This is a genomic window from Parapedobacter sp. 2B3, from assembly GCF_041925275.1.
In the GTDB taxonomy this organism is placed as follows: domain Bacteria; phylum Bacteroidota; class Bacteroidia; order Sphingobacteriales; family Sphingobacteriaceae; genus Parapedobacter; species Parapedobacter pyrenivorans_A.
In genome coordinates this window covers 1-57,671 of the sequence record NZ_JBHEUZ010000019.1, presented here as the reverse complement: position 1 = coordinate 57,671, position 57,671 = coordinate 1, and the positions used below count along the sequence as shown (strand labels likewise).

43 protein-coding genes (1 of these 43 running past the window's edge) are annotated in these 57,671 nt (G+C 52.6%); 19 read left to right on the top strand and 24 right to left on the bottom strand.

Annotated features, from left to right (window positions below; all coding sequences use genetic code 11):
• The 6 genes from ACEVG1_RS17955 to ACEVG1_RS17930 all read left to right on the top strand — a co-directional run.
• Positions 1-247, top strand: partial view of a DUF4434 domain-containing protein gene (locus ACEVG1_RS17955; protein ID WP_374745108.1) — the final stretch only. 875 nt of this gene lie to the left of the window's left edge; 247 of the gene's 1,122 nt are visible here — the last part of the coding sequence; its start codon lies off the left edge, out of view; the stop codon is at positions 245-247.
• A gap of 50 nt (positions 248-297) precedes the next feature.
• Positions 298-2,139 (top strand): hypothetical protein, encoded by a 1,842-nt coding sequence (locus tag ACEVG1_RS17950; protein ID WP_374745107.1) that lies wholly within the window; start codon positions 298-300, stop codon positions 2,137-2,139.
• Positions 2,140-2,273: 134 nt separating this feature from the next.
• Positions 2,274-5,213, top strand: coding sequence for a glycosyl hydrolase (locus ACEVG1_RS17945; protein ID WP_374745106.1), 2,940 nt, complete (start codon positions 2,274-2,276; stop codon positions 5,211-5,213).
• Positions 5,214-5,221: 8 nt separating this feature from the next.
• The gene (locus ACEVG1_RS17940) at positions 5,222-7,930 is read left to right on the top strand and encodes a PQQ-dependent sugar dehydrogenase (RefSeq protein WP_374745105.1); all 2,709 of its coding nucleotides are present in this window, start codon (positions 5,222-5,224) and stop codon (positions 7,928-7,930) included.
• Between the two features lie 11 nt (positions 7,931-7,941).
• On the top strand, positions 7,942-9,150 hold the full coding sequence (locus ACEVG1_RS17935; RefSeq protein ID WP_374745104.1) for a nucleoside permease: 1,209 nt from the start codon (positions 7,942-7,944) through the stop codon (positions 9,148-9,150).
• 50 nt (positions 9,151-9,200) lie between these two features.
• Positions 9,201-10,283: a Gfo/Idh/MocA family protein gene (locus ACEVG1_RS17930; RefSeq protein ID WP_374745103.1), complete on the top strand. Its 1,083-nt coding sequence runs from the start codon at positions 9,201-9,203 to the stop codon at positions 10,281-10,283.
• Between the two features lie 19 nt (positions 10,284-10,302).
• Here ACEVG1_RS17930 and ACEVG1_RS17925 read toward each other — a convergent pair whose 3' ends face one another.
• From ACEVG1_RS17925 to murF, 3 genes are all read right to left on the bottom strand, one after another.
• Positions 10,303-12,675 (bottom strand): ABC transporter permease, encoded by a 2,373-nt coding sequence (locus ACEVG1_RS17925; RefSeq protein ID WP_374745102.1) that lies wholly within the window; start codon positions 12,673-12,675, stop codon positions 10,303-10,305.
• A gap of 6 nt (positions 12,676-12,681) precedes the next feature.
• Positions 12,682-13,935, bottom strand: a complete 1,254-nt coding sequence (locus ACEVG1_RS17920) for an efflux RND transporter periplasmic adaptor subunit (RefSeq protein WP_374745101.1) — start codon at positions 13,933-13,935, stop codon at positions 12,682-12,684.
• Between the two features lie 159 nt (positions 13,936-14,094).
• The gene (gene murF, locus ACEVG1_RS17915; protein ID WP_374745100.1) at positions 14,095-15,399 is read right to left on the bottom strand and encodes a UDP-N-acetylmuramoyl-tripeptide--D-alanyl-D-alanine ligase; all 1,305 of its coding nucleotides are present in this window, start codon (positions 15,397-15,399) and stop codon (positions 14,095-14,097) included.
• Between the two features lie 320 nt (positions 15,400-15,719).
• On the opposite strand from murF, the gene ACEVG1_RS17910 reads away from it, so the two are divergent.
• The 8 genes from ACEVG1_RS17910 to ACEVG1_RS17875 all read left to right on the top strand — a co-directional run bounded on the left by ACEVG1_RS17910 (position 15,720) and on the right by ACEVG1_RS17875 (position 32,122).
• Positions 15,720-17,375, top strand: coding sequence for an N-acetylmuramoyl-L-alanine amidase (locus ACEVG1_RS17910; RefSeq protein WP_374745099.1), 1,656 nt, complete (start codon positions 15,720-15,722; stop codon positions 17,373-17,375).
• Positions 17,376-17,406: 31 nt separating this feature from the next.
• A complete protein-coding gene (locus ACEVG1_RS17905; RefSeq protein WP_374745098.1) occupies positions 17,407-18,912 on the top strand; it encodes a glycoside hydrolase family 10 protein in 1,506 nt (501 codons plus the stop codon).
• Between the two features lie 407 nt (positions 18,913-19,319).
• On the top strand, positions 19,320-20,513 hold the full coding sequence (locus tag ACEVG1_RS17900) for an exo-beta-N-acetylmuramidase NamZ domain-containing protein (protein ID WP_374745097.1): 1,194 nt from the start codon (positions 19,320-19,322) through the stop codon (positions 20,511-20,513).
• 55 nt (positions 20,514-20,568) lie between these two features.
• Entirely contained in the window at positions 20,569-24,057 is a 3,489-nt protein-coding gene (locus tag ACEVG1_RS17895) for a SusC/RagA family TonB-linked outer membrane protein (protein ID WP_374745096.1), read from the top strand.
• Positions 24,058-24,068: 11 nt separating this feature from the next.
• Complete coding sequence (locus tag ACEVG1_RS17890) at positions 24,069-25,904, top strand: RagB/SusD family nutrient uptake outer membrane protein (RefSeq protein WP_374745095.1); 1,836 nt, start codon at positions 24,069-24,071, stop codon at positions 25,902-25,904.
• A 119-nt stretch (positions 25,905-26,023) separates the two neighbouring features.
• A complete protein-coding gene (locus ACEVG1_RS17885) occupies positions 26,024-29,644 on the top strand; it encodes a glycoside hydrolase family 9 protein (RefSeq protein ID WP_374745094.1) in 3,621 nt (1,206 codons plus the stop codon).
• Positions 29,645-29,805: 161 nt separating this feature from the next.
• Positions 29,806-30,621, top strand: a complete 816-nt coding sequence (murQ, locus tag ACEVG1_RS17880; RefSeq protein ID WP_374745093.1) for an N-acetylmuramic acid 6-phosphate etherase — start codon at positions 29,806-29,808, stop codon at positions 30,619-30,621.
• Positions 30,622-30,634: 13 nt separating this feature from the next.
• On the top strand, positions 30,635-32,122 hold the full coding sequence (locus tag ACEVG1_RS17875; RefSeq protein WP_374745092.1) for a sodium:solute symporter: 1,488 nt from the start codon (positions 30,635-30,637) through the stop codon (positions 32,120-32,122).
• 17 nt (positions 32,123-32,139) lie between these two features.
• Here ACEVG1_RS17875 and ACEVG1_RS17870 read toward each other — a convergent pair whose 3' ends face one another.
• The 8 genes from ACEVG1_RS17870 to ACEVG1_RS17835 form a co-directional block, all read right to left on the bottom strand.
• On the bottom strand, positions 32,140-32,577 hold the full coding sequence (locus tag ACEVG1_RS17870; RefSeq protein ID WP_374745091.1) for an Rrf2 family transcriptional regulator: 438 nt from the start codon (positions 32,575-32,577) through the stop codon (positions 32,140-32,142).
• 55 nt (positions 32,578-32,632) lie between these two features.
• Positions 32,633-34,135, bottom strand: a complete 1,503-nt coding sequence (locus ACEVG1_RS17865; protein ID WP_374745090.1) for a Gfo/Idh/MocA family protein — start codon at positions 34,133-34,135, stop codon at positions 32,633-32,635.
• 97 nt (positions 34,136-34,232) lie between these two features.
• The gene (locus ACEVG1_RS17860) at positions 34,233-35,093 is read right to left on the bottom strand and encodes a DUF808 domain-containing protein (RefSeq protein WP_374745089.1); all 861 of its coding nucleotides are present in this window, start codon (positions 35,091-35,093) and stop codon (positions 34,233-34,235) included.
• 53 nt (positions 35,094-35,146) lie between these two features.
• Entirely contained in the window at positions 35,147-36,244 is a 1,098-nt protein-coding gene (locus ACEVG1_RS17855; RefSeq protein ID WP_374745088.1) for an NAD(P)-binding domain-containing protein, read from the bottom strand.
• Between the two features lie 38 nt (positions 36,245-36,282).
• Positions 36,283-37,158, bottom strand: coding sequence for a 4,5-DOPA dioxygenase extradiol (gene ygiD / locus ACEVG1_RS17850; protein WP_374745087.1), 876 nt, complete (start codon positions 37,156-37,158; stop codon positions 36,283-36,285).
• Between the two features lie 82 nt (positions 37,159-37,240).
• Positions 37,241-37,813 (bottom strand): YceI family protein, encoded by a 573-nt coding sequence (locus tag ACEVG1_RS17845; protein WP_374745086.1) that lies wholly within the window; start codon positions 37,811-37,813, stop codon positions 37,241-37,243.
• Between the two features lie 170 nt (positions 37,814-37,983).
• Positions 37,984-38,646 carry an NADPH-dependent F420 reductase gene (locus ACEVG1_RS17840; protein WP_374745085.1) on the bottom strand — a complete coding sequence of 221 codons (663 nt, stop codon included), beginning with the start codon at positions 38,644-38,646 and terminating at the stop codon, positions 37,984-37,986.
• A gap of 110 nt (positions 38,647-38,756) precedes the next feature.
• A complete protein-coding gene (locus ACEVG1_RS17835) occupies positions 38,757-39,329 on the bottom strand; it encodes a Crp/Fnr family transcriptional regulator (protein WP_374745084.1) in 573 nt (190 codons plus the stop codon).
• A gap of 196 nt (positions 39,330-39,525) precedes the next feature.
• Between ACEVG1_RS17835 and ACEVG1_RS17830 the strand changes: the two genes are divergently transcribed.
• The 4 genes from ACEVG1_RS17830 (at position 39,526) to ACEVG1_RS17815 (ending at position 41,857) form a co-directional block, all read left to right on the top strand.
• Positions 39,526-39,951, top strand: coding sequence for a hypothetical protein (locus ACEVG1_RS17830; RefSeq protein WP_374745083.1), 426 nt, complete (start codon positions 39,526-39,528; stop codon positions 39,949-39,951).
• Between the two features lie 26 nt (positions 39,952-39,977).
• The gene (locus tag ACEVG1_RS17825) at positions 39,978-40,304 is read left to right on the top strand and encodes an MmcQ/YjbR family DNA-binding protein (RefSeq protein WP_374745082.1); all 327 of its coding nucleotides are present in this window, start codon (positions 39,978-39,980) and stop codon (positions 40,302-40,304) included.
• 98 nt (positions 40,305-40,402) lie between these two features.
• The gene (locus ACEVG1_RS17820; RefSeq protein WP_374745081.1) at positions 40,403-41,386 is read left to right on the top strand and encodes a hypothetical protein; all 984 of its coding nucleotides are present in this window, start codon (positions 40,403-40,405) and stop codon (positions 41,384-41,386) included.
• A 63-nt stretch (positions 41,387-41,449) separates the two neighbouring features.
• A complete protein-coding gene (locus tag ACEVG1_RS17815) occupies positions 41,450-41,857 on the top strand; it encodes a hypothetical protein (protein WP_374745080.1) in 408 nt (135 codons plus the stop codon).
• Here ACEVG1_RS17815 and ACEVG1_RS17810 read toward each other — a convergent pair.
• The 10 genes from ACEVG1_RS17810 to ACEVG1_RS17765 all read right to left on the bottom strand — a co-directional run bounded on the left by ACEVG1_RS17810 (position 41,848) and on the right by ACEVG1_RS17765 (position 55,491).
• On the bottom strand, positions 41,848-42,771 hold the full coding sequence (locus ACEVG1_RS17810; RefSeq protein ID WP_374745079.1) for a hypothetical protein: 924 nt from the start codon (positions 42,769-42,771) through the stop codon (positions 41,848-41,850). The genes ACEVG1_RS17815 and ACEVG1_RS17810 overlap by 10 nt on opposite strands.
• Positions 42,764-43,444: a hypothetical protein gene (locus ACEVG1_RS17805; RefSeq protein ID WP_374745078.1), complete on the bottom strand. Its 681-nt coding sequence runs from the start codon at positions 43,442-43,444 to the stop codon at positions 42,764-42,766. The genes ACEVG1_RS17810 and ACEVG1_RS17805 overlap by 8 nt, the downstream gene beginning before the upstream one ends.
• A gap of 80 nt (positions 43,445-43,524) precedes the next feature.
• Positions 43,525-44,637 (bottom strand): helix-turn-helix domain-containing protein, encoded by a 1,113-nt coding sequence (locus tag ACEVG1_RS17800; RefSeq protein WP_374745077.1) that lies wholly within the window; start codon positions 44,635-44,637, stop codon positions 43,525-43,527.
• A 55-nt stretch (positions 44,638-44,692) separates the two neighbouring features.
• Positions 44,693-45,298, bottom strand: coding sequence for a hypothetical protein (locus tag ACEVG1_RS17795; protein ID WP_374745076.1), 606 nt, complete (start codon positions 45,296-45,298; stop codon positions 44,693-44,695).
• A gap of 51 nt (positions 45,299-45,349) precedes the next feature.
• Positions 45,350-46,561 (bottom strand): DUF4185 domain-containing protein, encoded by a 1,212-nt coding sequence (locus ACEVG1_RS17790; RefSeq protein WP_374745075.1) that lies wholly within the window; start codon positions 46,559-46,561, stop codon positions 45,350-45,352.
• 139 nt (positions 46,562-46,700) lie between these two features.
• Complete coding sequence (locus ACEVG1_RS17785) at positions 46,701-47,879, bottom strand: MFS transporter (protein WP_374745074.1); 1,179 nt, start codon at positions 47,877-47,879, stop codon at positions 46,701-46,703.
• Between the two features lie 67 nt (positions 47,880-47,946).
• Positions 47,947-48,711, bottom strand: a complete 765-nt coding sequence (locus ACEVG1_RS17780; RefSeq protein WP_374745073.1) for an endonuclease/exonuclease/phosphatase family protein — start codon at positions 48,709-48,711, stop codon at positions 47,947-47,949.
• A gap of 81 nt (positions 48,712-48,792) precedes the next feature.
• Positions 48,793-50,541 carry a RagB/SusD family nutrient uptake outer membrane protein gene (locus ACEVG1_RS17775; protein WP_374745072.1) on the bottom strand — a complete coding sequence of 583 codons (1,749 nt, stop codon included), beginning with the start codon at positions 50,539-50,541 and terminating at the stop codon, positions 48,793-48,795.
• Positions 50,542-50,559: 18 nt separating this feature from the next.
• A complete protein-coding gene (locus ACEVG1_RS17770) occupies positions 50,560-53,784 on the bottom strand; it encodes a SusC/RagA family TonB-linked outer membrane protein (protein ID WP_374745071.1) in 3,225 nt (1,074 codons plus the stop codon).
• Between the two features lie 123 nt (positions 53,785-53,907).
• Positions 53,908-55,491: a metallophosphoesterase gene (locus ACEVG1_RS17765; protein WP_374745070.1), complete on the bottom strand. Its 1,584-nt coding sequence runs from the start codon at positions 55,489-55,491 to the stop codon at positions 53,908-53,910.
• A gap of 172 nt (positions 55,492-55,663) precedes the next feature.
• On the opposite strand from ACEVG1_RS17765, the gene ACEVG1_RS17760 reads away from it, so the two are divergent.
• Entirely contained in the window at positions 55,664-56,221 is a 558-nt protein-coding gene (locus ACEVG1_RS17760; RefSeq protein WP_374745069.1) for a hypothetical protein, read from the top strand.
• Positions 56,222-56,257: 36 nt separating this feature from the next.
• On the opposite strand, the gene ACEVG1_RS17755 is transcribed toward ACEVG1_RS17760, so the two are convergent.
• Genes ACEVG1_RS17755 through ACEVG1_RS17745 form a run of 3 tightly spaced genes read right to left on the bottom strand, consistent with a single transcriptional unit; the run spans position 56,258 to position 57,534 of the window.
• On the bottom strand, positions 56,258-56,650 hold the full coding sequence (locus ACEVG1_RS17755) for a (deoxy)nucleoside triphosphate pyrophosphohydrolase (protein WP_374745068.1): 393 nt from the start codon (positions 56,648-56,650) through the stop codon (positions 56,258-56,260).
• 7 nt (positions 56,651-56,657) lie between these two features.
• Positions 56,658-56,846 carry a hypothetical protein gene (locus tag ACEVG1_RS17750; RefSeq protein WP_374745067.1) on the bottom strand — a complete coding sequence of 63 codons (189 nt, stop codon included), beginning with the start codon at positions 56,844-56,846 and terminating at the stop codon, positions 56,658-56,660.
• A 52-nt stretch (positions 56,847-56,898) separates the two neighbouring features.
• A complete protein-coding gene (locus ACEVG1_RS17745; RefSeq protein ID WP_374745066.1) occupies positions 56,899-57,534 on the bottom strand; it encodes a porin family protein in 636 nt (211 codons plus the stop codon).
• Between the last annotated feature and the right edge of the window lie 137 nt (positions 57,535-57,671).

Genomic DNA, 57,671 nt, shown 5'->3' with positions numbered 1-57,671 from the left:
CTTGGATGCTTACGAGTCGTATAAGGCGTATTATAAAACAGTTCCTAATCAAATACAACCCGGCCATAAAACCAGACCAGTTATGCAGGGTACCCTATGGTACATCCCTTTAAATTATTCAGGCCTGTCGAGGAAGCAGTTGGAAAGGGTGATAGAACAACAAATAGAGCAACAACAAGCGATTGGTTTTGATCTGCTATGGTTATGTAATACCCCGGCTAGTATGGAACTTGCGTCAACCCCTTAGGGAATCTGTGAAAACCGGTATTCAATATTCCCCGATAAAATAATTCAGTTATGATCACAAGAAGAAAGTTCATTCAGCAATCAGCAATGGCTGGCATTGCCTTTAGCCTACCAGAATCCTTAGCTGTTTTTACAAATGATGATATTTTTGGTTATCAATCCCCATTCTTCAAAATCCAGCTAGAAAAGGATCGACCGGCACTTACTTTTTTCTCGACAGACAGTCTGGGAGGAGGTATGCTATCGGTTAATACCATTTTAGGAACGGATCCCGCTGAAGGAGAGGTCTATGAAGGTCGTATCGAACGGGATAGCGTCGCCTATTTTTCAAAGGCGAACCGGTCGGATATTCCCTTGTGGAAGTGCAGTGCATCGCCTCGGTCGTTTTCGCTGCGGACCCAATGGAACGGAAGCAACGCAGATGCTCTGCCATTTACGATTACCTTTGCGCAGAAAGTGAACCATTGTACGGTGTTAGGGATAATGGAAGAAAAAAATGTGATGCAATTTCCCTGCGTATTGCATTTTCCGGGTATGGGAAGCTTTCGAGTATACTGTAATGATCCTTCTGTGACGCTGTCGTATGATGCAGATAGGTATACCGATAAACCCTTTATAACGCTTTCTTTTCCTGCTGCTGACGAGCACCATAAGGACATCACTTATTCTTTCGAATCGGTCGCTATTTATCCCGAACTGGATAGTATCAGCCATGATACAAGGTTCGATGGATTCAGGCGCAACTTCATTAATATTTTTCAAATGAACCCGCGGATCTATTCCCTGGCAAATAATTCTGCCAGTGACGCTTGTACCTTTACGCTTTATTTATATGCCGAGATGGCACAGTATACACCGGAACTGGTGGAAGGGGTATCGGCGATGGATCTGGTGCGTACCTCTTTAAACCGGTATTTCAGTGGAATGAAAGGATATGGTGAGGTGGGATATATGAACCCGGCAGGAGGATGGCAAAGTGAATATGATTCCTGCGATACCGCGCCGTCTGTGGTCATGGCTGCCTGCAATTATGTGCTGCATACAAAAGACTTGGATTGGGGCCGGGCAAATTATAAACATATCCGGCGCTGGGCAGCCAAAATGATTACTACCGACAGAAATGGGGATGGAATCATAGAGTACGGATTATCCGGTAATTCCGGCAGTTGGGATGGCGTAAAGCGGCCTGCAAACTGGTGGGATACCATCGGTTTCGGACACGATGATGCGTACTCGAATGCCTTGGCATATCGTTCCTGCTTATTGTTAGCAAAGCTCGCGCATCTGTTGGGAAAGACAGCGGATGATCGGTATTTTAGCGCTTTTGCTACCAAACTTAAAGCGAATTATTTTAACAGCTTTTATAACCCGGAGACTGGCGTGCTGGCAGGATGGAGAAGTGAGGACGGCCGCTTGCATGACTATTATTTTGTTTTTGTAAATAGTATAGCGATCAGCTATGGGCTTATTGAAGAAAAGAAAGGGGTAGATATCATGAGGCGGATGCTCGATAAAATGGAAACGGTAGGGTTTACGGATTTCAGGTTAGGGCTGCCCGGAAATTTATTGCCCATTCCAAAGGAAGACTACACGGATACCGACGAGCGGTTTGGGTATGGAGCCTTTCAGGTTTACGAAAATGGTGGTGCAACGGGGTGTTATGCCTATTATACGATTCATGCACTTTATAAGCTGGGCATGAAAAAGGAAGCAGAGACGATTTTAATGCCTATGCTGGAAAGTTATAAAAAAGGGGATTTCCAGGGGCATTGTCCGGGCAGTGACATGACGAAAGACTGGAAATCGTGGAATGGGGAATGCTGGGGATATGAGGGCTTTCTGGTGGATAATTTCCTGACACTGTTGGCGGTAATTGATCAAAAAAATAATTGATGAGCACGTGTGACTTAACGAAAAGAAGACAACTAACAAATCATGAAAATTACAGAAATTAAGCCATACACTTAGGCGGTTATTGAGCAACGCTATTGTGAGAGCCGGTGTTTGAAAATCTAATGACGAATTGCATGATGAAGAAATTTTTTCAGGGGGCGTTCCGGCTGTCCATACCGGGATGGATGGTGTTGCTTGTTGTATCGGCTTCGGGATATAAACGCATTGGCCAGCGCTACCCCGGTGCGGAACCAGCAAAACAGGATAGTGCCGTCGATGGCCGGTTCCGGACAGATGTTTTCAAAACCCCTCCCTTATCATATGGCCCCTTTACACGTTGGTGGTGGCCCGGGAATGACGTGGATACGGGCGAACTGAAGCGTGAAGTACGCCTTTTTGCGGAAAAGGGGTTTGCCGGTGTCGAGATACAGCCGTTGACCGTCGGGATTAACCCCGGAAGTACCCGGATGGACTTGGTTAACAGCTGGGATACGCCTGCCTTTTACCGGCATGTGATTGCTGTTATGGAAGAGGCCCTTAAATCCGGGATTATGGTTGACATGAATGCCGGCAGTGGATGGCCAATGGGAGGCCCGTTTCTGCAGCAAAGCGAAAGCTTGCTGACACTGGCGACAGCCGATACGGCGGTGGCGGGAAACCAATCGGTGGCCATGAGTGTGCCCCCGGTTACCTATGACTATTCAGACCGTCTTAGGAACGGTGTCCACTCGTATCATAAAGTGGATCTGTCAAACGCAAGGCTACTGACGATTACAGCGGCGAAGATCACTGGCGAAGCAGACGGAAAGGTTTTTCTCGATTCAGCGTCCGCCATGGTATTGGACCGGTATGCGGATCAGGGCGTTATCCATTGGCAGGTGCCTGAAGGAGCGAGGTGGCTGGTCACCGCGTTTTATGCGGTCCCCAACGGGGAAAAGCCGGCTTACATCGGCAGTTCCGGTATCAGTTGGGTAGCGGATCATTTTGATGCCGCGGTCCTTGAAAATACGTTTGAGCGGCTGTTCGGCCAGCGTACGGGGCTGGATGCTTACTATGCAAAGCCTTTCCGTGCGGTATTCAGCGACAGCAAGGAATTCATCGCCGACCGGCTTCTTTCGGATGATTTCATCCGTTATTTTAAAGACAAGCGGGGATACGATGTCAGGCCCTGGCTGGCCGTGAACGCAATACCCGGATACGACAACGTCTATTCTTTTGGTAGCGACTCGGTGTCCCGGTTCCGCTTTACGAAAGAAGACTGGCGGTTGCGCTATGATTACGACCTGACGATTTCTGATTTGTATAAGGAGCGGTTCTCCGAGACGAGCCGCCAATGGGCGGAAAAGAGGGGGCTGCAACACCGGACCCAAGAGTATGGCATTAAAGTGGACATCATCGGTGCCAGTGGCCGGGCGTCTATCCCTGAAACGGAACAACTGTTTGGGAGAGGTTCTGAGGCAATCCTCAAGCTGGTTACCTCGGGTGCACAACTTTATAACCGGCCCATCGTTGCTGCCGAGGCGTTCGTATTCAGCCAGCTTGCCGGCGCGGTAACCCCCCAGGTCATCAGGGCGTCTGCCAACAAAGCGTTTGCTGCGGGCGTGAACCAGCTGGTATACCACGGTACACCTTACCGGTACCAGACCGATGACTACGGGGAAGAGGGCTGGACCGCCTGGTCCACACCGTTCAAAAACTTCAACTTTTCAACCAATTTCAGCGAAAGTTACAATTACTGGAAGTATATGAAAGACATCAATACGCTGCTGGCAAGGTCGCAGTACGTGCTGCAGGCCGGTAAGCCAGTGGCGGATGTGCTTATTTATTTCCCTTTTATCAACCTGGACTATTCCGGTATCTTACATAACCCCGAGGAGAGCTGCATCAACGGGTTGCTGGATATTGCCGGACCTGCAAATGTTCGGAACCCGACCGTTATCCACCGTTGGTTTACCGATGTGTGGCCGGTTATCAACCAGCTGGAGAAAAAGGGCATTACCTGGAATTTCATCAATGATGAATCGCTGGTGGATGCGACGGTTCGCAACAGGGAAATCCACATAAGAGAGAATGTGTATAAGGCGCTGGTGATACCCCATGTGCCTTATATGGCCCTCGGCAGTGCGGAGCATGTCGACAGGCTGGCCGCCGATCATGCCGACGTGGTGGTAATCGGCGACCTCCCGTCAAAACAGCCCGGTTACCTTGACCACGCGGTACGCGATGCGGCCGTGGAGCAGATTTTCCGGACGGTACTGGCAAACCGAAAGATCGCGCAGTTCCCTTCTTTTGCGGAGATGGCTGGGTGGGCGGAAGACATACGGGGTGCCATTACGTTCAATGATGATTATGGTTTTACCCGGCAAGCACAGCGGGAAATGAGCGACGGTAGTCGGATAAGCTTTATCTGGAATAAAACAGGTCAAGTAAAAAAGATCGGATTGACGGTTGATGAAAGCTTTGCCCATTGCTACTGGCTGAATCCGGAAGACGGCAGTGTGATCAGAAGTAGCGGAAATGTGATGGCCTATGAACTGCAGCCCTTCAGTGCCATTATAGCATTTGCTTCAAAAGATGCACCATTACCCGGCAGCGCGGAGCAACCGGATAGGCAGCTGCCCGTACACGCCGTAATGGAAATCAACAGCTGGGATATGGAGGCCGGAGACAAGCGGATGGCCCCAGTCAGCTTGTCCGACTGGCGTGAACACGATCTCCTCAAATATAGCTCCGAACCGGGGATATACTCGGCCGATTTTGAATACCGCAAAGGCAAAGGCAGCACCTGTTTTGTTGACCTAGGGCAGGTGTATCATACGGCTGAAGTGTACCTGAATGGAAAAAAAGTCGGAACATGCCTCTGGCCGCCATTCCGGCTGGACGTTACTGATTTCCTGAAAAACGGGCATAACCACATTCGGGTTGTCGTTACCCCCGCAGAAAGGAACCGGTATCTGGGAGAGATGATGCAGGGCAACCCGAAATACATCCAGTATAAAGGACAGGAGCAGACCTCCCTACCTGCAGGTTTGGTCGGGCCGGTGGTGATACAGGAGTACCAATCGTTAAAATAGTAATAAACATGAATGAAAGTAAAAATAAATACTCCTGTGCAGACTTCGCTTTTAAAGCTCCTGCCATCCTCTTTTTAGCAACATCTGTCTTGGCGATTGCTTTCTCCTGCACAAACAGCGGAAAAAGTAGGCCTACGGTAGCGCCCGATAGCACCCGCTACACGCGCACGGTGCTTGCCGAAGGGCTCGACGAGCCGATGCAGATGGTCATCCTCCCGGGCAATGACGTGCTGTTCGTGGAGCGCAAGGGCGGGGTGCGATTATACAAAGATGCTACAAAGGAGCTCCGCGCCGTGGCCAATTTCGAGGTGTTCAGCGGTATCGAAGACGGACTGCTGGGGGTTGTTGCCGATCCGGATTACGAGAAGAACCACTGGCTGTATTTCTACTACGCGGTGGCGGGTGAGCAGGCAGTGAGCAGGCTATCGCGGATGGAGTTCCGGAACGATAGCCTACTGCGGTCGACGGAAACGGTTATCTTGGAAATCCCCACGCAGCGTATCTACTGCTGCCATTCAGCGGGATACCTCAAGTTTGATCGGGCAGGTAACCTCTACCTGTCCACGGGCGACAATACCAACGCCGAAGAAACAGCGGGGTATACGCCGGTGGATGAGCGCCCGGGGAGGGAGCTTTCAGACGATCAGGCTACAGCCTCCAACACCAATGACCTCAGGGGGAAAATCCTGCGCATCAAGCCACTGCCCGGCGGGGGATATGCGATACCGGAAGGTAACCTGTTTCCAAAGGGCACGGCGGGCGCGCGACCGGAAATCTATGTGATGGGCGCACGTAACCCTTATCGCTATAGCATTGACGACGAAACGGGCTATCTGTATTTTGGGGATGTCGGTCCGGATACGGAAATGAAGGCTTCTGATGGAGAGCTGATGAGCTTTGACGAGATCAATCAGGTGCGAGAACCGGGATACTACGGCTGGCCATATTTCTTGGGCAACAACCAGATCTTCGGCAAATACGATTACGCGACGGGGGAACTCGGTCCCGGCAAGGATCCATCGAAGCCGATGAACGAATCGCCCAACAACACCGGATTGAAGGAGCTGCCGCCGGCTAAGCCGGCGATGATTTGGTACGGGAAAAATAACTCAACATACTTTCCGCAGGTCGGCAATGGAGGAGCTACGGCAATGGCGGGGCCTGTCTACTACAGCAAACATTTCAAGAAGGCACCATATAAACTTTCCGATTATTACGATGGGAAGCTTTTCATCTACGAATGGATTCGTGGGTGGGTCATGGCGGTAAGTTTTGATGAAAGCGGAAATTTTAAGGGAATGGAGCCGTTTCTGGAACACTGGAACTTTGATGCACCCGTAGACATGCAATTTGCATCGGATGGGGCCATTTATATGCTGGAGTACGGAACGAACTGGTTCTCCAAGAATACCAATGCTCGCTTGGTTCGGATTGAATATGCGGAGGGAAACCGAAGGCCGGTCGCCTCCATTGAGATGGATAAGCAATATGGAGCGGCACCACTGACGGTGAAACTATCGGCCGGTGGATCCATTGACCATGACGAGGGAGACAAGCTGTCTTTCCGTTGGCGTGTGGAAGGCGAAAACAAGCAGGGTGAGACCGTTTCCCATACGTTTACTAAGCCAGGGATTTACGATGTGGAGTTGACCGTAAGCGATGGAGAGGGCGGTGAAGGAACCACTTCCAACCGGATTTACGTAGGCAATACACCGCCGGAGGTCCACATCCATACTTCAGCCAATCGCAGTTTTTATTGGGATGGCAGTACACTGGATTATGCGGTGGAGGCAAGTGATAGGGAAGACAGTGTATCCGTAGCGGATGTGTCGCTGGCGTTCGGGTATATACCCAATGGTAAAGATGCCGCACTGGTATTAAGTGGCGGACAGGATCCGAGCAGCCTGCGTTACCTGAAAGGGCAGCAGCTGATTGCCAACCTGGACTGCAGGTCCTGCCATTCCATCGACAAAGAATCGGTAGGCCCCACTTATCAGGCTGTGGCAGCCCGCTATAGGGGTACCCCGGGGGCGGAGGGGCTACTGGTTAACAAAATAATCGATGGCGGTAGCGGCAACTGGGGAGAGCGGGCAATGTCGCCGCACCCCGAATTAGCGGAGGAGGATGCACGGGAAATGGTCCGCTATATCCTGTCACTCGGTGCAGGGCAGCAGCAATTGGCACCCCAAGGCGTATTACGGCTTGATAGCCATAGTGGGAGAGACGCCGATGGCGTGTACCTGTTTAGTGCCCGTTATACGGACCACGGGGCGAACGGAATCCCACCTTTGAACGGACATGATCACATTCTATTGCGCAACCCGTTGCTTCAAGCGGAAGATTTCGATGCGGGCAATGTGCGGATTGCTACAGTTACTACGGCCTTTATGTCGTATGTGTACGGAATCCAGAATGGAAGTTACCTTTCTTTCCGGGACATTGACCTGACGCATGTGCGACGGATCGGCTATCGGGCGCAGGCCAGCGGTGCTGGAGGTACGATTGAGGTGCATCTGGATAGTATCGGCGGACCGGTGGTTTCCCGTTTGGAAATACCTGCAGGTAATTTCAGCGGTGCTGAAAATGGCTGGAAAGAGGTGATGGGATCGGTGGACGAAACCCATGATGTGCACGACCTCTACGTTGTGTTTGTAAATGGTGATGCGGGAGATAAGGCGCTGTTTAGCATCGATTGGCTGAAATTTTATAACCGTTAGACGGGGCCTTTATGTCGATATCGCTGCGAGCCCGCCTCTCACTAGCCATGTTCCTGGAATTTTTTACCTGGGGCGCGTGGTACGTGACGCTGGGAACCTATCTATTCGAACAACTAGGTGCAAGCGCTGTACAGGTGGGCTCAGCTTATGCCAACTTTTCTATTGCCGCGGCGTTGTCTCCAGTATTTGTGGGGCTCGTGGCCGACCGTTATTTCGCAGCACAACGCGTGCTCGGCGTGCTGCATCTGTTGGGAGCGGGGATATTGGTTATGTTGGCACGGGCTGACGATTATGGTGCGTTCTGGTGGCTGCTGCTATTGTATTCGCTGCTGTACGCACCCACGATGGCCCTGATGAATTCCGTTACGTTCCGGCAACTCAAAGACGCGGGCAGGGAATTTCCGCTTATCCGGGTGTTTGGTACGGCCGGTTGGATCATTGCCGGACTGTTGTTGGGTTATCTCGGTATCGAAAGCAGTGCTTCCCTGTTTTACATGGCTGCTGGCGCGTCGGCGATACTGGGCTTAGTGAGCTTTACACTTCCCGACACACCTCCGGACCGGACAGGGAACGCAAGCTTAGGTTCCGTGTTGGGGAAGGAGGCGCTGGTGCTATTCAAGCAGCGATCCTTTTTGGTCTTCTTTCTTTCATCGCTGGCAATCTGTATTCCGCTATCTTTTTATTATAGTTTTGCCAATCCCTTCTTGAATGATCTGGGTATCTCGAATGCGGCCGGAAAGATGACTTTAGGACAACTTTCGGAATTTCTATTTTTGCTCGTTATACCTTTTGCTTTCAAGCGCTTTGGTATCAAAGTGATTTTAATCATGGGGATTATCGCATGGATTGTCCGCTATATACTGTTTGCGTTTGGTGATGCCGATAGTGGGATGGGATTGTTGTATTTAGGTATCCTGCTGCATGGGATATGCTACGATTTCTTTTTTGTGTCCGGCCAGATCTATGTGGACCGCGTGGCTGGTGACCGGATCCGTAATTCTGCGCAGGGATTGATTACCTTTGCAACGTATGGAATAGGTATGCTGATTGGTTCGTACATCTCAGGATTGATTACCGAATGGTTTATGTTGCCGGAAGGGTCGGCCATGCAGTTCAATTGGCAAGGGGTTTGGCTGGTTCCGGCGGGTATCGCTGCCGTGGTGCTGGTTGTATTCTTGGTCTCGTTCCGAGACCAACCGGTGGAGGAGCGGGAGGGTTAGCAACAGATGTTGCTAAAAAATGCATAAGAAATAAGCAAAGGAAAAAAGAAATGAAACAAACTGGTAGTAAGGTGCGTGTACTGGTCGTAGGCTGTGGCAACATGGGTGCATCGCACGCGCAGGCCTATCACGATATGGATGGATTTGAGATCTGCGGGCTGGTTGCCAGGGGCGTCAGCAAGGAGCAGTTAAACGAGCGGTTGGGAGGTGGCTATCCATGCTACAGCGACTATACCACGGCGTTGCAGGCTGCCAAGCCTGATGCGGTATGCATCTCGACGTATCCAGACACCCACGAGGAATACGCTATTATGGCGATGGAGCACGGCTGCCATGTATTCATCGAGAAGCCATTGGCAGACACGGTCGAGGGAGCAGAACGGGTGGCTGAAGCCGCGAGGCGTACGGGCAAGAAGTTGGTGGTAGGCTATATCCTACGCTACCACCCATCTTGGCAGCACTTCGTGAAATTGGGCGGACAATTGGGTAAGCCGCTGGTGATGCGGATGAACCTCAACCAGCAAAGCCACGGCCGGATGTGGGATGTGCACCGCAACCTGATGAAAAGCTTGAGCCCCATTGTCGATTGTGGGGTGCACTACATCGATGTGATGTGCCAGATGACCGGGAGCAAACCCGTTCAGGTCAATGCTATCGGTGCTAGACTAACGGACGATATTCCGGAAGACAATTATAACTACGGGCAACTGCAAATCCGATTCGAAGATGGTTCTGTGGGGTGGTACGAGGCTGGGTGGGGACCAATGATCAGTGAAACTGCATTTTTCATTAAAGATGTGATTGGCCCGAAGGGCTCGGTTTCCATCGTAGCAAAGGAGGCCGGTGCAATAGGCCATTCCGACAATGTCTCGGCCCACACCAAAACAGAGTCGTTGCGGGTACACCATGCGGCAATCGATGGTAACAACGATTTTGTGAAACCCGATGAGTGGATCGACCTCACCGATGAGCCGGATCATCAGGAACTATGCAACCGTGAACAACGATTTTTCCTTGAAGCAATACGCAAAGACTTGGATTTGAATGCGCTGACCCAACAGGCTGTGGATAGCCTGCGGATAGCCATTGCGTGCGATGAGTCGGTAAAAACAGGCAAACCGGTGATGCTTTGATCGGCTTTCGTGTTTTTCTCTATTCGTTTCGCAGGCTGTGCACCGGGTTAGCCATGGCGGCTCTGATAGCCTGGTAGCTGATCGTTGCCAACGATATCAACATCGAAAGTGTGCCGGCGAGCGCGAATACCCACCACCCGATGTTGATGCGGTAGGTGTACCCGCCCAGCCATTGGCTCATAGCGTACCACGCGATGGGCGATGCAATGAGGAACGAAATGCCTACCAGCTTCAAAAAGTCTTTGGATAATAAGGCCGTAATGTTGAGCACCGACGCACCCAGCACTTTCCGTACGCCTACTTCCTTGATGCGGCTTTCGGCGGTGAAAGTGGCCAGCCCGAACAGGCCCAAGCAGGAAATGAAAATGGTTAAACCGGCAAACAACGCGGCCAACGTGCCGACCCGCTGTTCTTCCTGAAATTTGCGGGCATAAACCTCGTCCACAAAGTGATAACTGAACGGGTATTGCGGGTTGTGTGCTTTGAATACCTGCTCGGCAAGCTTGAGGTTATGCTGCGTGGTGTTGGCCGGGTTCAGTCTGAGGTGGATGGTAGAGAACCACGCTGCCGGCCCGAAAATAACCAGCTGCTGTACCTTTTCGTAGGGCGACTCGTAAATAAAGTCCTTCACCACGCCCACCACGCGCCAGTCTTCGTCATCGGCCTTCAGGATGGTGCTCAGCGGATCTTCGAGGTGCATCATTTTTACGGCCGTTTCGTTGAGCACGATGGATAGCGAATCGCCGGGGTACGTGTAGATGTCAATGTCGCGACCCATGGTGAGTGTAGCACCCATGGTTTTGACAAAATCGGCGTCAGATGCCATGCGCACAAAGTCGATGCGCTTGTCTTCTTCGGTGCTGCCCGTCCAGCTCCAGCCCCAGCTATCGCTGTAACGGGTGGTGATGGGGCTCATGGACTTGGTTACCGCTACCGCCGCGCCCTTGCTGAGTAATTCGTTGCGGATGAGGTTGTATTTGTTTTCGATGGCCCCTTCCATGGGCACGTACACCAAATCGTTACGGTCATACCCGTTGTCTCTCGACTGGGCGTGTTTGATTTGCTGCGATACGATGATGGTGGCGATGATAAGGATGACGGCAAAGCTGAACTGTACCACCACCAGTACCTTTCGGGGATTCACCGCCGCGCCGCTCCGCTTGAATAGGCCTTTCAACACGCTGACGGGTTTGAAGGCGGACAGGTAGAAAGCCGGATAACTGCCGGCTAGCAGTCCGCAGGTGACGATGAAGGCAACGGAAAGCAGCCAAAACAAGGGGTTGCCGAAGGCGATATGCAGCGACTTGCCCACGAGGTTGCCAAAAGCAGGCAAGGCCAACATCACCGCGGCCAACGCGAAGACAAAAGCAAAGCACGCCAATAGGATGCTTTCGCCAAGGAACTGGCCCACCAATAGCTGTTTCTGTGCACCCACCACCTTGCGGATGCCCACTTCTTTCGCTCTTTTTTCACTGCGGGCAGTGCTGAGGTTCATGAAATTGATGCAGGCGATGATGAGGATAAATGCAGCGATGATGGCGAAGAGGCGTACCATTTCGATGCGCCCGCCGGTATAGTATCCGTTTTCCTGTTTGGAGTATAGCCACGCTTCCGTGAGCGGTTGGGTAAATACCTCCCGCTTGCTATATAGCGGATTCTCGGCGAGGTGGTCTTTGGTAATGCTGTTGATCTTTTGATCAAACGCCGCCTGCGATACGCCTTCTTTCAGCAAAACATAGGTTTGCAGGGTATTGTTGGCCCACGAGCTATCGCGCCAGCCAAGGTTGACGCTGTAGTCCCAGGGCAGCAGGTAATCGAAATCGAACCGGGTGTTGTTGGGAAGATCGGCCATGATGCCCGTTACGGTAAACTGGTCGGTACTGTCTATTTTGATGAGCTGGCCCATGGCATCCGCATCGCCGAACAGCGATTTGGCCAGTTTCTCGGTCAAGACAATGTTGTGGGGCTCATTTAGCGCGGTATGGGGGTCGCCCTGTGTGAAGGGGAAGCTGAACATGGTGAGGAACCCCGGATCGGTAAAGGCGCCTTGCTGCTTCTGCTTGTCGTCGCCTACCGTAAAGAGGAAGGTGTTTCCGGCATCAACCCGCGCGGCGTCTTCCACTTCGGGGAAGTCTTGTTTGAGGGAGGGTGCCATAATATTTGGTGTCCAGTTCCAGGCATTGACAACGCCTTCGTTTACATCGCGGTTGTTGACGACGTAGATGCGATTTTTCTTTTCGTGGAACTGGTCGTGGTTTACCTCGTTGGCTATCCAGATCAGGATGAGCATACAGGAGGCCATTCCCACGCTCAATCCGAGGATGTTGATGAAAGAATACACCTTGTTCCTTACCAGATTGCGCCACGCGATTTTGAGATAGTTCTTGATCATGACTGGTTACTGATTGATGCTCAACTCCTGGACGCGGTCGTACGTTTCATAACTTGAGGTTACCACTTTATCGCCCGGCTCCAATCCGCCAACCACCTCATAATAATCCGGGTTCTGGCGGCCCAATTGTACATCCACACGATAGGCGGTTTTGCCATCCGCGGTCAGCTTGAAAACCCAATTACCACCGGTTTGCTGGTAAAATCCGCCTTTTGCCAGCAGCACTGCTTTGATTTCATCGCTGAGGGCGAGGCGGATTTGGAGCGTCTGGCCCCGGCGGATGCCTTCGGGGACTTCGTTTACGAATTCCATATCTACCTGGAAGCGTCCATTGGTCACTTGCGTGTACACTTTTTTTATGACCAGTTTATAGCTTTTGCCGGCGAAGGTGAATTCTCCTTCGAGATCGGGATAAATTCGGGAAATGTAGTATTCGTCAATATCGGCGCGGACCTTGAAACCCGTAAGTACGTCGATCTGGCCGAGGCGTTCGCCGGGGTTTTTGCTTTGGCCGATCTCGGCATCGAAGGAGGTCAGCTGCCCATCCACGGGTGCCCGCAGGATCAGGTCACCCACCTTACGCCGCATCAGTTCCAGCGCCGACATACCACTGGCGTACAATTGTTTGTTCTGTTCGAGTGTCTGGGCACTGCGGATGGAATCCTGCGCAATGTTTTCACGGGTTAGCTTGGTACGCTCCAATTGATAGTCATAATTGTTTTTCGCCTGCTGGAATTCCTGCGAACCAACTGCTTTTTTCTCGAACAACGTTTTATTTAGATCATATACCCGTTTGGCTTCTTTCAATGCATTTTCAGCATCGGCCAGTTGGTTGCGGTTAGCAATGGATGTTTGTTGCGCGGCGGTTTGGGCGATTTGCATCTGGGTCAGGTTGTTGTATACGTTGGTTTCCTGCGTTACCAGGCTCAGCTCCAAATCGGTGTTCGAGAGCCGCATGATGGGATCGCCTTTTGCAAGTTTGGCGCCATCTTCAACGAACTTCTCTTCTACCCGACCGCCTACTGAGGCATCTAGAAAGATACTGGTAATGGGCAGTACCGTACCATTCACCGGAATGAACTCGCGGAAAGAATCTTCCTTTACCTCGGATATGGTAATCCGCTCTGCATCCACATTGAGCCGCGAGTTGCCGGAGGTAAAGTAATAGCTGGCAGCGATAAGTGCCAAGATTCCTGCACCTCCCGCAACCATCGTGATGCGTTTACTGTTCCATCTTTTCTTCGGTAATGCTCTATCCATTTTCTTTTCCTTGTGATCGGTAGCCGACCTCGGACTACTCCACCGCTACCATATAATGCCGTGCCAAAAACATAACTTATTTTTAAACAGTTTGTTACGCCGTCTATTAAAATCAAACTGTTCGATATCGAACACCTGATGTGCGGTAGCGGACAGCGTTTACAGGGTTTCCACCAATTTTTCAAAGGCCATACCGCGCGATGCTTTCAACAGTACCAACGCGTTTTGGATAGGATGCTGAATGAGGGCATTTTTCGCGGCCTCGGTGGTTTCGTAGAATTCGGCGCCGGCATGCCCACGGTGTTCGTAGAATGCTTTACCTACGAATAGCGTCCGGGCCGCTTGTACCGACCGGGCCGCTTCTACGACGTTACGGTGTTCTTCGTATGTGTCGTTGCCCATTTCAAACATGTCGCCCAGCACAATAGCCTTTTGGTCCGCTTGTAATGTACGGAGGTTTTCCAGGGCTGCTGCCATGCTACTGGCATTGGCGTTGTAATAATCGCAGATGAGGGTGTTGTGTTCGGTCTTCGTTAGCTGTGATCGGTTGTTGGTGGGCGCGTATTCGCTTATCCCGCGGCCAATCTTTTCGGATGGCACGCCAAAATGCCAGCCAATGCACACGGCGGCGAGGATGTTTTCGGTATTATAAGCGCCCGTCAGTTGGGTGTGGATGGCGTGAAAGCCTCCACTTCCCCGGGTGGTCCACTGGACATCCAACAACGGGTTTGCCGACGCCAGCTCACCCGAAACATTGTTTTCCGGGGAGAAGCCATAGGAGACCAGTTGGTTGACGGTGCGGCTGGACACCATTTCACGGAGGATAGAATTGTCGTTTTGCAAGAATAGCGTACCACCATGCGAGGCCAGGTAGTCATACAACTCACCCTTTGCCTTCTTGACGCCCTCGAAGCTCCCGAAACCTTCCAAATGGGCCCTGCCCACGTTGGTGATCAGTCCATGTGTGGGTTGGGCAATTCCGCAGAGAAGCGCGATTTCTCCTACGTGGTTGGCGCCCATCTCAATAATGGCAATTTCCGTCTGCGCGGTGATCGAAAGGATGGTAAGCGGTACACCGATGTGGTTGTTGAGATTGCCTTTGGTGGCATAGGTTCGGAATTGTTGAGACAGCACGGCATTGATTAATTCCTTTGTCGTTGTCTTACCGTTGGTGCCCGTAATACCTATTACAGGAATTTGAAGCCGGGTGCGGTGATAGCGGGCCAATTCCTGAAGGGCCGAGAGTACGTCGGCGACGTATAGATAGCGTTCGTCATCATTGGCTTGCGGCTCATCAACCACGGCATAACTGGCTCCTTCCTCGAGCGCCTGCGCCGCGAACCGGTTGCCATTGAAGCGTTCGCCCCGTAAGGCGAAAAAAAGACTATCGGGCAGGATATTGCGGGTATCCGTGCTGATGGCAGGGTGTTTTGTGTAATACGGATACAATGATTCAGCTTCCATTATGCAAGTTTAGGGAAAAAGTTTGGGTTAGGGAACAGCCTACCTGCATACATATAGAATACGCATTCTTGCAATATTTTTAATGAAAATGCAAAAACACGCAATACATTCGGCTATTTTTCTTATCCTTGCTTTACCAAAAGGTAAATCAGTTAAACACAATGAAAATGGCTACTGGCATGACTCCGCCATCCGGGCGGGTTATACAACCAAAAAATAAATGGAAACCGTATCCCGGCGTGTTTTGCGCGTTTGTGATATGTATGGTCGGCATCGGTTTGTCCACCGCATTTGGACAGCAGAAAAAAAGGCTAAACGTGATGTCGCCTATAAAAGACAGTATCGTCGTAGCGGATACACCGGTTTACTTTCGTGGTATAGCCGATCCTTCGGGAGCACTGTTCCTTAATGGCAACGAGGTGCCGATTTACAGTACGGGTGTCTTTGCGGCGCCATTGCATCTGCAGGTGGGGACCAATGAATTGCAGGTATGGCATGTGTCGGGTGTGGATACCTTGCGCAAACGCATGGTAGTGGTTTATGAAAGGCCACAGCCGCCGCAACCTACGGCAGGGTTTTCCATCGAGCATGTACGGATATTGCCGGAAGGGGATGTGTGGTTGCAGCCTGGCGATGCCCTGCAGGTGGAGATGAAGGCAACGCCGGGCATGGAAGCGACGTTCTACAATGGTGCCCCCCTTTTCGAAGCTGACACCGCTGAGACCGGTGTGGCGGGTATCTACCGCGGCGAATATATTGTCAAACCATCCGACAGTCTTAAAGCGCAACCGGTGTTGTTCTACCTCCGTGACGGGGCAACCGATAAAACGGTATCCTTGGCGAGTAGCCAACGGGTTACCGTACTTAACCAACCGCACGTGTTGACGGGACTTACCGCAACGGGGCAAGCGCCGCTGTATTACGGATTGGGTGCTGACCGGCTGGGCGGCGCTAAAATGGGCGACCTTGATAGCCTGGTGAAGCTGGAAGTGACAGGTCGGATGAACGATATGTATCGGGTGCGGCTTTCCGAACAGACGCAAGCATACATCCCGGTGAATAGCCTGCGTCTGCAGCAGGGTGCGCATTTCCGCCCTTATTCACTCACCGGAAGCTGGTCGGTAACTTCAGATAGCACATATGATTTCGTACGGATCGGTTTGGGTGAACGGCTCCCTTATACGCATATCGTACAACAACATCCCACACGTATTGTGGTCGATATTTACGGGGCCGTTTCGAACAGTAATTGGATTACCCAAAAGGAAGGCCTCGTGGCTATTGAGAACGTGTGGTACGAGCAGGTGAGCAAAGAGATCTTCCGCGTATTCATCGAGTTGAAGGAAAGGCAGCTATGGGGGTATCGGGTAGGTTATGAAGGAAATCGATTGGTTATCCGCGTAAAGCCACGCCCCGAAATGCTCGACCTCCGCGGGCTTACCGTGGCCGTGGATGCTGGACACGGTGGCAGCAACCGGGGTGCAGCGGGCATGACGGGTGTGTTGGAAAAGGATCTCAATTTGGCCATGTCAATGAAGCTAAAGGGGGCCTTGGAACGCGCGGGGAGTACCGTTATCATGACCCGTACCCGCGACCAATCGGTTAGTAATGGTTACCGTTTGAGCAAGTTCCGGCAATCGGAAGCGGATTTGTTGATCAGTATCCACTGCAATTCTTCCCGTAACCCGCTGGTGCAGGGTGTATCTACCTACTATCGCCACCATGCGTACCGTTCACTGTCGCAGCATATCCTCGTGGAAATGCGGAAGCTCGGGTTAGCCGATTTTGGCAATGTGGGTGGATTTAATTTTATATTGAATGTGCCCACCGAGTTTCCCACAGTTTTGGTGGAGGTAGGATTCCTTTCCAATCCGGCCGACGAAGAACGGTTGCTGGACCCTCAATTCCATGGCGAAGTGGCCGAGCGTATTGTGGATGGCGTGAAGGGGTTTTTAGCTGAGGTTGACGGGGAGTGATCGGTAGCGGGTAGTTAAATTAAGACCAAGTATGATAAAACAAACAGTTCTATGGGTGCTATTGGGGGTGTGCAGTTCGGTATGTAATGCAAGAGCATTCATACCCATGGATTCATTGGCCCGCGTTGAGGCGCCGCGGGCGATGCGCGAATTTCGTGCCGCGTGGGTGGCAACGGTTGCCAACATCAACTGGCCGAGCAAACCGGGACTGAGCACTGCCGACCAGCAGTCAGAGGCTCGTGCGTTGCTGGATTTCCTGGCGGGCCATCACTTCAATGCGGTCATCTTCCAAGTACGGCCACAGGCCGATGCCTTATACGATAGTAAACTTGAACCCTGGTCGTATTACCTTACCGGTAAGCAGGGTGCCGCACCAAATCCCTACTACGACCCGCTGGCCTTTTGGGTGGATGAAGCACACAAACGGGGCCTCGAACTGCATGTGTGGCTCAACCCTTACCGCGCCCACCATGTCGCTGCGGGCAAGGTGGAGCTGCCCTCTCTGGTCAACAAGATGCCTGAGTCGGTAGTCAAACTCAAGGAAGGCTACTGGTGGTTCGATCCAGCAAAGAAAACCACACAAGACCATTCGGCGGAAGTGGTGATGGATATCGTGAAACGGTATGATATCGATGGTGTGCATTTCGATGACTACTTCTATCCGTATGAGTCTTACAATGGCGGTGCAGATTTTCCCGATGATGATTCGTGGAGAGCCTACCAGCAGACCGGGGGGACGCTTTCGCGGGGCGATTGGCGGCGAAGTCAGGTCAACCAATTCATCGAACGGGTATACCGCGAAATCAAGGCAACCAAAAAACATGTGAAGTTCGGGCTCAGCCCATTCGGAATCTGGCGGCCGGGCTATCCTTCCGGTATTGAGGGCATGGATCAATACGACAAGCTTTACGCCGATGCCAGGCTATGGTTGAACAAGGGCTGGATAGACTATTTCACGCCACAGTTATATTGGCCGATATCGCAAATCCCCCAAAGCTTTCCGGTGCTGCTGGGTTGGTGGCAGCAGGAAAACACGCTGGGTCGCCACCTCTGGCCGGGCATGAACGTAGGGAGGGGTGGTGATGAGGCCAATCTTAAAGAGGTGACCAACCAAATCATGGTGACGCGTGGAATCGTTCCGGTTAGCAAAGGTGCGGTGCATTGGAGCATCTCTTCGCTCACCCGTAACCCGCTGGTGGCACAAGGACTTCTAGAGGGACCGTATAAACAAGAAGCGCTGGTGCCAGCCAGCCCTTGGTTGGGTAATGAGGCGCCCGATGCACCGATGGTTATACAGGAAAAGCAAGGGCGTGAAGTGGAGGTGAGTTGGTCGCACACCCAACCAGACAGTGTATTCAAATGGGTGGTGTACTATCGCCATGGCCACCGTTGGGATTATATTATCTTGCCACATGAGGCAAGGATGCTAAAGCTGGCTACGTATGCGGCAGACGGGGAAACAAAGTTGGTGGAGGTGAGGGTGACAGCGGTAGACCGGCTAGGGAATGAGAGCTTGCCGGGGATTGTTGTTTTTTGAGCTTGGCCTGGATGTTGGGTGGTGGCGGAGTTTTCGGAAGGCACTTATTGGGGAATAGATGTGTGATATATTCTTGGATTGATCTTCCCGATGGCCGGTGGTTTTTACCGCTATTCATTTCCAACCCCGTAAATAGTTGCATAAAGTCGCAATTCAGATTATTGCGACAAGTTTAGGATTTGTTTATTTTTCTGTTTAACAGCTTGTTGTAAGATTATAGGCCGTTTCGGCTGACGCCTTTTTATTGTTTGTTTGCGTGTTTTTATAAAAAACACTCAAAAACATGCATAACTTTCGATAATATTACCTATCATTGTATTGTCCAATTTAGTGTAGACCTTATTACGTAGCGCATGGGTTCTTTTTCTGCAAATCAAAACAGTATAAGTCTCTGGAGATTTCTAGCTTTGGCATCGTTTGCCGTGGTATCGGCATGGGCATGTGGTGGCAATGCGCAGCAACGTGTTAGCGATAATGCTGACACCACCGAAGCAATTGCCATCCGAACGGGTGCCGAGCAACTCGATCGTTACCTTCCCTTGCTTGCAGGCAAGAAAGTGGGCTTGATGGGTAACCAAACCTCCGTAGTGGGCAACCGCCACCTAGTGGATGTGTTGCTTGAAAAGGGGGTGGACCTACGGTTTGCCTTTGCGCCCGAGCATGGTTTTCGGGGCAATATCGAGCGGGGAGAGAAGGTGTCAAACGACGTCGATGAAGAAACCGGCCTACCCCTGTATTCGCTATACGGAAAAAACGAAAAGGCCGATTCCATCGTCGCGTCCGTGGATGTGATGCTGTTTGACCTCCAAGATGTGGGCGCGCGGTTTTATACCTATATCACCTCGATGCACCGCGTGATGCAGTTGTGTGTAAACAACGGAACAAAATTGATTGTGCTGGATCGCCCCAACCCAAACGGCGATCAGGTGGATGGGCCGGTGCGTAAAGACGACAAGTTCAAATCGAATGTAAGCTACCACAAGATTGCGATGATCCATGGCCTCACCGTGGGTGAATTGGCCAAGATGATCAACGGTGAGGGGTGGCTCGATGGTGGCGCGCAGTGCGATCTGGAAGTCATTACGGTGCATGATTACGACCACCGCACACCTTATGAGCTGCCGGTTGTCCCGTCGCCTAGCCTGCCCAACCAGCTATCGGTACGCCTATACATGTCGCTATGCCTGTTTGAGGGGACCGATATAAGTGTGGGGCGCGGCACGGATTGGCCCTTCCAGGTACTGGGTTATCCCGATCCGATATTTGGCGACTTTGCATTCACGCCCGGTACACGCCCCGGTATGGCGGCCCATGTGGAGCAGCAAGACAAGGTGTGCCATGGTCTGGACCTTCGTGATCTGGACCCCCAGGAACAAACCTTTACGCTCAAATACCTGATTGATTTCTACCAGAAGGCTCCCTTCAAGGATACGTTTTTCTCGCGTCCCGAGTTTTTCGACAAGCTGGCGGGTACCGACGAACTGCGTAAGCAGCTAATCGCGGGACAGACGGAGGCAGAGATCAGAGCGTCTTGGGCGGCGGATTTGGCGGCCTACAAGGTGATGCGTAAGCGCTACTTGTTATATCCTGATTTCGAATAATTTCTTTTCACACCTAATTTATATAACAGCATTAACTAACTAAACGCTTAAAAAAATGAGAAAACTAGTACGATTCTCGATGATGATTGCGCTGAGCGTGATGCTTTGGGTCTTCGGTTCAACCGAGGCGGAAGCCATGTTCGACCGTTCGGGAGCAACGGGCGCAATGTTAACAAACTTAGCCGGTGCGGCCGTGCAGCAAACGGTTACGGGAACGGTAACGGGGCCGGAAGGGCCATTGCCGGGTGTAAGTGTCTCGGTATTAGGGGGGCAGGCAGCTACGAGTACCGATGAGAGCGGTAATTTTGCGATTTCCGCCGCTACGGGCAGTACGCTCCGTTTTTCCATGATCGGATTTGCATCCAAAGATGTGCAAGTTACCGGCACGAGTATAACTGTGGCTCTCCAGCCCAGCGATCGCAGCATCGATGAGGTCGTCGTGGTGGGCTACGGCACGCAACGACGGGGCAACCTCACCGGTGCGGTTTCTACCATCAGTGTCAAGGAAAATTTAGAGGCAAGGCCAATCGCTGACGTGGGCAGGGCCATCCAGGGTGCGGCAACCGGTCTGAGTGTGGTTATCCCAAACGGTGAAGTAGGGTCCGATCCCATCATCAAGATCAGGGGGCAGTTTGCTTCGTTTCGAGGAGGTACCGCTCCGTTGATATTGTTGGACAACGTTGAGATTCCCAGTATCCAGTTGGTAAATCCCAACGACATTGAGTCGATCACCGTGTTGAAAGATGCGGCTGCGTCATCAATCTATGGTTCGAAAGCAGCTTTCGGCGTTATCCTCATCACTACCAAGCAAGGCACGGGCGTGGATGGTGTACAAGTAGGCTATACCAACAATTTTTCATTCCAGAACCCATGGAAAGACTTGTCAATGGCCGGTGTGAATGGGTTGAAATATTCCCTGGATGCCATGGAGCGGGTAAATGCCCCTGTAACGGGAGCTTTCTATAAGATTAACCGCGAGAGTTATAACAAGGCGGTTGAATGGCAGGAGAAATATGGCAGCAGCATCGGTGCCAATGACCCGACCGTTTATGGCCGTGACTGGTATTTCGATCCAGCGGGACCTTTCAAGTATGGTGTGCGCGTGTACGATCCGTATGAGGCGATGGTTCGTGAGTGGGCACCTACCCAGCAGCACAACCTTTCCTTAGGCGGCACCAGCGGCAAAACGTCATATAACGTTGGGTTGGCGATGATCGACCAAAGTGGAATGATGAAGCCTGCTAAGAAGGACCAATGGACCCGCTATAACGCATCGGTAAAAGTGACCAGCGAAATCAACAAGTATTTCACGGCCCGTGCGGGCGCCTTATATTCCGAGCGGAACAAGCAGTATCCGTACATTACCAACTCAACAACCGCAGATCCGTGGTTGTATCTTTTCCGGTGGAGCCCGCTTTACCCGTTGGGGAATGACGAAAATGGCGACCCAATCCGCAGTCCGGCGAGTGAAGCGGCTGCGGCCAATACGGCCAGTTGGAAGCATAAATACGCAAACCTCAACCTCGGTGGTACCCTACGGATTACAGACAATTGGACCGTAGATGCCGACTATAGCTATTCCAACCAGGAGCATATTTGGGACCGGCCAGGAACCAAATATACGGCCCGCGATTCGTGGATTGCTCCCATTGCGCGCCTTGACGCTGCGGGCAACCCGGTTTATGTCAACGCGGAAGGACAGGTCGTATCCGGTCCCGGCAACGGCGCTATGGCAGCCTACGATTTGCTTTCGCATACCTACACGGCTCCGGGTGCCAACCCTGATCATATGTACAAGTTGTCGGAAAATTTGTATAAACACACCGTCAACGCATATACGACCTATGATTTGACGCTGCAAGAGAATCACGATTTCAAGTTTATGCTTGGCTTGAACCGCGTTACAGACGATTGGTCAAACCACTATACGCAGGTTACTAACCTCACCGATATCGTCAACCCACAATTCGGCTACGGGATTGGTACGTGGACAGGTGGCGGCGGTACTTACTGGGAGTCCCAATTGGGCTACTTCGGCCGCGTTAACTATGCGTACAAAAACAAGTACCTTTTTGAAGGGAACCTCCGTTATGACGGTTCATCCAAATTCCCCACAGATCTGAAGTGGAGATGGTTCCCCTCGTTCTCTGCGGGCTGGGTGCTGAGCGAAGAAGCCTTTATGGAAAGCACGCGGTCATGGTTAGATCTAATGAAATTCCGAGGTTCATGGGGCTCCATCGGCGACCAAACGGTGCCCAACAGCTTGTACATCCCTACCATGAATACGGGCCAGTCCACCTGGATTGGTGGTGATGGAACCCGCGTGAATTTTGTAGGTACGCCCACGGCGGTATCAACTGCAATCACGTGGCAAGATATCACCACGCTCGATTTCGGTGTTGATGCCCGTTTCTTCAACAACAGGTTTGGATTGGTATTCGATTGGTACCGCCGCGATACGGAAAACATGATCGTGCCCGCGGAAGGTGTCCCCCTTACGTTCGGTACAGGTGCGCCACAAAGCAACTACGGTTCCTTGCGGACCGAGGGTTGGGAGCTTGCGGTCGATTTCAATCACCGGTTTGATAATGGATTGGGAATCAATTTCCGCGGTAATATTTCCGATGCGGTATCCACCATTACCGCTTATGGAACTACCCAAGGGGTGAATAGCTACTACGTGGGCAAGACCTACGGCGAGATTTGGGGCTATCGGACGGATCGGCTTTACCAAAAAGATGATTTCGAACTGGACGGGAACGGCGACCCCATACAGATTACACTCACCGAGGCTGAAAGTGCAAAATATGCTGGCCGCAAGGCTTACAAGCTGAAAGCCGGTCCGAATGGTGAAAAACCGGTTTATCAGGCGTTCCTGCAAAATAGTGCCGATTTCTTCTTTGGCCCCGGTGACGTCAAGTTCGTGGACCTCAATGGTGATGGCGAATTGAACAATGGAAATTCACTGCTCGATGACCACGGTGATTTGGAAGTTATCGGCAACTTTACACCTCGCTACGAGTACGGACTCCGTTTCGGTGCCGATTTCAAGGGATTTGATTTTTCGATTTTCTTCCAAGGGATAGGCAGCCGGAAAATGTGGGGCGGTGGCAACCTGGCCATCCCCGGATTCCATGCTTCAGATGGCGCTATGCCGGCAGCCATTGCGGATAACTACTGGACCGAAGACAACATCGGTGCTTTTTACCCTGCGGCTTACAATATGGCCGGTGCTAATTCAGGCAATAACATGCAAGTGCAATCGAAGTACCTGTTGGATATGTCATACCTCCGCATCAAGAACATGACGTTGGGCTATTCGTTGCCGGCTTCCCTGCTCGATAGGGTCGGCATCAACACCTTACGGGTATATGCTGCATTGGAGAATATGGTGACTTGGGATAATCTCAATGGACTGCCGATCGATCCGGAGGCAATTAACGGATATTCGATGTGGAATACATCAAATTACAACTCCGGCCGTACCGGTGTGGGTATCCCGGCGTTTAAAAGTGTTTCCTTTGGTGTTCAGTTGAACTTCTAAAATCAAATACGATGAAACTTCTAAATAAATTGATATACAGTGTATGCGTAACTTCATTGATGTTGGTTGCGTGTAATAAGAAAGTGCTGGACCGGCCGCCCTTGACAGAACCGGTCGACGACAATTTCTGGCGTAACGAAACCGATATTGACTTGTTTGCCAATGGTTTCTATACCCAGTATTTTGTGGGCTATAATAGCGCATGGGGGGTCGACTATACACCGGTAAGGGGATATACTTTTTCTGACGACTTGACCAGCCGCAATGTGCAGGGCCACTTCGAAAGCAGTGTTCCTTCCAGTAGGGGCGCAAATACCGAGGGCGCCGCATGGATGACCCAATACGCCGGTCCTACGTGGAACTTCGCGTGGGTGCGTAAATCCAATATCTTTATCGATCGGTTGCAGAATGTGGCCCAAGCGAACTTGGCGCCCGATGCATATAACCATTGGATGGCCGTGGCCCGTTTTTTCCGGGGCTTTGAGTATAGCCGCTTGGTAAGCGTATTTGGCAATGTACCTTATTATGACCACGTAGTGGCCGATGATGCTTGGGATGAGCTGTTCAAGGATCGCGACGAGCGGGGCGTGGTGATGGATGCGGTATACGATGACTTCAAGTTTGTAATGGACAACATGCGTACGGATGCCGGTACGCAGAAGCTTAATAAGTATATTGCGGCAGCCTTTATATCTCGGTTTATGCTGTTCGAAGGTACCTTCCAGCACTATCATGGCTTGGATGCGGCCCGTGCTAAAAAGTACCTGGAGTTTGCCGTAGAAAGTGCGGCCTTTGCCATGAGTGGACCCTATTCCTTTACCAGCGATTTCAAGAGCCTGTTTGCCTCCGAGAGTCTCAGTGGGAATCCGGAGGTGATGATGTGGCGTACGTATGATGCCGGTCTCGGCATCACGCATCATATCGGTTCCTACAATAATGGTACGGAGGGACAACCAGTGGGTGCAAACCTAAACATGGTTAAATCCTTCATTTGCAACGATGGCGACGTATGGCAAAGTTCGTCGGTTGCGGATGCCGCTAGCTTCTCCATTGCCAACTTGGCTGTAACACGCGATCCACGTTTCGAAGCAACGTTTTTCGAGCGGGCACTCCCCGCCTCCGCCTCATTATTCTACACATATAAGTTTGCCTCACGCGAGGCAATGACCTATATCGGTCAAGGTTATCCACCTGCTTGGGGTAGCAATACCAATACCAACGATGCTCCTGTGATGCGGCTTGCCGAGCCGGTACTCAACTGGATCGAAGCAAAGGCGGTGCTGGCGGAAGATTTTGGTGGCCCTGCCGTTAGCCAAGCCGATATCGATGCATCGATCAATGCCATCCGTAACCGTCCGCTTGACGATGGTGCCGTCGAGAAGGGGGTAACGAAAACGGCTCCGATGCAGCTTGCTAAACTTCCCGACGATCCCGACCGCGATGCGGATGTGTCACCGTTGATTTGGGAAATCCGCCGGGAGCGCCGTATGGAATTTTTCTTTGAGCATACCCGTCTGCTAGACATCAAGCGCTGGAAGAAAATCGAATACATGGATTACAGCACGGATTCCGATTATTTCCTCGGCCCATGGGTCAACGTGCAGCAAGAAGTACCCGCCTATATCTCGGCAAGCTACGTAGGCGTGCTGAAGGTGAAGAAAGCGGATGGCACGGTAGTAACTTATAACGGAAGCAACGCGGCCGATATGGTAGGTTATTTCATGATTCAGGATGCCACCAATCGCAATAGTTTCGGCGATGAAGTGTATATGTCGCCCGTGGGCCAGTCGCAGATTGTCGACTACATGGAAAGGGGTTATACCCTTACCCAAACCGTAGGTTGGTAAGGACATGATGCAACGACAAATGTGAAAAACAAATAGATTGCAAGCGGGTGTCTCCGTGGGCATTGGCAAACTACCGTGCATTGGAGACATCCGTCTTTGCTTACCATGAGCGATAGCGGATGACGGCTACCAAACGATATTACCTATTAAAACCAATTGCGCTGTTGAAGGTGCTGGTGTTCTTTGCGGCACTTGCCGTATATGCCCAGCCCTTCCAATTTGCGCATGTCACCGACACGCACGTGGGCAGTGGGACCGGTGCGGACGACCTGCGGCGCACGGTTGCCGACATCAATGCGAATCAGGAGCTTGACTTCGTCATCCTATCGGGCGACGTCACCGAGTTCGGCTCGGATGAGGAACTGCTATTGGCCAAGCAAATCCTGGATAGCCTCACCATACCCTGGTACGTCATTCCGGGCAATCACGATACCAACTGGTCCGAGAGTGGCGGCAACAGCTTCCGCGAAGTGTTCGGCGGCGAAACGTTCGCTTTCGTGCACAAGGGTTATTTCTTCGTGGGGACCAATTCAGGCCCCAACATGCGCATGAGTCCGGGGCAGGTGCCCCGCGAAAACCTGGTGTGGATGGATTCTATCTTTGCCATGCACCCCGATGCGGATATGCCGCTCATCTATGTAAACCACTATCCGCAAGACTCGTCGCTCAACAACTGGTTCGAGGCGACCGACCGCGTAAAGGCGCGCAATGTGCAACTCTTTTTCTGTGGCCACGGCCACCAGAACCAGCAATACGATTTTGAGGGCATCCCCAGCATCATGGGGCGTTCCAACCTGCGGGCCAAAGACACGGTGGGCGGTTACAACATCGTTACCATCGGCAATGGCCAAGCCATCTACCAGGAGCGCAATCCGGGTGTAGCTACCCAACCGGCTTGGGCAACAGTGCCATTGGAAAACCACCATTTCACATCGGAACGCCGTTACTATGACCGGCCCAGCTACGACGTGAATACGCGACATGCAGCTGTGCGCGAAGTGTGGTCGTTCCAAGATGATAGCGATATCGGTGCCGGGGTGGCAGCCTATAAGCAGCTGGTCATTACAGCCAATACTGCGGGGCAGGTCTATGCGCTCGATGCGCATACCGGTCATAAGGTATGGACCTTCCAAACGGGCGGCAAGGTCTATTCCACTCCCGCCGTGTGGAAAGATTACGTGGTGGTGGGTTCTACCGACCGCCACATCTATGGTCTGGATGCCAAAACCGGCAAGCAGCGGTGGAAATACGCGACCGAAAAAGCTGTGCTGGGTTCGCCATTGGTACACAAAGGCATTGCCTACATCGGTGCGTCCGATGGGGTGTTCCGCGCCATAGACGTCAAGTCGGGCCAGCTGCGCTGGTCGTTCGATGCCGTGAAAGGCTACGTGTCGGGCAAACCGCTCTTGTATGACAACACGTTGTACTTCGGCTCGTGGGGCAACGGTTTCTACGCGCTCGATCCGGCTAATGGCCAGCTGAAGTGGGAGTGGTCCAACGGTGCTTCCAGTCGCATGCTCTCACCGGCGGCCTGCTACCCCGTAGGGGCCAATGGCCGCGTGTTTATCGTGGCACCAGACCGGTATATGACCGCACTGGATGCGCGCACCGGCGCAGAAGTGTGGCGCAAGAAGATCGACAGCATCCGCGTCCGCGAATCCATGGGCTTATCCGAAGACGGCAAGTTCGTGTATGTAAAAACGATGGATGGCCAAGTGTTGGGTGTCTCCACTATGGCCGACACCATGCGGATCGACTGGACATCGGCCCTTCAGCTTCCCTATGAGCTTACGCCCTCGGCCATCGCGGCCAACGACGGCCAAGTATTCGTGCCCAGCCATTCGGGGCTGGTAAGCGGTCTCGATGCCACCAGCGGCGCGGTGGCTTGGCAGTATAAACTATCCAATGCGATGGTGAATCCAATGCTTCCACTTAAGAGGCAGCAGCTGGTGGCCAGCACCATGGACGGCAAGGTGGTCTGCTTGGCCTATGGCGACCCTGAAAAGAGGGCATGGATCCGTGTCAACCAGCTGGGCTACACGCCGCAGGGAATCAAAGTGGCTGTGTTGGGTAGTAAAGGCAAGAAACGTTTCCGAAAATTTTCGCTCGTGGCTGCACAAACCGGAAAGCCTGTTTATACCGCCCGCACCGGCAAGGACTTCGGGGCCTATGGACCGTTCCGGACCTCCTACCGGCTTGATTTCTCGGCCCACATCGATACGGGTACCTACTACCTTGAAGTGGACGGCGCGCGGTCGCCGCAATTCCGTGTCGCAGCCGATGTGTATGATGGGGCGGCCGACTTCGCCCTCCGCTATATGCGGCAGCAGCGCACGCTGTTCAATCCGTTCCTACAGGATAGCTGCCATACGCACGATGGGTTTACGCTGTATGCGGCGGGTGCAGGCCTACCCGATAGCACGCACATCGATGTGGCTGGCGGCTGGCACGACGCATCCGATTACTTGCAGTATTCCACCACGTCTGCCAATGCTACCTATCACCTGTTGGCGGCATACCGCGACTTTCCCGACGTGTTCCAAGACCACAAGCAAGCCAACGGTTTGGACGGTAGCAACGGTATTGCCGATGTACTCGACGAAGCCAAATGGGGGTTGGACTGGCTGCTGAAAATGCACCCCGAACCCCACCTTTTGTTCAACCAGATCGCAGACGATAGGGACCATGCCGGCATGCGTATGCCGGGCGAAGATGATTTCTATGGCCGTGGCTACGAACGGCCTGTATACTTTGTGAGCGGTGAGCCGCAGCAGCGCGGCAAGTTCATGAACAATACCACGGGCACCAGCTCGACCGCCGCCAAGTTCACGAGCGCCTTTAACCTGGGCGGTTTGGTTTTCCAGCAGGTGCATCAACCTTACGGGCAGCTGTTGCGCGGCAAGGCATCCACAGCCTACGATTTTGCCAACAAGAAGCCAGGCGTAACGCAGACAGCCTCGGTGAAGTCGCCCTACATCTATGCCGAAGACAATTGGGTGGATGACATGGCGCTGGCCGCCGTTACGCAGTGGCAGGCTACCGGCGACGAACGTTTTCTGAACGATGCGCTCACCTACGCGAAGCAGGAACCCGTTACGCCTTGGATGGCAAACGACACGGCTGCACACTACCAGTGGTACCCCTTTATCAACTTGGCACACCGCGAGCTAGCCCGGCATCTGGAGGGAAGCCAGCGCGATGAGGTAATCGCCTACTACCGCCTAGGCATCGAGCAGGTATGGGCACGTGCCGGGCAGAACGCTTTTTATCGTGGCGTTCCTTTTATTTGGTGCAGCAACAACCTCACCACGTCTTTTGCCATCCAATGCCAATGGTACCGCGAACTGGCGCACGACGATACGTACGTACAGCTTGAGCAGGCAAACTTCGATTGGCTGTTCGGTTGCAATCCGTGGGGCACCAGCATGGTATATGGCCTGCCGGCGTGGGGCGATACGCCTACCGACCCACATTCGGCTTTTACGCATCTGGAGAGTTTCCCGATAGACGGTGGCTTGGTCGATGGTCCGGTTTTTGGCAGTATATTCAACAACCTGATTGGCATCCGGCTCACCAAGCCCGATGCGCATGCACCGTTCCAGTCAGATTTGGCCGTCTATCACGACGACTACGGCGATTACAGTACCAACGAACCCACCATGGATGGTACGGCATCGCTCATTTATCTGCTGGCAGCCAAGGAGCAACAGTCGCGGGAGGAAGCGCAGCTGAAAAAGTAAATGTTTAGACGGATAGATGAATTATTTCAATAATTTCTAATCGTTTTTTCTTTACTTTAACGACATTTTGGTTGTCCATAGCGAAATAACGGACGATGACAAGAGAGGGTGTAAAAACCACCGGCACTGGTCACCGATTAATATAAAACAACGAGAGCGAGATGACAAATACGACGGAGAAAGAATCTAATTATCAGAATTTAGACCAGATGACGGTAGGCGAATTATTGGTCAACATCAACAATGAGGATCAGACGGTTGCACGGGCGGTGCAACGGGCCATTCCGCAGATAGAACGCCTCATCGAAGCTACCGTGGCTTCCATGAAAGAGGGGGGACGGCTGTTTTACATCGGTGCCGGCACCAGCGGGAGGCTGGGCATCCTCGATGCTTCGGAATGCCCGCCTACGTTTGGCGTACCGTACGATTGGATCATCGGCATCATCGCCGGTGGCGATACGGCCATCCGGAAAGCGGTCGAATTTGCGGAAGACGATGTGGAGCAAGCGTGGATAGACCTGCAGGAGCATGGCATCAACAGTAAAGATGTGGTGGTAGGCATAGCAGCGTCCGGCGGTACACCTTATGTGCTTGGGGCAATCGAGCAAGCCAATGTTGCCGGACTTGTTACGGGTTGTATCGTCTGCAATGCGGATACGTCTATCGCTGCCGCAGCCACCTATCCCATCGAGGTAATCGTGGGCCCTGAGTTTGTTACGGGCTCTACCCGCATGAAAGCCGGTACGGCCCAAAAGCTGGTACTCAATATGGTCAGCACCACAGTGATGATCCAGCTGGGTCGCGTGAAAGGAAACAAAATGGTAGATATGCAGTTGACCAACAATAAGTTATTCAGCCGGGGCATCCGTATTATCATGGAAGAAACTGGTATCGACGCCCAAACCGCGTCAGATTTACTTGAAAAACACGGTAGCGTACGTAAAGCTATCGAACACTCCCGCGTAACGGACCATTAAACTCAACATCGGCATGACACCTACCGTCCTACTTTTATTTTTAGTGGTTTATTTCAGCCTGTTGCTCGGCGTGGCTTACTTCACATCGCGCAAGTCGGCAGATAATTCCACGTTTTTCGTGGCCAACCGCAGCGCCAAGTGGTACATGGTGGCTTTCGGGATGATCGGCACCGCGCTGTCGGGCGTCACGTTCATCTCCGTGCCGGGGGCGGTGGGCAACAGCGACTTCGGCTATTTCCAGTTTATCCTCGGCAATGCGGTGGGTTTCATCATCATTGCCTATGTACTGCTGCCCTTGTATTACCGGATGAACCTCACCTCTATCTATACATACTTGGAGCAGCGCCTCGGTCACCGGAGCTATAAGACAGGTGCAATGATTTTCTTGGTGTCGCGTACCATCGGCTCTGCTTTCCGCCTCTATTTGGTAGCCATCATTTTGCAGTGGTTTATCTTCGATGCGTGGAATGTGCCCTTCGCCGTTACCATAGCCTTGTGCCTGCTACTCATCTGGCTGTACACCAACAAAGGGGGACTCAAGACCATCATCATCACCGACATGATGCAGACTTTCTTTTTGGTATTAGCGGTCGTACTGTCCATCTATTTCATGGCCGATAGCTTGGGTTTGGGCCTCTTGGAAACGATAGAGACGGTGAAGGAAAGCAGCTACTCGAAGATTTTCTTTTGGGACGACCTGTTGGGCGATCGCATCCACTTTTGGAAGCACTTCCTAGGCGGCATCTTTGTTACGGTGGCCATGACCGGGCTAGACCAAGACCTGATGCAGAAAAACCTGAGCATGAAAACGATTGGCGAGGCACAGAAGAATATGCTCACTTTTACAGGTATCTTCGTGGTCATCAACCTGTTTTTCCTTTCGGTCGGCGCGCTGTTGTATCTTTACGCCGGCCAGAATGGCATCGACGTGGCCAATATGCCCACACCCGATTACCTCTACCCCGAGATTGCCCTCCACCATCTGGCCGTTGTGCCCGGTATCGTGTTTATGATGGGCCTTACCGCTGCTACATTCGCCACGACAGATTCGGCGCTGACAGCACTGACCACTTCGTTTTGTGTTGATTTCCTCAACTTCAATAAAAAGGCCGACCCCAATGACCGCGCGCTGGTGCGCACACGCAACCGCGTACATTTCGGTTTCTCTGTCATCATGCTGCTGGTTATTCTGGTATTCCGGGTTATCAACAACGATTCGGTGGTCAACGCTATCTTTACCGCCGCTAGCTACACCTACGGTCCACTGCTGGGGCTGTTTGCGTTCGGTATCCTTACCAAGCTACCGGTGGCCGATCGGTTGGTGCCCTATATCTGCGTGTTGTCGCCATTGCTGTGTTACGTGGTCAATACATATATAGTGGTGCCATATACGGAATATGCAGTGGGTTTTGAGCTGATTATTTACAACGGTGCACTCACGTCGCTGATGCTGTGGGCTACTTCATCCCTAGGCAGGCCAACGCCGCAGCCGGCCGCGTAGCGCATACAGGAGGCTTATCAGTCGTCCAGCGCCAGTCGCTTCTCTTTGTTGATGATGTCGGCTATACTGGTGTCGTTGAGGATTTGTAGCATCGCATCGCGTACGTCGGTAAAGGTATCGCGGATGCCGCATACTCCCTCTTCCAGGCATTCATCGCATTTCCTGTAGAAGTTGAGACTTACGCAGGGTAGCAGTGCAATGGGGCCGTCGATGAGACGCATCACTTGCGAAAGCCGGATATCTTCGGGGGCTTTGTTAAGGCTGTAACCCCCTCCCGCACCCTTTTTACTGTATAGTATACCCGCGTTGCGCATTTCCAGCAGGATCTGTTCGAGGAATTTCTTGGGAATACGTTCAGCCTCTGCAATGCGCAGGATCTGCATGGGTTCCTTGCCGTAATTCCGGCCCAACACAATCAGTGCCTTGATGGCGTATTTCGTTTTTTTGGATAACATCCCTGACTCCTAGTGGTTTCTCAACTAACAAAGATAGCAATAATTTTCGGTCGATTCACCGGGGCATTTCCGGCAGCTTAAACCCGTTGTGATACGTATGGTTTATCCATTCGCGGGCAGCGTCTGCGGCGTTGAGTTCGATAAAACGGCGATCGAACCGGGGGTCACCGTCGATGACCTCAAAGTTGTCTACGGAAACGACCTGTATTTTTTCATCTGCGCTTATGTTTGTAAACTCCATGCGCTCCCCATCCCACAGGAGCTCCCTGTTGAGCCCCTGTAGCCGCACGGCGAGCACGCCCATCACGACCGTTTCATTAAATGGGCCTGAGAACCCGAAGTGCGACGACGCTTCCGTACGGTTACGGGGCGATTCTTTCGCCGCCCTTACCCATTCCTGCTCGTGCGCATTGGTATCCCAGATATTACCGCTGCCTCCCTCGATGCGTGGTATCCACGGGGTGGGTTCTTCAAAGTGTTCCATTTCGGTTTCGGGCAGCAAGGTAGGGTTCATACCGAAGCATCCCGTCATGATCTTGCCTTTCGTACCCACAAAGATAATTCCACCATCTGTGTCGCCCAGCATCTTGCCTGGCGCTAGTTCAGCCGGGCGCTCAGGGAGCAAGCCGCCGTCATACCAAACCACTTTCACCTCCGGCATGTTCACTTTACCCTTTGCCGGGCGCTCGGGGAAAGTGTAGTGCACCATCTGTGCGTGGGGTGCTGAGTAGAGGTTGCTCAGTGTGGAGCTGCCGTGTACCTTGGTGGGATATTTCAGGTCTAGTGCCCAGTAGATGGGGTCCATGATGTGGCAGGCCATATCGCCGAGTGCGCCGGTGCCGAAGTCCCACCATCCGCGCCAGTTCCAGGGGGTATACACCGAGTGGTAGGGCCGTTTTTCTGCCGGCCCGATAAAGAGGTCCCAGTCGAGCGTGCTTGGCACCGGCTCGCTCTCGGTAGGCAGGTTGAGTCCCTGCGGCCAGATGGGCCGGTTGGTCCAACAATGCACCTCATATACGTCGCCTATCGCACCAGCCTGTATCCACTCCGTTATGCGGCGGCACCAGTCGAAGGAATTGCCCTGGTTGCCCATCTGCGTAGCCACGCGGTGTTTCTCAGCCAGTTTGGTCAGCAGCCTCGATTCGTACACCGAGTGGGTGAGGGGCTTCTGCGTATAGCAGTGCTTGCCCAGGGTCATGGCGTGGGCGGTTACGCCGGCGTGGGTATGGTCGGGGGTGGCTACCATGATACCGTCGATCGATTTGCCTAGTTCGTCAAACATCACCCGCCAGTCTTTGAAACGGCGTGCGTTGGGGTAGTCGCCAAACGTCTTTGCCGCATAGCGCCAATCCACGTCGCATAGTGCCACGATATTTTCGGTAGCCATATTAGCGAGGTTGCGGCGGCCTACGCCTCCCACGCCGATACCGGCGATGTTGAGCTTGTCGCTAGGGGCTACGTGGCCAGTGATTTTGCCCAATACATGGCTCGAAACAATTGAGAATCCCGCGGCAGCCGCGGTGTTGCGTATGAATTTCCGTCTGGACAGGTCCGTCATCAGTTAGCTTCTTTTGGTCCATAATGGCCGGGAAGAGCATACTCTCGCTTTCCGGCTTTTTGAAACCGAAATATCGGGATTATTTTTGGATATCCAACTACCCTTTGCGAACTATCCGCTTCCCTACGCTCACCAAAGCTACCACGACCAAACCGGCCACGAGCCCAAAAGACAATTCTTTGATGATAGGCGGTACCGCTGGCAATAGGTGGTGGAAGTAGTCGATATTGTGCACAAAAATGCCACCAGAAACCAGTAGCAGGGCAACGGTACCGATCACGGCCAGGCTTTTGATGACGATAGGTAGCGACTTCACCAAGAGTTTCCCCAGGGCGGATAACCATCCCTTTTCATTGCTGTACTTGATAAGGCGGTGACCTACGTCGTCCATCCGTACGATGAGCGCGACGATGCCGTATACGCCCACCGTGGCCAATAGCGCAACCACCGATACGGTCAGTATCTGGATGGTGAGGCTTTTGTCGAGCACGGTGCCGAGGGCGATGATTACAATCTCTACCGATAGGATGAAATCGGTGGTGATGGCCGATCTGATTTTCGTCTTTTCGGCGTCGTCGGGTTGTTCCCGTTGCTCTTCGATTACCTCGTGCCCCTTTTTTTGGCGGTGGAAGAAAAACTCGATAATCTTCTCTACTCCCTCGTAGGCGAGGTAAGCCCCGCCCAATATCAAAATCACCTGGATGGCTGCCGGGAAAAAGGCATTCAAAAGCAAAGCCACCGGAACGATGATTAGTTTATTTAGGAAAGACCCTTTCGTGATGGCCCACAGTACCGGCAATTCGCGGGAGGCTAGAAAGCCGGTAGCCTTCTCTGCATTCACCGCCAGATCATCGCCCAGTATACCTGCGGTTTTGCGGGTGGCGATTTTACTGGCCACGGCCACATCGTCCATCAACGCCGCTATGTCATCTAAAATAGCAAAAAAACCTGACGCCATTGCTTACTCTATTTTTACGGCGGTAAACTTAGGTAAAATCGCAGACTTTTAACTCATTTGCCCATGCCCAGGTAATCCATCAGTTCCTGCGCTGCCGCCCGCCCCGCCCGGTTGGCGCCGATGGTCGATGCTGAGGGGCCATAGCCCACCAGATGGATGCGGGGGTCCCTCGCCACCATAGTAGCTAAGCGTCCGGCCATCGTAATGCCTCCTGTAGGCTCGCGCAGCATAAGCGGCATCAAGTGGTCGAGCGAGCTGCGGAAGCCGGTGCACCACAGGATAACGTCTACCGCTAGCGTGCGGCCATCGGGCCAGCGCACCCCTGTGGGGGTGATCTCGCTGAACATCGGCTGGCGGTTCAGCACGCCGCGTTCGCGCATGGTCTCTACTGCCGGTGTGATGGGCAGGCCGGTTACCGATACTACCGATGCCGGCGGTAGCCCTTGGCGCACGCGCTCTTCCACCACGGCCACGGCCGCGCGGCCCCGCTCGGGCGTGAAAGGACCCGGCTCGAATACCGGCGGGCGCCGGGTTACCCACGTGGTGTCCGTTACCTGCGAAATCTCATCGAGTAGTTGGATGGCCGAGATACCGCCGCCGACGATGAGTACGTGCTTGCCCGCGAAGGCGGCTGCCGTTCGGTAATCCCGGGTATGCAGTTGTGTGCCCCCAAATAAGGATGCTCCCGGGTATTCCGGTATATACGGCTTATCCCATGTACCCGTGGCATTGATGATTCCCTGGGCCGAAAACAACCCTTTGTCCGTTTCGATACGCAGCCGCCCCTCACGTTCGCATACCACAATTACCTTCACGGGGCGATATACCAACAGCCCGAATTTACGTTCGTAAACATCAAAATATTGGGGCACCGCGCTATTGGCCGGCACCTCCACGGCGCGCGTGTCGGCCACCGTCTCGGCAAAGGGGAGGCCCGGCAAGTCGTGTATGCGGTTTGCCGTGCTCAGCGTAAGCGATGGCCATCGGTATTGCCAGGCACCACCCGGTTGGGGCGACTGGTCCAGCACTACGAAATTGCGCCCCGGGGCCAGCCCCAACTGCTTGAGGTGAAAAGCGGAAGAAAGCCCAGCCTGTCCCGCGCCGATTACGGCGATACCCGTTTGGTAAACCAGGTGAGGAGAAGATACCATACCGTGATTATCTTGACAGGCAAGATACGATAATTCCGTTAACCGATTTTTACCGATGTCATCGTCAGTGAGCCGCCTACCGGTTTGTCGTTAAAGAATGTAATCTCATCCCGCCTGCCGCTCAACCCCAGTGTGTAAAGCAGGGGGAGGTAATGTTCAGGTGTGGGTATAGCCAACTGCGCTTCTCGGCCGAGCTGTCGGTAATCGATGAGGCGCGGGTGGTCACCATCGGCAATCAGCTGCTTGAACGTGTCATTCATCTGCAGGGCCCAATCAAAACCATAGTCATGGCCGAGTTTATCCCAGGCTACCATCCGCAGGTTATGCACCATGTTGCCGCTACCGATTACGAGTACACCTTTGTTGCGTAGGTCATACAGTTCACGGGCCAGTTCATAATGGTATTGTGCACCTTTCGTGTAATCCATGCTTAGTTGCAGCACCGGTATGCTGGCATCGGGGTACATGTGGCGCACTACGGTCCATGCGCCGTGGTCGAGCCCCCATTCGTGGTCGAGCCCTACAGACGCTGACTTGATCATATTGGCCGTTTCGGCAGCCAACTCCGGGTTGCCGGGCGCCGGGTATTGTACCTCGTAAAGTTCCCGCGGGAAGCCACCGAAATCGTGTATGGTTTTCGGGTTGTCCATCGCGGTAACGAAGGTGCCCTTGGTCTCCCAATGGGCCGATACCACCAGCACCGCCTTGGGGTGTGGAAGCCGTTTTGCCATATCAGCCCATCCTTGGCTGAATGAATTGTCCAATATCCCGTTCATGGGGGAACCGTGGCCGATGAATAACACCGGCATTTTTTCGCTTGCGGGGAGGCTATCTTTCAGGCCCCTGAGGCTACTCAGCCCCGCTGCGGCCCCTATAGGTATTGCCATGGCTTTCAGAAACTCCTTTCTCTTCATTGTAATGGGTCAAAAAAATGGCGGACACTACCCCGTATGATGTACCGGGCCAGCAGTCCGCCAGTAATCTTTTTAATTATGCTTACTGCTTCACAAATTCGCCATCGGCCTTGATGCGCACCACATCGCTGATCATCGGCTCGGGGAATCCGGGGCCTACGTTAAAGTCTGAACGTTTGATTTCGCCGGTAAGCTGGAATCCTACCGTTTCCTTGCCGGTTTCTTCGTCTACCAGCTTACCGCGGTACAGCAGGTCTGTCGTTACTGATTTGGTAACGCCATGTATAGTCAGGTCGCCCGTGAGTTTATACTTGTCTTTACCCTTCTTTTTGATGGCGGTGCTTTTGTATGTGATTTCGGGGTATTTCTCGGCATCAAAAAAGTCGGCGCTCCTCAAATGGTCGTTACGTGCTCCCACACGGGTATCGATCGATGCTACTTTGGCCGTCAGTTCGAATACGGCATCGCTGAAATCTTCTTTTGTGGCATTCACTTTCACATCAAAGTCGTTGAATGTACCCGATACGTCGCTCAAGCCCAGGTGCGTCACCGTAAACTGCAACTGCGAATGCGCCTTGTCGTTTGTCCATAATGTCACTGCTGCAAAAACTGTTGTTGCAATAAGCAGGGCGATTGCTAATAATCCTTTTTTCATCTTTCTAAATTTGTTTTCTAATGGTGATGAAGCTATCATGATTTTTCGTTTGTGTTTTTTCAACGGCATTCAAGATGGCTGAAGCCGTTTAGTCATTCCGCTGTGTGATTTTGAAAATCATGATGGTTTCATGATGTTAATTTTTCTCAGTTATAAAATAGTTTTGAATGTTAATTGTGTAAAATTTTCCAACCGGCATGCCAGTTATAGTTATTTTTCATCGTCAGTTGGATCAGCAGCAATTGCATGTGCTCCAACGTATGGCTTACTGCCAGACCACCCGCTACCACGGGATGGAGACCTATGCTTTGCACCAATTCGGTCACGGTTTGCACGGCTTGCTCATCATCGCCAGCCACAAATGAATCTGCCGGTTTACCGGCAATCACCGGTTCGGCAAAGTTTGCTGCGTAGGTGGTGTTAAATGCTTTAACCACCTGTGCATCCGGCAGCAGCCGTTGCAATTCCTGGGCGGCGCTTGAGTCGGCCGGCGTTATCATCCCGTCAAACGTCTCGTTCATCGGGTTGGCAATGCTGATGACAATTTTTTGTGTTACATACGGTTTAATCTCTTCGGCTATTGCCGCTTCTGCCGTGTAGGGCACCGCGAGGATGACGATGTCGGCCTCCCAGCTGGCATCCCTGGGGCAGCCGATGGCTTCCACGTCGGCATTGCTGTTGAGGGCGTGGATGTCACTGTGCAGTGTGTCTAATTTTGCTTTATCGCGGCCGAAAAGCAACAGCCTGTTTCGTCCCTTGGCCAGGGATTTGGCAATCGCGGAGCCCATATTTCCGGTGCTTCCGATGATGGCGATGGTTGATTTCGTTTTCATATTCATTCCTCCTTTTGTTATGATACAAAGGTACCCCGGTTTTAGGGCCGGCCCAATGATATATGATAAGGAATGGCATTGATATATATCAACGACTTTCGGGCTTGGGCTTACGAAACCTGCTTCCGTATACGGCTCAGTGTTTCGGGTGTAACGCCCAGGTAAGACGCAATGAGGTGCTGTGGTACACGCAGCAGCAGGTGCCCGTCGCGTTCCATGAAGCGGGTGTACCGCTGCTCGGCGGCGAGGCCTATGGTTTCTTCCATGCGGCGCTGCAGGGCCACGTACGCATTCTGGTAAAGTATCCGCAGGTACGATTCCATGGCTGGCACTTCGACCAGCAGTGGTTCCAGGCGGTCCGCCTTAAGGAGAAGCAGCTCGCAATCTTCCAGCGCCTCGATGGTCAGTTTGGACGGCTCTTGGGTGAAGAAGCTGTACAGATCAGCCATCCACCACGATTCGAACGCAAACTGCACCACGTTGATGGAGCCCTTTTCGGTGGTGGAGTAGGAGAACAGGGCACCTTTTGTTACGAACGCCATGCGCGTGCACACATCGCCCTGCTCCAGCAGGAGTTGTTTCCGGCGTAGTTTCTTTGGTACGAAGTGCCGTTTCACCCGATCTAATTCGTCGGCTGTCAGCGCTATGTGCTGCCCAAGGTTCTTTTCAAGTTCGCTAAACATGGCGTATGTATTTACCTGCACTTTGCCAGTTGATTTTAAAAACAAAAGTAAACATATTTGGGTGTGAATGCCTCAATTTCGAAATATACCCCACGGTTTCGCGGGGATAGCATACGGATAAAAGGGTCTGTAGCGTTCTGCCGCTACCAGTCGTTACACTGGTACGGTCATTATACAGTCGGCAATAGAAACAACAATGATTAAACGGATTAGGATATACCATCTGTTGGCCATCGTGGCCTTGATTGGCTTTATGGCGTGCGAGAAAGACCGTATCGACTTGGATGGTCAATGTATTGAAGCAACCGGATTGGCATTCCGGGAATACTGCGAGAATACGTTCCTTATACAACTTCCCGCCAAGTATGGAGACGTGGGGGAAACCATCCATGTTGACAATCAAACCTACCACCGGGTCGTCAAGATTGCGGGTGGTAACCTCACGCTGTATGATGGGTTTATGACGGGCGACCGGATTTTTGTGGAACTCCGCACGTACGATCCGGAGGCAGACCATGAGCTTATCGCTTATCCATATGCCTGTTTGGCTTTATTCGGGCCGCAGTTTCCCGAGGTGCCCATTTTTGTGGCAACGGCCATCAGCGGTGCGCGGTGCCCGTAATGAGAGAATGTTTTTATCTTTACCACATGATTAACGGCCAAGCGTTCTCAGGTATGGCCCTTTCGTTTGCTGGCACGGAGCAGCGGCCCCATTTCGATCGGACCGGCTTCCGCGTGGTTGGCAAGCGGATGTTTGCCTCCTATTTGGAAAAAGATAATACAGCCAATATCTTCCTCACAGTGGCCGAGCAGGCTTTATTTTGTGTGGCAGACCCGTTGAATATCTACCCCGTACCCAATAAATGGGGCGAGAAGGGGGCTACCACATTTCGCCTCAACCACGTAGCACGCGAGCTGGTCATGGAGGCATTGCTCTCGGCCTATAATGAGGTGCTTGGCCATTCCAAGTCTTAACCCACGGAACCAAACTCCTTGTTTTCGGGTATTGCCAACCGCTGGTAGGAGCCGTATTTTTGACCGGTTTAGTATAATGATAACAAAAGCGAATTTACATGCACCCATCTCTTCAAATTACGACAAAACGCCTGGCCCGTTACCTTTTCATTGCCTTACTGCTGTTTTCGGCATGTGCCAAGAACGATCCGATAGACCCTGACGAGCAACCCGGCGACAATACGCCGTTTGTGGAAGGCACCATCGAAATGGGTATGTACAGCCACGGCGTTGACCTGGGTTTTTTTATTAAGCAAATCGATTTCTCGCGCAATGACGTGCCTGAGCAGTTTGTCGAGCTGGCGGAAAATAACGAAGAAGCCCGGCAGTTTCTCGCATTGTTGCAGGAGTACTCATCGAGCAATCCATTTGCTGCGCTCGGACTCATGATGAATGGTGTCATTTGTACCTACTATGTCAAAGGCGACATCGTTTTGGGTAAGGCTCGTGGATTTGGTTACCAGTTTGACAACTACCACGATGCCAAGAATGACGAAGGGAAGGTTTTCCTCCGCACCTTGGTGCAGACGGATGAAATCCCTGCGGAAGACCGCGAGCTATCGTTGACCTATGTACCCTCCGTCGACCTGGGCGTTGGCGGTGGGGGTACGTTTGATGCCTCGATGTACAATCGCCAATCTTCGTCGAAAAGCGAGATAGTGGGTGGTTATTCCTGCGACGTCTCTACATATACCATCAAGTCGCAACATATCCCCGCCCCCGATCCCAACAATCCGCTGCCACAAACGCCCATTGCTTACAAACTGGTGGTGTACACATCTGATGCCTTCAACGCGACAATTAATTTCACGCACCCGTTTTACCTGCCGGAAGATGGTGGTATCCTGAAACTCGAGATTTACTACGATAACGGTGAGGAGCCCACGCTGGTGATGCAGCCCGAGGCCATCACGGCCCGTGCTATTGCCAATGCCGAACTAGCGATTGAGGTAAAGGACCCGGTTTACAGCTTTAACGATGTTGCAGTAGGTTGGAAGATGCTCGCCATTATGCTGAGCGGTTGGGGAGCAGTGGGAGAGTGAGGAAGTGGCTGTAGCGAAAGGCGATCGGTTTACGTTTATCAAGTAGTAATAACCAATGAAGCTATGTTTACTCAAGGAATGAAACGTTGTCTCTTTGTGCTGGTTGCCGGTTTAACTGTACTGGCCGCATGTAGCAAGGAAGATTTGATGGTCGACCCTGATAACCCACTGCTCGGCACTTGGGTGCAGACGGGCCATGAAGAAAATTCCGTCATTTATACGCGGGCTGCCCGACTGAAGAATGACGGGCCGGGCATGGTTTTCCAAGCCGACGGCCACGTCGTGTTACGCGGAATTGCCGGTTGGTGCGCTACACCACCGGTAAGTTATACCAATTATGAGGGTCGGTGGAACCAATCGGGGGCAACTTTACAGACAACCGTACACTACCAGTGGATGCCGGACGCATCGGTACAAGTGCAAGAGATCGTATCGGTGGATGAAAAGCAGCTTGTATTGGCTTACCGATAAGCCGTATCCAACCAATGGACAATGTTTAGCAGGAGCTGCGCATTTTGTGTGGCGTCGGGGTGGTTCATCCCACGTTTATCGCTTTTTATCCCTTGCAACTGAGCAGTAAATGGGGCACCATCCGCAAAAACGCATACCCGCCCGCGCCCGCATTGCAAGATGGCCCCGTTAGCTAAACCTGTACCGCTGATTTTCGGTATGGTTGGAGCGACATGGTGGTTCATCTCCGCTACTTGTACAGGGAGAAACACCTCATAGTCTTCGCCCAGTGAAGAAATGACCACGGCCTCGGGGGGCGGGAAGAATCCCGTGCCACCCCATATGCGGATGCTGTCTATCACAGCCCCTTCAACGTCCGTCACCACATTGGCCGTGAGGTTGCCCCTTCTCCGCGAAAAAATCTCCGTTAAACCATCTTTCCGCTGCGCGAAGCCGTTGATGAGGTTGAATCCGAAACGTTCTGCCAGCTTGCTTACGGAACCGGCGCACGGCATGTGGTCAGTAATGAGGAATAGCGAACCGCCGTGCTGGTACACCCATGTATACAAGGTTTCGATCTCCTCATCCGTATAAACGTTTCCTGTAGGTAGGTCCAGCTTCTCCAGGTCGTACATGGCATTGACGGTCACGAAAACACGTGCATCGGCGAGGCTCTTGGCCGTTATCGGCTCAGAATGCGTTGCCAGCCGATAGCCATCGGCCTCAAGCACACGGCCAAAGGCCGAATATTGGCCCTTGAGGCTAAGCGGATTATTATGACCCCCATCATATAGGATAAGGGAGCCTTTTCCAACACTATAGTGGGGACGGGCAGCCGTATAGCGAAAACCCGTATCGGCCACACTCTGGGCAGCAACGTAGGCCGGCCCAAGCAGCACCCAGAAAAGCACTGCCCGTAGTCTGTCGCTAGTCATGTGCTACCCTTTCCCATTGGTCCGACTCGAAACAGATGAGTTCGTTGGCTACGCCGTCTTCCACCACAAACGTCAATGGGAAGGTCAACTCCGCATTAAAGAAAACTGTGGGCGAGAAAGCGTCAAAGACCAGGGTTTGGTTGTCCCAATGTTGTGTCAGGGTGAGTTTGCCGTCTTTGGTAGATATGCTGAGCTCCATGCTGGGGTCTTTTTCCAACCGATACCTTCCCAGGAGCGGCTTCAGTTGTCCAGCAGTTAACTCCACATGTTGTGTAGGGTCGTAGGCGACTTTCTCCAAGGTGATACGGTCGAGGATTTTGGCCTTTTCAATTTTTCCGGCATTCCCTTCGATAAATTCGATCTTGTACGCCTCTTCCTGCGATTGGTACACGAGGGCGCCCGTACGCTGTAACGGGTAAACCCGGCCATCCCATACCTGTTGCGCCACGAATTGCCCATTTTGCTCGAAAAAACGAATATGTGCCGCCCGGTTGGGAAACCGATAATATCCCGAAAGGGCACCCCAAGCTACACTGTCGGTGTATTGGATGGTGGTTTGTAAGGGTGCAGGGGCATGTTCCATACCGACCGCTTGGTGGGTCAAAGTCGATAAGCCCAGGGTAATGATCACCCCGGTTGTTAGCGACAGGTGTTTTGCTGTTTTTGTTTGCATGATTAGCTCATTTTGTTTTGATGATGCAATAATCAGCAATGAAAGCACGGGAGTTGTCCGGCTGGATACAAGTGGACGTATTAGGTGTCCCGCCGTGAAAGGTAATCCTTGGGCGTCATACCGGTTATCTTTTTGAATGCGGTATAGAAGGTGGTTCTTGAATTGAAACCCGCGTGTATGGCAACGCTGGCGATGTCTTTGTTGCGGAAATCCGGATGCACCAACAGCCGTTTCGCCTCCGCTACCCGTAGCTCATTGATGTACCTGTAAAAATTCTTGCCGAAGCCCTGGTTGAGCACAAAAGACAGGTCATGGCTACTGATACCCACCTTTTCGGCCAACGTAGGTAAGTTGAGCATCGGATCGAGGAACATCTCGTTTTCTATCACCAGTTGGTGTACATTATCCTGCAAAATACGTACTTGGTCCTCGGTCAGGCGGGCGTATGGTTGATTGGAAGAGGTGATCGCTTCGATGATTTCAGGCAGTTGGTCTTTGCCGACGGGGTAGATGACCCCTTGGTTCAGCGAGTGATACGCCATGAATACCGTTAATGCGAAATATCCTGCGGGAACAATCGCCGCGATCGGCGGGTAGTTCTTGCCGAGTAGCCAAAGCGCGGTCATGGCCAGTAAGGCAAACAAGATAAATGTTATCCATGCTAGGTTTATTTGCTCTACAGTTGCGGAAAACCGTTTGATTTGGCGGTGATGGCGCCGCAACAAGAAGAACGACAGTGCCCAGTATGCGATGATTTGCCCGAGGAACAGATGCCGGATGATCCATACCACGCTTGCCGGAAGATCAAATGGGATTTGGCTGTCCGCATACCTGTTCGGGAGCATAACGCATGCCGCGTATAGGCAAAACAGAAAAAACGGAATGAAATGCCACACCGCTGCCCGTGGTGGGGCTGTCGGGTTTACAAAGTAAACCAGCGCGAGAAAAAAGCAGGGGAAGGTCGCCCACCGGGGGAGTTCCAATAAGGGGACGAGCCAATCTAGCGGATTTTGGGGTGCCGGTGCGGCGGCCTCAATGGATAGTTGCGCAAACAGCGTGGCGAGGCAGATAAAGAACAAGCCCAGCCACCGGTTCGCTTGCCGGTTCACCCGGGGTATATTGGTGAGCAGCAGGAGCGCCTGTAGTGCTGACGCACCTGTTGTCAATGCGTGCCAAAGAAATGATGAGTCCACGGCCTAAAAGTACGAAAAGCCGTGGGATACGGCTGTCCGTTTGGATACATTCGTACTAACGCATTTCCCGTAGCCCGTCTATTGAACGGAAATCGGCCGCATAACCGCCGGTTGGCTCGATGAGAGCAGCATCGCCCCGTATGCGGAGCTCCTTCGACTTCCTGATGTTTTCTTCCGATCGGGTGAGCAGCCTCACCACGTTCACATCCTGGTGTCCGCCTGCATCTGTTAGGCGGTTCACTTCAATCTTCAAGATGTATTTCTCGTCCACCATCAGTTGGTCGTAGCTGCCACTGATCAGTTGGTTGTCTATCATGAAAACAGTGGGGCCGGGGTGGAGGGAGATATATTTCTGTTTAAGTTCGGTTAGGGAAATGAACGCAGGTGTGTATCCATCCTTTAGTACAATCCGTACTACGCCGCTGTACTTATGTTCGCCGACAATGGTGTCGTTTTTTGAAACGTCCACGCTATGAATCATGTCGGGCGCTGTGAGTCCGACTGCGGTATTCGGTATAGGGTGTCCGTTTACCATTATCAGCGCATTCCGGTTGTGCGGGTCCATGTGGTATACGACGTCTATGGATAGTGAATCGGTTTTTTGGGCTAAGCAGTTAAATGAAATAAGCGAGATAGCCCATAAAGCGGTTAGTAGTTTCATGGCATTTTTATAAATCGGTGAAACTAAGGTAGGAAAAAACACCAGTTTACTTTACTCAAATTTTACCCGGATAAACTGGGGGCGGTAAAGGGTGGGTGTTTTCTGGATGTCTGTTAGGAAATCAAAGGAATTCACGTTGTAGCTGATGAGCAATTCACCCTTTTCAGACAGGTTGAAATGCGCCTTCGCGTTGTACACGAATAAACCCTTCTGTTTCACCTCGGGGCAATCCCACAGTTCCTTGATGGGGCCGAATGGCCCTGCCGGTGAAAGGCCTATGCGCAGCCCCACGGTGGCACCAATGCCGTCCGTTTGGAAGACCAGCGCATAACGACCGTCCGGCAGCGGCGTTACGCTGAGTTCGTTCGATGCGCGGTTGGCGATCGGTGCTGCTTTATACATATCGTCATTCCAATCCGCTCCATCCCAAAAGCGCCATTCCGTAAAGCGCTCGAAATCCTTTGGTGCCACGCGAGCCACCAGTACGTGCTTTTTGGGTCCGCGCACGCCATACACATACACATAGCCATCGGGATGGGGGGCACCCGCGGCCACTGTGTTCACAAAGATGCCCGCACCGAACGAACCGTTGTTGCCGCTATCCGTGGAGTCGCGGAAGTAAAATGGCGTATCCATCTGCCGCTGGTCTCTGTATGGCGGCTGGCTTCCCGCCGGGATGGCAATCAGCACATTGCCCACTTCTTCAAAAGGAAACACCGCGGCATCGGTATGCCGAATCCGGTAGCCAAAAACATACGTCGCATTGCCCAGTTCCTGGTTCACGAATCCGTCGCCGAGCCAAAAGTACTCACCCGGTTGGGCTTGCGGGGTCTTCGGTACGAACACGGACATGGGCTTCCCCATGCTATCGCTTCCCCAAAAAAACTGGAGTCGATTTTCGTCGGGCACCACCCCGTCCAGGGTGGCCACCGAATTATTTATCATCACCGAACCCGGTTGCAATTCACCGTCTTCGATCTCGCCAATCATCGTATCGCTGAATACCAGCAAGGTTTTACCCGCTTTGGTAGACTGCGGCGTATCCACGCCGTGGAGCGGTATGGAGAAAATGCCATCCGCGCCAAACCAGCCCGAGGTACGGTCAAACAGCCGCGACCACTCCAGCGCCTCTTCCACGGTGTAGTTGAGGGTCACCGTGTCCACAGCTTGCGCTGAATCCCGCCGCGCGCCCGTACGGTTTCCGCAAGCTGTGCACCAAAAAAAGACGGTGGCGATTAGTAGGGAGGCCGACAGTTTGCACATGGTTTTATTTTTATTCTACAGCAAATATGCTGCATTTCGGAAACAAAACAAACGCTGAAGGTTATTTTGGCTACAGCATCGGGTTTTGGGCATCCGCAGGCTTTCAGCAAGTGGTCCCGCAACTGAGTGGGCACCGAGATCACGGCGTCCGCGCGCGCCGCTTATAGGCCCGCAAGTAAAGCCAGGCAAAAGCGGCCACGACCATCGTTCCGAAAAAGATGTAGGGAATCCGGGCTACGCGGTCATAGTATGCCCATCCGGCAATCAGTGCCCCCAATCCAATCCCTGCCTCCAGGGCGATGTACATGGTAGCCATGGCCTTCCCGCGCTGGTGGGGATTGCTCAGGTCTATGGTCCACGCGTTCACGGCGGGCGAGAGGATGCCCCCGCCAATTCCGTATACCGCCGCACCCGTAACAAGCCAGAAAGGGCTTTCGCCCCATGCCAGGATACCCATAGACAGGATGAGTATAGCCAGTCCGTATTCGATAATCAACACGCGGCCGTGCCGATCGGAGAGTCTACCCGAGAAGAACCGGATAGCCACCGAAGATATGGTAAAGGCCACGAAAAACACGCCCCGGTTGGAGATGCCTAGGTGCGTAGTCCAATCCGGTATCAGCGTAAGGATGGCACCATAGGCAACATAGGAAAGCAGGGTTACGATCGCTGCGGGGATTACCCGGGGGTCGATGATGTCTGTGCGCGATATGCGGAATGACGACATCCGGAGCCGTTGCCGCCGCGGTGCGGGGAGTGTCTCTTTCATGTTCATCAAAATCACGATGGACAGCAGTGCGAAAATCGAGGAGCAGTAAAACAGCGCATCGATTGAGTAAGCCTGGCTGATGGCGCTGCCCACGGCGGGCCCTATGGCCATGCCCAGGCTGAAAGCCAGCCCGTGCATGCCCGCAGCCTCACCCCACCGCTCGCGCGGGATGATGTCGGCCACGTAGGCCGCCGTAGCGGTAGGTTTAAAGCCTGTGGAGAAACCGTGGATGAGACGCAGAAACAGGAACCCCGATACACTGGAGAGCACCGGATAAAGGAACCCGCACACGAAACATACGATGGAGCCCACCGCCATCACCGGTACACGGCCCACCGTGTCTGTCAGCTTGCCGCTGAATGGCCTTGATATCCCTGCGGTGAGCGTAAACAGCGCGATGATCAGCCCCTTATATTCACCACCGCCCAGACTGCTGAGGTACGCGGGCAGTTCCGGTATCAGCATGTTGAAGCTGGCCGAAAAAAGCAGCGAACTCAAGCAGAGCAATAGGAATGGCAAACGATAGATGGATGGGGAAGCGTGCTGCATGATGGCGCAAAGCTAACCAAATCATCCCACGTTGGGAATAAGATTGCGGTTGCCCTGTAAAAACGGCTTACAACGTAAGCGTGGCTTCCAGCGGCAAATGATCGGAGTATCGGATTTCTTTCCGTACGACCGTGCTGCTGTTTTTTTTAAGAAGTGACGGAGACACGAAAATATAATCTATTTTTTTGATGGGTTCCGCTGCCGGGAAGGTGGGCGCCAGCGACTGATCCATAAAAGATAATCGTTCCGAAATCAATTGAATCTCTTCCGTATCGGGCAGGGCATTGAAGTCGCCGGTCAATATCACGGGTTCGTCTCCTGCTAAATGGCGCATGATTTCATCGGCCTGGATCAACCGTGTAGCTTGGTCCAGGGCGATATGCACGGTAGAAAACACCAGTTCTTTTCTCCCCGTATGGAGTTTCACAGCCAAAAAGGCCAAGGATTCTTTCCTTCCGTTCTTCATGGACGTGATGCGTTTGTTGCTTTGCTCCTTGATGGGATATTTGGACAGGATACCCAAGCCATAAGCGCCTCCGTCATAGGCAAAATGCCGGTAAAAGGCATAGTGCATGCCCGTAATCTCAGCGAGCACTTTCATCTGGTCTACGTTTCCGGATCGCCGGCAAAGGCTGTCTACTTCCTGCAGACCCACCAGATCCGCTCCAGATTTTTTGATGAACGCACCGATTTCGCGCAGCGTCATTCGTTCGGCGGCATCTGCTCCGTGATGGATATTATAGCTCATCACTTTGAGGTTTTGACCTTTCGAAGGCAAACTAAGCACCAGCAGCAGGCCGACCAGGGAAAAGAAGGAACTTTTGTTTCTCATGTTCAATAAACTAAAAATGTTGATGCTCCCGGAAAGGAGCATCAACAAGTAGTTACAGGCTTTTATTCGATCAATCTCCCGTTACTTCCAATCCGGGTTTTGAACCAGGTTCGGATTGAGTACGATATCTGAATTGGAAATCGGATAAAGATACTTTTTATCTTCGAAACTACGTTCTTCGTTAGCGCCCCAGATCACGTGGCCGGAGGTTCCGTCAGTGAGCTTGGAGATATTGCCGTCTATCACGAAGTACGTTACGCCGGCCTGCGGCGCGGAGGGCGTTGCCGATACGAAAGAAACATCGGGCGTACCATTGCCATCCAGATCCATGGGGCGGTCCATCGCCGGCACATAGATGCCCTTCCAGGGCATTTCAACCAATTTCCCTTTTTTCCACCGCATCAGATCCTGGTACCGGAGGTTTTCATAGCACAGTTCGATGCCGCGTTCCCTTCGTATCTCCAACAGGTACCTGTCTGAGATTTCCGGAAAATATACCTCCTGGAGATAGGGGTCTGCCGTTTGCGGAACAGCCGTATTTACGCCGGCCCTTGCCCTGAGCAACCCGATCGTTTGGGCCCATACCGCTTCGTCAAATTGCCCCAACTCCGCTTTCGCTTCGGCGTAATTCAAGAGTACCTCCGCATAGCGCATCATCGGAATCGTGTTATACGCTTCGCCGATTCCGTCCAACCGTCTGTCATCCATGCTCCATTTAAGCAGGTGGTAGCCCGTAAACGTATAGCCGAAGTTCGGTGGCGCGGCGCTTCCGTCGCTTCTTTTATAACCGAGGGACCGTACCGTCTGGGCCAGCCGGTTGTCACGGTTTGCCATTTCATCCACAAACAAGCGTTCATCGTACCCGGCTTTATCGGTAAACCTGCTTCCGTCGGTCATCAGGTAGGTGTTGATGAACTGCTTGTTCAGCCCCCAGCGGGAACCGTAGGTAGCGGAATTGAATTTCCAGGTCAGGGCATGCCACCTTTTCAGTGCATTGTTGAAGACCAGCGCAAACAGGACCTCCTGGCTAACGGCGTTTTCAGAGATAAACAGCGTCCGGTAGTCGGTTGTCGGCTTTCCGGTGTTGTAAAGCGAGTAGGTGCCGGCATCCATCACCATTTTCGCGGCATTGGCTGCTTCCGTAAGCCACTGATCGGCTGTAGCAGCCAAGTCCAGCTCGGTATGGTATTTCCGGTAGGTTCCCTCGTAAAGCGCTATCCTGGATTTATAAGCCAAGGCTACCTGGCGGGTAATCGTCGAGGAGGTGTTGTCTTTGGTTTCGCGGATGTTTTCCGCTGCAAAGTTCAGGTCTTCCAACACATGCTGCATCACCACTTCTCTGGGGTCCTGCGGTTTATACAGGGCCTCGTCGTCGGTGGTCAAAGGCGCATCATACCAAGGCACATTTCCGTATCGCTGTACCTTTTCGATATAAAACCAGGCCCTGAAAAACCGGGCGATGCCGGCATAGTGGTTTCTAGCTTCCGCCGGAATGGCCTCGTTGTTATAATTGGCCAAGAAATAATTGATATTCCGCAGGTTGGACCAGTTCCAGGCGCCCTCGTTTACCGAAGAATAGTTTCCGGAGATAAAGTTTGAGCTTTGGGTTATAGACGAATAATCGGCCATACCATCGCCTTGCGTTGCCGCATCCGCAGAGGGGAGCATTTGCTGATAGAATGAGTTGGTATAGAGTTCCAGGTCTGCCTCCGTGGCAAAAAAGGTGTTCGGCACCAGTTTGTCAAAGGGCTCCGTTTCCAGGAAATCACTGCACGATTGCGAAAACAGCAGGCCCAGGCTGGCAGCTATATAAAGGATTGACTTTTTCATGATCAATATGGCTAACGATTAGAATGTAAGGTTAAGTCCCACCGTGTATGATTTCAGCATGGGGTAGGCATCTCCCTGCCCGTGGCTGTTGGTCATATCGCCGGCTGGGTTTTCGATGATTTCCGGGTCAAAGTTATCGGTGTGCTTATACAGCCCGGAGAATGTCAGGATATTTTGTCCGCTTATATATACCATGGCTTTCCTGATGCCCGCTTTGGCCGTCCACGACTGCGGTAGGGTGTAGTCGAGCGAAACATTTTTCAGCCTCAGGTAGCTCGCATCCTGGAGATAGCGCGTCTGCGGCGCTCCCAACGACCGGTTGGTACCCAAAGCGGTATACCCCCGGTACCGTGGCCAGTAAGCATCCGGGTTTTCCGCGGTCCAGTAGTCATCCATCATGATGGTCGGCTGGAAGCCGTAAGGCCGGTTGTACGGTCCGTAGAACAAATCAGCCTCCGGAGCAAAGTACCAGTCGCGCTTGGCAATGCCTTGCACAAAGGCCGAAAGCCCCACACCTTTCCAGTTGGCAGATAGGTTGAACCCATACTGGTACCGGGGCGCATTGTTACCGATAATCATGCGGTCTCCCGGATCGTCCAAGGTGTTCTTCCCCTGGTTAATGACACCATCGTTGTTCCGGTCGGCAAACTTCAGGTCGCCCGCCAGGTATTCGTTGGTATTCGAGTTCAGCAGAAAACTTTGGTCTGCCCAGTTGGCCGCCTCTTCGTCCGAAGCGAAGAACCCAAGTGTTTCATACCCCCAGATATCCCCCACTTTCATGCCCTTGTAATACGTGGAAAGCAACTTGGTCGGGTTGTTGAACTTCAGTATTTCAGACTGGTTGTCCCAAAGCGACCCGGACACGCTATAGTGGAACGGCGTTCCGCCCGCGTCAAACTGATCTTTCCAGCCCAGCGTGAGTTCCCAGCCGTTTGTTTTCAGGTCGGCATAATTGCCGAAAGGCACCGCCGCTCCAAATACGTTAGGCAGCGGTTGCCCCACCGTAAACATATCCGTGGTGATACGGCTGTACCAGTCAAACGTCAGGTTAAACCTTCCCGAAAAAAGCGTAGCATCCATACCGAAGTCCAGCGTGGTAGCCTTTTCCCAGGTCAGTCCGTCGGGAATCACCCCCGGAATGGATGTATAAGGCGTCTGCACTCCATTCAGGATCACGCTGGTTTTGGATACAGACATCGCTTCCATATACCGGTAAGGGGCCACATTTCCGTTTCCGAGCGATCCGTAAGACGCCCTGAGTTTCAGGTTATCCAGCCAGGTGCGGCTGCTTGCCATAAAATTCTCCTCCGAGATGTTCCAGCCGGCAGAAGCCGACGGAAAGAACCCGTAGCGCTGGTTATCGGGAAACTTCGAAGACCCGTCATAACGGCCATTGAACTCCAGCAAGTACCGGTTTTTAAAGGCATATGTCAACCGATAGAAAAGCCCTAGGTATTTCCACTCGTTGCCCCCACCCGCTATATTGTAGTTCAGTCCATCCATCAGGTTGAAATCAGGCTTGCTAGGCACCAACAGGCCATCCCGTTGCGCGTCGAAATTTTCCCAGCGGTTGGATTCGATATTGTATCCCACCAACACCCCCAGATCATGCGCGTCGTCAAAGGTCTTTTTCACATCGGCCGTGATATTAGACCCCCAATAGGTCGTATTATCGGTCAAGGTCCGGTACAGGCTATTGCCATACCGGCCCGTTTGTCCGGGCGCGTTACTGAAATACAGATAGTTGTTGTGGCGCTTGTCGTTGTTGAACGTCTTTGCGTAGGTAAAGTTAGCCTTGAAGGTCACCAGATCACCAAACGGCTTGGCCGTCACGCTCGGAGTGGTCCTTACAAAGAATCTGTCCTGATTCGAGCGGCTGCTGCCATCCACAAACGAAGCACCCGATTCGACCGCCTGCCGGGTAAATGTACCATCGGGATTATACATCGTGGCGATCGGAAAGCCGGATACGGCCCAGTATCTCCAGATACCCGCATCACCGTTTGCCAGCAACGGGTAGCCGTACTGGAAAGTGCTGATGTCGATATTATTGTCGAACGAAAGCCAATCGTTCAGGTCTATCTCGCCCTTCGCCCGCACGTTCCACTTATCAAAGTCGTCCGGAGAGTGCCTGAATATACCATCTTGGTGGTAGTAAAGCCCCGATACGAAATATCTTGCCCGTTCATTTCCCCCAGATGCGCTGATGGAAGCTTCCGTGGCAGGCATTCGATCCCTATGCAGGGTGGCAAACCAGTCGGTACTGCCAAAGTATTCGTATCGACCCAGCGATTCGTTATAGACGGCATCCCCTTGGGAAGGGTCATGGTTCTTCAGCCGCTCCAACCATTCCAGCGAGAACGGGAAATTGGCGTTTACAGTGATGGGATGTGTCTTATAATCGTACCACGCGTAGAACGCATCATCGAAATTTTTGGCCCAGGTATAGCCATCGGTCACGAGATTAGGAACCACCGTACGCTCGTTGACCGTTTGGCTCACCCTTACGTCTAGTGCAGACTTTCCTTTCGCCGGGCTTTTGGTCGTGATCAGCACCACGCCAAATGCCGCCCTGGAACCGTAAATGGCGGCAGAAGAAGCATCCTTCAATACGGTCACGCTCTCCACGTCATTCGGGTTTACCAGATTCGGGTCGCCTTCCACGCCATCGATGAGCACCAGCGCGTTACCGCCCGCCCCGATAGAGGTGATCCCCCTCACGTTAAAAGCGGCACCACGCGTGGGCCCGCCGTCTGCCATCCGCAGGTTGAGGTTGGGCAGCGTGCCCTGGAGCATACGCGTCAGGTTGGGCTGCGGCCTGTTTTCGAGGTCCTCCGAACTGATCTGCGACACCGCTCCGGTTAGGTTGATTTTTTTCTGGGTGCCATATCCCACCACCACGACCTCTTCCAGATCGTTCTTGCTATCCAGCTGGATGACGATGTCGCGCGTGCTCCCGCTCACTTGATAGGTTTTGGTCTCAAAGCCCACATAAGAAACCACCAGCGTGGCATCCGTCCGATCCGATTCCAAGACGAACCGTCCATTTTCGTCGGTAGAGACGGCCCTGCCTGTGCCCTGGATGGCAACCGTTGCATTCAGGACCGGCCGGCCATCGCCGTCTACCACCCGCCCCGATAGCGTTGTCTGTTGTTTGCTGCTTGCGGTCTGCTCTTTGTTTCTTGCTGCGAAAGCCGTAGCGGCCTCCCCAAGAAATGGAAACGACAATATCGTCCCTGCCAATAAACATATTGGTACACCTACTCTCATTGTTGTTAAAAAATTAGTTCGTTTTTTATTTCGCCGGCAAACGTAAGGAGGTAATATGATGGGTATATTAAGCCTATGTTTGTTTTAGGAGAATATCTAAAAAGTTACGGGCGCAGCGGAAGTACCGGAAACGATGTGGGTTACTACATGGTCATAAACCCGCGTTTCCGTAGCAATCACCTGCCCGGACTCATCCGTGACCGGAAAAATGTACTGCGGCGCCATGGTCACCTCATAACCCTGCGCTCCTTTCGGAATAACATCGACCACCAGATGCCCGTAATGTTTCCCTCCCGAAAGAAGCTGGCGTCCGCGCCAGTTTTCGGGCGCATCCACGTGCGCCACCCACTGCCGGTATGCATTGAAACGGCGCGGGTCCACGTCGTCAAGCGAGTACCCGAGCCCATCGCCGGCAATACCCACATCCCAAAAATGGATACCATCTACCAGCGAATGTTCGAGCGACTCGTTGTGTCCGCAGATAACCGCCACCACGCCGTATTTTTTAAACATCGGGGTGTAAGCACGCATCGGCACACCCGCCTGCCCCGAGCTCTTTTCCGCGGTCAGTGGCAAAATGTGCCCGCCACTGGAGTACGGGATGTGGTGGAACTGCACGAAGATCACCTGCCCAGCCTCATGGGCGTCCCTTAGCTGGGCCTCTGCCCATGTCCATTGCTCGGATCCGCGGCCAATGTCGGGCAGGTCATCGCCCGGATACGTCGATGCGCTGATGTTGATGTTGGTATCGTTGTCTGTGCTGTCCGGCAGTCCGTTGGATGAATCCAGCGTGATAACGGTTACCGGCCCATAGTCCACCCGGTAATAGGTGTCTTGATAGGCCGTGTTTCCATTACCGGGCAGCGAAAAGTACGCCTTGTACTTGGCCCGGGATTGAAATACCGCCTGCGGGTCATAGCCGCCGTTGCGGGCGCCGAAATTTTCCCAGTTGCCGATTGCCGGCAGCAGCAGCGTCTGGCCAAGCACATCATCGAATTTGCCCGCTGTGTGGAAGAAAAACTCATCCCAGGCACGCTGGTAGCCCCCTCCCTGTACAATGTCTCCGGGCAGCACGATAAAGTCCGGCTTTTCCATCTTGATCTGCCTCAAGTTCGCCTTGAAACCCACCGTTTCGGTGATCAGGTAGTTCTCCACGCCCTGTGGCCTGCCGGAACTCTCCGGCGCCTGCTTTCCTACTGCCCACGGACGCAGGGTATGCCGGCCTTCCGGGTCGGTCTCACTATCGGCAAATGCCACAAACCGGATACGCTCCCGTTGGCCTTTAGCCGGTGCAACGGTAAACTCGTTCGTATAGCGCTCCGTACCCTGGAAAACGCGGTAAGCGTAGGACGTCCCTGGCTTCAGCCCTTCCAACACAGCAGCATGCTTCCAATTGGCATTGCGAAACATGTCCGGGAAGCTGTCCCGTTCGGATTCTTCCAGCGCCGAGTAGTCCAGTGCCGCAACAAGGGCCGGTGCCGGTTCGTAATACTGGGTATCTGCCGCATGCAGTTCCCACACGGCCAGTTTGCCCGGTACCTCCGCATCGGTAAACCAGGTGAGACGTATCCCGCCCGCGCTGTCAGCGGGAAGCAGGTAAGGGGTTATCCTAAACTGTCCAAAACAAACGGTGGAAAAAGCGGCTATGCAAAAGGTTGAAAGGATTGTTTTTCTATACATGAGGGCGTCGTCTATTTTTGTGCAAAAATAGCAGGCCGATGTTACCTCAATGTTATGTTTGCTCCAAAGGGCATTTGTAGATAATCTGTAGGCTCAGTGTCTTTTTGGCATCCGTTTTGGTTAAAACACAACAAGCGTTCTGATAAATCACAAAATTTAAAATCCTTCGTACATGAAAACGATTCACCCAGTTTTAGTATTCAGTTTGATTTTCGCCGTAGGCTTTTTAACTTCCTGCAGCAAAATCAAAGAAAATCTGCAAGCGGATTTCGACTATGAAGCAGAGGCTATTGCCTTCACCATGCCAGCGGTACCGATTGCTGGCGAGGGCATTGAAGTGACCCAAGAGGTAGCGATGGATCTGGACGCGATCATCCAGCAGAATGCTCCTTTGGTCAGTGCCAATAATATCAGGGCGATTAATCTCACCGGCATTACCATCGAACTGGCAGGTACAGACGAAGACAACAACCTGCAGAACTTAGAAACTATCCGGGTGGCTGTCGGAGCTGAAGGTGTTGAAGAAAAGGTTATCGCGGAGATTGCCAACAATCCGGATGTGTACGAAACGTCGCTGTCTCTTCCTATAACAGACGGGGCGGTGGATCTGAAACCGTATATCATGAAGAAAAAGTTTGACTATAAGCTACATGTAAAACCAAGGAGAGGTACCACCAAATCCTTAACCGTTACCGTTAAGACATTTTACACGTTCGTCGTTGGGGTGTAGTGGTAGAACCGGAGGGAAGAGAGGCAAAATCTCACCCTAATTCCATATATCCCCGGCTCTCACCTGTTCAACAATCGGTATATCCGCGGGCGCCCAGTCGTATCGCACCAGCTCTTCTATCGTTACCCATTTGGCGTCGGCGTGCTCTTCGAGCCGTAACTCACCGCCTACCACATATGCGATAAATGGCACCAGTCTGATCCGGAAGCTGGGGTAGGCGTGTTCCACGGGTTCGAGCCGTTTTACCACCTCAATGTCCAAGTGCAGCTCTTCGCTGATCTCACGCACAACGGTTTCTTTTTCATCTTCCCCCGGTTCCACCTTGCCGCCCGGAAACTCCCATTTCAGCGGCAGGTCCATGGTACTGCTGCGTTGGCAGATCAGTATTTTGCCGTGATGGATGATGACTGCACAGGTAACGATAAGCATAGCGTCCTCAAATCCCCAGCAGCCTATCCACCTGTTCTATCGTTTCCTTCACGGTTACGGTCTGCTCATAATGGTTCGGCGATACGAAAACGATTACCGTGGTCTGGCCTTTCGCGTAGTAGTAGGCCACATTGTCGAAATTCACCCGAACGGGTTCATCCTTTTTCGGCTTTGTCAACCGTAGAATCTTTGCCATGTCTTATATGTTAAATAGTTCTTTGCAGTGCGCCGGTGCCGTTGCATCCAGGTTAAAAAAGCTTGCTTACCGCGTAGCTCAGCCCGAAAGAAAAGAACCGGTTTTTATCGTGGCCCTTCTCCTTTTTGGCCACATTGCTTAGCCCTTCACTATAGCGAGCAAAAATCCCAATTCCCACGCCAGGTATTTGGTATCCGATTGCTGCCGTTGCGCCGATATCCAACACGCGCATATATTCCAGGATGTTGGGTCCGCCGTCTATCGCCTCCGGGGTATATATGGGGAATCCTAGCAGGGGGCCAGCCCCTATCTTCAGCCCCTCCATTGCCTCGTATTGCAAGAAAACCGGTATACTCAAGTAATCCACCTGGCCGCTCCGCACCGAGCGCCAGTATCCACCATCGGCTTCCCCGCTGTTTTCGATCCTGTGGTATTGCTGCGAATACAGCAGTTCAGGCTGCATGTACCATCTGTTGGCTATTTTGAAGCTTCCGTAAATCCCGCCCATAAACCGGGTAACCGTCCGCGGGCCGACGGTGGTTGTTCGGCGACTGAACGAGTCGTATGCTTCATACGTCTTGTTGAGGTTCAGATTGGCGCCCACTTTTACACCAAATTCCTGCTGGGCAAAAGCGCTAGGCAAGCAGCAGATTATGCCAAGCATCGCAACATATAGCTGTCGTTTCATTGGATTCGGATTGGCTTACAAAAAGATCAATTAGCTTGATGTTAGTTTATCACTACTAAGCACTAGTGTCCCATTAAAAATGGGACGTTGTTAAAAATTAAATAAAGTTGGCCCATTCGGTCCAAATCGTTCTTTGT

Bases quoted from the DNA above. Each gene is read 5' to 3' on its own strand.
- ACEVG1_RS17950 (WP_374745107.1), top strand. From the start codon at position 298: ATGATCACAAGAAGAAAGTTCATTCAGCAATCAGCAATGGCTGGCATT.
- ACEVG1_RS17945 (WP_374745106.1), top strand. From the start codon at position 2,274: ATGATGAAGAAATTTTTTCAGGGGGCGTTCCGGCTGTCCATACCGGGA.
- ACEVG1_RS17940 (WP_374745105.1), top strand. From the start codon at position 5,222: ATGAATGAAAGTAAAAATAAATACTCCTGTGCAGACTTCGCTTTTAAA.
- ACEVG1_RS17935 (WP_374745104.1), top strand. From the start codon at position 7,942: ATGTCGATATCGCTGCGAGCCCGCCTCTCACTAGCCATGTTCCTGGAA.
- ACEVG1_RS17930 (WP_374745103.1), top strand. From the start codon at position 9,201: ATGAAACAAACTGGTAGTAAGGTGCGTGTACTGGTCGTAGGCTGTGGC.
- ACEVG1_RS17925 (WP_374745102.1), bottom strand. From the start codon at position 12,675: ATGATCAAGAACTATCTCAAAATCGCGTGGCGCAATCTGGTAAGGAAC.
- ACEVG1_RS17920 (WP_374745101.1), bottom strand. From the start codon at position 13,935: ATGGATAGAGCATTACCGAAGAAAAGATGGAACAGTAAACGCATCACG.
- murF (WP_374745100.1), bottom strand. From the start codon at position 15,399: ATGGAAGCTGAATCATTGTATCCGTATTACACAAAACACCCTGCCATC.
- ACEVG1_RS17910 (WP_374745099.1), top strand. From the start codon at position 15,720: ATGTCGCCTATAAAAGACAGTATCGTCGTAGCGGATACACCGGTTTAC.
- ACEVG1_RS17905 (WP_374745098.1), top strand. From the start codon at position 17,407: ATGATAAAACAAACAGTTCTATGGGTGCTATTGGGGGTGTGCAGTTCG.
- ACEVG1_RS17895 (WP_374745096.1), top strand. From the start codon at position 20,569: ATGAGAAAACTAGTACGATTCTCGATGATGATTGCGCTGAGCGTGATG.
- ACEVG1_RS17890 (WP_374745095.1), top strand. From the start codon at position 24,069: ATGAAACTTCTAAATAAATTGATATACAGTGTATGCGTAACTTCATTG.
- ACEVG1_RS17885 (WP_374745094.1), top strand. From the start codon at position 26,024: ATGACGGCTACCAAACGATATTACCTATTAAAACCAATTGCGCTGTTG.
- murQ (WP_374745093.1), top strand. From the start codon at position 29,806: ATGACAAATACGACGGAGAAAGAATCTAATTATCAGAATTTAGACCAG.
- ACEVG1_RS17875 (WP_374745092.1), top strand. From the start codon at position 30,635: ATGACACCTACCGTCCTACTTTTATTTTTAGTGGTTTATTTCAGCCTG.
- ACEVG1_RS17870 (WP_374745091.1), bottom strand. From the start codon at position 32,577: ATGTTATCCAAAAAAACGAAATACGCCATCAAGGCACTGATTGTGTTG.
- ACEVG1_RS17865 (WP_374745090.1), bottom strand. From the start codon at position 34,135: ATGACGGACCTGTCCAGACGGAAATTCATACGCAACACCGCGGCTGCC.
- ACEVG1_RS17860 (WP_374745089.1), bottom strand. From the start codon at position 35,093: ATGGCGTCAGGTTTTTTTGCTATTTTAGATGACATAGCGGCGTTGATG.
- ACEVG1_RS17855 (WP_374745088.1), bottom strand. From the start codon at position 36,244: ATGGTATCTTCTCCTCACCTGGTTTACCAAACGGGTATCGCCGTAATC.
- ygiD (WP_374745087.1), bottom strand. From the start codon at position 37,158: ATGAAGAGAAAGGAGTTTCTGAAAGCCATGGCAATACCTATAGGGGCC.
- ACEVG1_RS17845 (WP_374745086.1), bottom strand. From the start codon at position 37,813: ATGAAAAAAGGATTATTAGCAATCGCCCTGCTTATTGCAACAACAGTT.
- ACEVG1_RS17840 (WP_374745085.1), bottom strand. From the start codon at position 38,646: ATGAAAACGAAATCAACCATCGCCATCATCGGAAGCACCGGAAATATG.
- ACEVG1_RS17835 (WP_374745084.1), bottom strand. From the start codon at position 39,329: ATGTTTAGCGAACTTGAAAAGAACCTTGGGCAGCACATAGCGCTGACA.
- ACEVG1_RS17830 (WP_374745083.1), top strand. From the start codon at position 39,526: ATGATTAAACGGATTAGGATATACCATCTGTTGGCCATCGTGGCCTTG.
- ACEVG1_RS17825 (WP_374745082.1), top strand. From the start codon at position 39,978: ATGATTAACGGCCAAGCGTTCTCAGGTATGGCCCTTTCGTTTGCTGGC.
- ACEVG1_RS17820 (WP_374745081.1), top strand. From the start codon at position 40,403: ATGCACCCATCTCTTCAAATTACGACAAAACGCCTGGCCCGTTACCTT.
- ACEVG1_RS17815 (WP_374745080.1), top strand. From the start codon at position 41,450: ATGTTTACTCAAGGAATGAAACGTTGTCTCTTTGTGCTGGTTGCCGGT.
- ACEVG1_RS17810 (WP_374745079.1), bottom strand. From the start codon at position 42,771: ATGACTAGCGACAGACTACGGGCAGTGCTTTTCTGGGTGCTGCTTGGG.
- ACEVG1_RS17805 (WP_374745078.1), bottom strand. From the start codon at position 43,444: ATGCAAACAAAAACAGCAAAACACCTGTCGCTAACAACCGGGGTGATC.
- ACEVG1_RS17795 (WP_374745076.1), bottom strand. From the start codon at position 45,298: ATGAAACTACTAACCGCTTTATGGGCTATCTCGCTTATTTCATTTAAC.
- ACEVG1_RS17790 (WP_374745075.1), bottom strand. From the start codon at position 46,561: ATGTGCAAACTGTCGGCCTCCCTACTAATCGCCACCGTCTTTTTTTGG.
- ACEVG1_RS17785 (WP_374745074.1), bottom strand. From the start codon at position 47,879: ATGCAGCACGCTTCCCCATCCATCTATCGTTTGCCATTCCTATTGCTC.
- ACEVG1_RS17780 (WP_374745073.1), bottom strand. From the start codon at position 48,711: ATGAGAAACAAAAGTTCCTTCTTTTCCCTGGTCGGCCTGCTGCTGGTG.
- ACEVG1_RS17775 (WP_374745072.1), bottom strand. From the start codon at position 50,541: ATGAAAAAGTCAATCCTTTATATAGCTGCCAGCCTGGGCCTGCTGTTT.
- ACEVG1_RS17765 (WP_374745070.1), bottom strand. From the start codon at position 55,491: ATGTATAGAAAAACAATCCTTTCAACCTTTTGCATAGCCGCTTTTTCC.
- ACEVG1_RS17760 (WP_374745069.1), top strand. From the start codon at position 55,664: ATGAAAACGATTCACCCAGTTTTAGTATTCAGTTTGATTTTCGCCGTA.
- ACEVG1_RS17755 (WP_374745068.1), bottom strand. From the start codon at position 56,650: ATGCTTATCGTTACCTGTGCAGTCATCATCCATCACGGCAAAATACTG.
- ACEVG1_RS17750 (WP_374745067.1), bottom strand. From the start codon at position 56,846: ATGGCAAAGATTCTACGGTTGACAAAGCCGAAAAAGGATGAACCCGTT.
- ACEVG1_RS17745 (WP_374745066.1), bottom strand. From the start codon at position 57,534: ATGAAACGACAGCTATATGTTGCGATGCTTGGCATAATCTGCTGCTTG.